The organism is Mesorhizobium sp. WSM4816, from assembly GCF_055811535.1.
In genome coordinates this window covers 1-57671 of the sequence record NZ_JBVVQR010000022.1, presented here as the reverse complement: position 1 = coordinate 57671, position 57671 = coordinate 1, and the positions used below count along the sequence as shown (strand labels likewise).

40 protein-coding genes, 1 tRNA gene and 3 pseudogenes (1 of these 44 running past the window's edge) are annotated in these 57671 nt (G+C 62.5%); 24 read left to right on the top strand and 20 right to left on the bottom strand.

All coding sequences use genetic code 11. The features are described 5' to 3' along the window. Window positions 1–1304, bottom strand: partial view of an AAA family ATPase gene (locus AC0L3H_RS21620; RefSeq protein ID WP_473586830.1) — the start only. 2095 nt of this gene lie to the left of the window's left edge; the window shows 1304 of its 3399 coding nt (coding positions 1–1304); the start codon lies at window positions 1302–1304; its stop codon lies beyond the left edge, outside the window. Window positions 1305–1812: 508 nt separating this feature from the next. On the opposite strand from AC0L3H_RS21620, the pseudogene AC0L3H_RS21615 reads away from it, so the two are divergent. Then, a pseudogene (locus AC0L3H_RS21615) lies at window positions 1813–2268 on the top strand (adenylate/guanylate cyclase domain-containing protein); the annotation flags it as partial. 111 nt (window positions 2269–2379) lie between these two features. Here AC0L3H_RS21615 and AC0L3H_RS21610 read toward each other — a convergent pair. Continuing rightward, complete coding sequence (locus AC0L3H_RS21610; RefSeq protein ID WP_473511477.1) at window positions 2380–2757, bottom strand: hypothetical protein; 378 nt, start codon at window positions 2755–2757, stop codon at window positions 2380–2382. Between AC0L3H_RS21610 and AC0L3H_RS21605 the strand changes: the two genes are divergently transcribed. After that, window positions 2723–6301 (top strand): FecR domain-containing protein, encoded by a 3579-nt coding sequence (locus tag AC0L3H_RS21605; RefSeq protein WP_473586829.1) that lies wholly within the window; start codon window positions 2723–2725, stop codon window positions 6299–6301. The genes AC0L3H_RS21610 and AC0L3H_RS21605 overlap by 35 nt on opposite strands. Beyond that, complete coding sequence (locus AC0L3H_RS21600; protein WP_473586828.1) at window positions 6301–8145, top strand: CHASE2 domain-containing protein; 1845 nt, start codon at window positions 6301–6303, stop codon at window positions 8143–8145. The genes AC0L3H_RS21605 and AC0L3H_RS21600 overlap by 1 nt, the downstream gene beginning before the upstream one ends. On the opposite strand, the pseudogene AC0L3H_RS21595 reads toward AC0L3H_RS21600, so the two are convergent. The 4 genes and pseudogenes from AC0L3H_RS21595 to zwf form a co-directional block, all read right to left on the bottom strand. Further along, a pseudogene (locus AC0L3H_RS21595) lies at window positions 8142–8675 on the bottom strand (GNAT family N-acetyltransferase). The gene AC0L3H_RS21600 and the pseudogene AC0L3H_RS21595 overlap by 4 nt on opposite strands. 499 nt (window positions 8676–9174) lie before the next feature. Beyond that, window positions 9175–11019 (bottom strand): phosphogluconate dehydratase, encoded by a 1845-nt coding sequence (gene edd / locus AC0L3H_RS21590; protein WP_473586827.1) that lies wholly within the window; start codon window positions 11017–11019, stop codon window positions 9175–9177. 66 nt (window positions 11020–11085) lie between these two features. Then, a complete protein-coding gene (gene pgl, locus AC0L3H_RS21585; RefSeq protein ID WP_473586826.1) occupies window positions 11086–11802 on the bottom strand; it encodes a 6-phosphogluconolactonase in 717 nt (238 codons plus the stop codon). Next, a complete protein-coding gene (zwf, locus tag AC0L3H_RS21580; protein ID WP_473586825.1) occupies window positions 11784–13253 on the bottom strand; it encodes a glucose-6-phosphate dehydrogenase in 1470 nt (489 codons plus the stop codon). The genes pgl and zwf overlap by 19 nt, the downstream gene beginning before the upstream one ends. 309 nt (window positions 13254–13562) lie before the next feature. Between zwf and AC0L3H_RS21575 the strand changes: the two genes are divergently transcribed. Further along, window positions 13563–14309, top strand: a complete 747-nt coding sequence (locus AC0L3H_RS21575; RefSeq protein WP_473586852.1) for an SDR family oxidoreductase — start codon at window positions 13563–13565, stop codon at window positions 14307–14309. A 112-nt stretch (window positions 14310–14421) separates the two neighbouring features. Here AC0L3H_RS21575 and AC0L3H_RS21570 read toward each other — a convergent pair whose 3' ends face one another. The 4 genes and pseudogenes from AC0L3H_RS21570 to AC0L3H_RS21555 all read right to left on the bottom strand — a co-directional run bounded on the left by AC0L3H_RS21570 (window position 14422) and on the right by AC0L3H_RS21555 (window position 18710). Next, window positions 14422–15273 carry an SH3 domain-containing protein gene (locus AC0L3H_RS21570; protein WP_473586824.1) on the bottom strand — a complete coding sequence of 284 codons (852 nt, stop codon included), beginning with the start codon at window positions 15271–15273 and terminating at the stop codon, window positions 14422–14424. Window positions 15274–15501: 228 nt separating this feature from the next. Then, window positions 15502–16786, bottom strand: a pseudogene (locus AC0L3H_RS21565) (NAD(P)/FAD-dependent oxidoreductase). 84 nt (window positions 16787–16870) lie between these two features. After that, complete coding sequence (locus tag AC0L3H_RS21560; protein WP_036264561.1) at window positions 16871–17239, bottom strand: four helix bundle protein; 369 nt, start codon at window positions 17237–17239, stop codon at window positions 16871–16873. Window positions 17240–17273: 34 nt separating this feature from the next. Next, entirely contained in the window at window positions 17274–18710 is a 1437-nt protein-coding gene (locus AC0L3H_RS21555; RefSeq protein WP_473586823.1) for a glutamine synthetase family protein, read from the bottom strand. A gap of 149 nt (window positions 18711–18859) precedes the next feature. On the opposite strand from AC0L3H_RS21555, the gene AC0L3H_RS21550 reads away from it, so the two are divergent. The 5 genes from AC0L3H_RS21550 to AC0L3H_RS21530 all read left to right on the top strand — a co-directional run bounded on the left by AC0L3H_RS21550 (window position 18860) and on the right by AC0L3H_RS21530 (window position 23372). Next, on the top strand, window positions 18860–19573 hold the full coding sequence (locus AC0L3H_RS21550; RefSeq protein WP_473586822.1) for an HAD family hydrolase: 714 nt from the start codon (window positions 18860–18862) through the stop codon (window positions 19571–19573). A gap of 280 nt (window positions 19574–19853) precedes the next feature. After that, window positions 19854–20774 (top strand): metal ABC transporter substrate-binding protein, encoded by a 921-nt coding sequence (locus AC0L3H_RS21545; RefSeq protein ID WP_128175843.1) that lies wholly within the window; start codon window positions 19854–19856, stop codon window positions 20772–20774. Continuing rightward, a complete protein-coding gene (locus AC0L3H_RS21540; RefSeq protein WP_473493486.1) occupies window positions 20771–21676 on the top strand; it encodes a manganese/iron ABC transporter ATP-binding protein in 906 nt (301 codons plus the stop codon). Before AC0L3H_RS21545 ends, AC0L3H_RS21540 begins: the two co-directional genes overlap by 4 nt. Then, complete coding sequence (gene sitC, locus AC0L3H_RS21535; protein WP_473586821.1) at window positions 21673–22530, top strand: iron/manganese ABC transporter permease subunit SitC; 858 nt, start codon at window positions 21673–21675, stop codon at window positions 22528–22530. Before AC0L3H_RS21540 ends, sitC begins: the two co-directional genes overlap by 4 nt. Then, the gene (locus AC0L3H_RS21530; RefSeq protein WP_473493482.1) at window positions 22527–23372 is read left to right on the top strand and encodes a metal ABC transporter permease; all 846 of its coding nucleotides are present in this window, start codon (window positions 22527–22529) and stop codon (window positions 23370–23372) included. The genes sitC and AC0L3H_RS21530 overlap by 4 nt, the downstream gene beginning before the upstream one ends. 10 nt (window positions 23373–23382) lie before the next feature. Here AC0L3H_RS21530 and AC0L3H_RS21525 read toward each other — a convergent pair whose 3' ends face one another. From AC0L3H_RS21525 to aceA, 4 genes are all read right to left on the bottom strand, one after another. Beyond that, complete coding sequence (locus AC0L3H_RS21525; RefSeq protein ID WP_023800311.1) at window positions 23383–23826, bottom strand: Fur family transcriptional regulator; 444 nt, start codon at window positions 23824–23826, stop codon at window positions 23383–23385. A gap of 195 nt (window positions 23827–24021) precedes the next feature. Continuing rightward, window positions 24022–24435: a response regulator gene (locus AC0L3H_RS21520; RefSeq protein WP_473586820.1), complete on the bottom strand. Its 414-nt coding sequence runs from the start codon at window positions 24433–24435 to the stop codon at window positions 24022–24024. A 279-nt stretch (window positions 24436–24714) separates the two neighbouring features. Beyond that, on the bottom strand, window positions 24715–24957 hold the full coding sequence (locus AC0L3H_RS21515) for an SMc00767 family acetate metabolism repressor (protein WP_027156310.1): 243 nt from the start codon (window positions 24955–24957) through the stop codon (window positions 24715–24717). Window positions 24958–25021: 64 nt separating this feature from the next. Further along, window positions 25022–26311 carry an isocitrate lyase gene (gene aceA / locus AC0L3H_RS21510; protein ID WP_473586819.1) on the bottom strand — a complete coding sequence of 430 codons (1290 nt, stop codon included), beginning with the start codon at window positions 26309–26311 and terminating at the stop codon, window positions 25022–25024. Window positions 26312–26556: 245 nt separating this feature from the next. Here aceA and AC0L3H_RS21505 point away from each other — a divergent pair, with 245 nt between their 5' ends. The 6 genes from AC0L3H_RS21505 (at window position 26557) to AC0L3H_RS21480 (ending at window position 33580) form a co-directional block, all read left to right on the top strand. Beyond that, complete coding sequence (locus AC0L3H_RS21505; protein WP_473586818.1) at window positions 26557–28011, top strand: helix-turn-helix domain-containing protein; 1455 nt, start codon at window positions 26557–26559, stop codon at window positions 28009–28011. A gap of 147 nt (window positions 28012–28158) precedes the next feature. Continuing rightward, window positions 28159–29112, top strand: coding sequence for a DMT family transporter (locus AC0L3H_RS21500; protein ID WP_287236144.1), 954 nt, complete (start codon window positions 28159–28161; stop codon window positions 29110–29112). Window positions 29113–29469: 357 nt separating this feature from the next. Next, window positions 29470–30567 carry a polyamine ABC transporter substrate-binding protein gene (locus tag AC0L3H_RS21495; protein ID WP_473586817.1) on the top strand — a complete coding sequence of 366 codons (1098 nt, stop codon included), beginning with the start codon at window positions 29470–29472 and terminating at the stop codon, window positions 30565–30567. Between the two features lie 74 nt (window positions 30568–30641). After that, the gene (locus AC0L3H_RS21490) at window positions 30642–31781 is read left to right on the top strand and encodes an ABC transporter ATP-binding protein (protein ID WP_473493475.1); all 1140 of its coding nucleotides are present in this window, start codon (window positions 30642–30644) and stop codon (window positions 31779–31781) included. A gap of 9 nt (window positions 31782–31790) precedes the next feature. Further along, the gene (locus tag AC0L3H_RS21485; protein ID WP_473586816.1) at window positions 31791–32765 is read left to right on the top strand and encodes an ABC transporter permease subunit; all 975 of its coding nucleotides are present in this window, start codon (window positions 31791–31793) and stop codon (window positions 32763–32765) included. Then, window positions 32762–33580 (top strand): ABC transporter permease, encoded by an 819-nt coding sequence (locus AC0L3H_RS21480; protein WP_473586815.1) that lies wholly within the window; start codon window positions 32762–32764, stop codon window positions 33578–33580. Before AC0L3H_RS21485 ends, AC0L3H_RS21480 begins: the two co-directional genes overlap by 4 nt. A gap of 68 nt (window positions 33581–33648) precedes the next feature. On the opposite strand, the gene AC0L3H_RS21475 is transcribed toward AC0L3H_RS21480, so the two are convergent. Continuing rightward, on the bottom strand, window positions 33649–35499 hold the full coding sequence (locus tag AC0L3H_RS21475) for an AsmA family protein (protein ID WP_473586814.1): 1851 nt from the start codon (window positions 35497–35499) through the stop codon (window positions 33649–33651). Window positions 35500–35798: 299 nt separating this feature from the next. Here AC0L3H_RS21475 and AC0L3H_RS21470 point away from each other — a divergent pair, with 299 nt between their 5' ends. Further along, window positions 35799–37793: an acetoacetate--CoA ligase gene (locus AC0L3H_RS21470; RefSeq protein WP_473586813.1), complete on the top strand. Its 1995-nt coding sequence runs from the start codon at window positions 35799–35801 to the stop codon at window positions 37791–37793. A gap of 378 nt (window positions 37794–38171) precedes the next feature. Here AC0L3H_RS21470 and AC0L3H_RS21465 read toward each other — a convergent pair whose 3' ends face one another. Beyond that, window positions 38172–41846: a PAS domain S-box protein gene (locus AC0L3H_RS21465; RefSeq protein WP_473586812.1), complete on the bottom strand. Its 3675-nt coding sequence runs from the start codon at window positions 41844–41846 to the stop codon at window positions 38172–38174. A 254-nt stretch (window positions 41847–42100) separates the two neighbouring features. Between AC0L3H_RS21465 and AC0L3H_RS21460 the strand changes: the two genes are divergently transcribed. Both AC0L3H_RS21460 and AC0L3H_RS21455 read left to right on the top strand, forming a co-directional pair. Beyond that, a complete protein-coding gene (locus AC0L3H_RS21460) occupies window positions 42101–42559 on the top strand; it encodes a phasin (protein WP_027156321.1) in 459 nt (152 codons plus the stop codon). A gap of 442 nt (window positions 42560–43001) precedes the next feature. Further along, window positions 43002–43078 (top strand) — tRNA-His (locus AC0L3H_RS21455). A 220-nt stretch (window positions 43079–43298) separates the two neighbouring features. On the opposite strand, the gene AC0L3H_RS21450 is transcribed toward AC0L3H_RS21455, so the two are convergent. Beyond that, complete coding sequence (locus AC0L3H_RS21450) at window positions 43299–44750, bottom strand: acetamidase/formamidase family protein (RefSeq protein ID WP_473586811.1); 1452 nt, start codon at window positions 44748–44750, stop codon at window positions 43299–43301. Window positions 44751–45079: 329 nt separating this feature from the next. Here AC0L3H_RS21450 and AC0L3H_RS21445 point away from each other — a divergent pair, with 329 nt between their 5' ends. Next, window positions 45080–47395: an acetamidase/formamidase family protein gene (locus AC0L3H_RS21445; RefSeq protein ID WP_473586810.1), complete on the top strand. Its 2316-nt coding sequence runs from the start codon at window positions 45080–45082 to the stop codon at window positions 47393–47395. A 42-nt stretch (window positions 47396–47437) separates the two neighbouring features. On the opposite strand, the gene AC0L3H_RS21440 is transcribed toward AC0L3H_RS21445, so the two are convergent. The 3 genes from AC0L3H_RS21440 to AC0L3H_RS21430 form a co-directional block, all read right to left on the bottom strand. Next, window positions 47438–49345: a putative bifunctional diguanylate cyclase/phosphodiesterase gene (locus AC0L3H_RS21440; RefSeq protein WP_473586809.1), complete on the bottom strand. Its 1908-nt coding sequence runs from the start codon at window positions 49343–49345 to the stop codon at window positions 47438–47440. Window positions 49346–49576: 231 nt separating this feature from the next. Continuing rightward, complete coding sequence (locus AC0L3H_RS21435) at window positions 49577–51061, bottom strand: ROK family protein (RefSeq protein ID WP_473586808.1); 1485 nt, start codon at window positions 51059–51061, stop codon at window positions 49577–49579. Between the two features lie 262 nt (window positions 51062–51323). Beyond that, window positions 51324–52229, bottom strand: coding sequence for a tagatose-bisphosphate aldolase (locus tag AC0L3H_RS21430; RefSeq protein ID WP_091595244.1), 906 nt, complete (start codon window positions 52227–52229; stop codon window positions 51324–51326). A gap of 284 nt (window positions 52230–52513) precedes the next feature. Between AC0L3H_RS21430 and AC0L3H_RS21425 the strand changes: the two genes are divergently transcribed. The 5 genes from AC0L3H_RS21425 to AC0L3H_RS21405 all read left to right on the top strand — a co-directional run bounded on the left by AC0L3H_RS21425 (window position 52514) and on the right by AC0L3H_RS21405 (window position 57495). Further along, window positions 52514–53419: a sugar-binding transcriptional regulator gene (locus AC0L3H_RS21425; RefSeq protein WP_473586807.1), complete on the top strand. Its 906-nt coding sequence runs from the start codon at window positions 52514–52516 to the stop codon at window positions 53417–53419. Between the two features lie 466 nt (window positions 53420–53885). Continuing rightward, window positions 53886–54866: an ABC transporter substrate-binding protein gene (locus tag AC0L3H_RS21420; protein WP_473586806.1), complete on the top strand. Its 981-nt coding sequence runs from the start codon at window positions 53886–53888 to the stop codon at window positions 54864–54866. 96 nt (window positions 54867–54962) lie between these two features. Then, on the top strand, window positions 54963–56015 hold the full coding sequence (locus tag AC0L3H_RS21415) for an ABC transporter permease subunit (RefSeq protein ID WP_473493458.1): 1053 nt from the start codon (window positions 54963–54965) through the stop codon (window positions 56013–56015). After that, complete coding sequence (locus AC0L3H_RS21410) at window positions 56008–56763, top strand: ATP-binding cassette domain-containing protein (RefSeq protein ID WP_023800331.1); 756 nt, start codon at window positions 56008–56010, stop codon at window positions 56761–56763. Before AC0L3H_RS21415 ends, AC0L3H_RS21410 begins: the two co-directional genes overlap by 8 nt. Before the next feature lie 489 nt (window positions 56764–57252). Further along, complete coding sequence (locus tag AC0L3H_RS21405; RefSeq protein WP_027156330.1) at window positions 57253–57495, top strand: DUF768 domain-containing protein; 243 nt, start codon at window positions 57253–57255, stop codon at window positions 57493–57495. The last annotated feature ends 176 nt before the right edge of the window (window positions 57496–57671 follow it).

Sequence of the window (57671 nt, the reverse complement as noted above, 5' to 3'; positions counted from 1 at the left end):
GCCAAACCCTCGACCTGATCGGCCAGCGCGTCGAGCGTTTTTGACATCAGCTCTTCTGGCGCGAGTTGTAGTTGCGGATAGCGCCCGCCGGATGGAATCGACAGGAGCGCCGCAAAGATAGGCATCACTTCTGTGACGTTCTGCGTCGAAAGCGCGAGCAGTTCCTCGAGTTTTGCGAGTTTCCGTTCGTCATTGTCATCCCGATCGAATCTGGCGGCGCGCTGCAGATGATCGATGATCGGGTGCAGCGCACTGTGCACGTGGTAAGGCGAGCAGAAGTGGATAATGCGCGTGTAGGTGCTCTCGTCCGATCTTTGCTGTAGAGCGCGCGTAAGGCGCGATTTGCCAATTCCCGGTTCCCCTGAGAGCAAGACAACCTGCCCTTCGCCATCTCGCGTCTCGTCCCATCGCCGCTGCAGCAGAGCCAGCTCCTCCTCGCGGCCAACGAGCGGTGTGAGCGCGGCTGGGTGCAGCGCCTCGAAGCGGCTCTCTGCTTGGCTTTCGCCGATCACTCGCCAAGCACGCACTGGCTGGGCGAAGCCTTTGATATGCTGAGAGCCGAGGTCGGCAAGGTCGAACAGACCACCGACCAGGCGGCGCGTGTTCCGGCTGATCACCACGCTATTCGGCTCAGCCAGCGACTGCAGCCGTGCTGCCAGGTTGGGTGTCTGGCCGACGACAGACCTCTCCTGCGCCTCCCCGGCTCCGATAAGCTCTCCTACCACCACGCCGCCTGTTGCGATGCCGACGCGGACCTCCAACGACAGGTCGTATTTTGGCTTAAGGCTGTGAATGGCTTCGACCGCGGCGAGGCCAGCCCGCACTGCGCGTTCCGCCTCGTCTTCATGGGCTCGCGGATAACCGAAATAGGCCAGCACGCCGTCGCCCATATATTTGGCAATGTGCCCTTCGTAGCGCGCAATTGCGGCGGCCACGGCGCTCTGATAGGCCCGCAAAAGTTCACTCACCTCCTCGGGATCGAGCCTTGACGCGAGCGCGGTCGAGTCGACCAGGTCGACAAACATCACTGTCAGCTGGCGGCGCTCGGCGTCTGGAGCTGCCAGGGTCGTGACGTCGACCGCAGCGAAGGCTTGCGAAGAACGGGCGGGCGCAGAACCCGCGCCGTCGCGGAGGGCGGCGATTGCCGCAAGCAATCTACGGCGGTGGCCGACCGAGGTGATGCCTAGCGCGATGAGATCCTCTGCCGTGAGGTCGGCGAGAACCTCGGCATCGATGTCGTTGGCGCGAAACTCCTGTTCGTACTGCGCGAGCCCCAAATCGCGCAGCCAGGTGCCGACGTCCATTGGACTCCTCCGGCGCTCCGGTTATCCGGAGCGCAAGGCTCGACATTCTACCGCACAATCACCGCGAAGGTGCACGGAAAAGGCACATCCGAAAGGATTCAAGGTCCGCAAAATGGCACACTTTTTGCCGTTCAATTATCCGGGAGAACGACTGCCTTCCATCCCAGCCAGTCGTTCGACGCTCATTTCGGGCGTTCTGCGGCTCTGGTGTTTGAACCAGCCGGACGCGCCATTTCCAGACATTCCCGTCGCTTTTCAGGAGCGGACCTTCGCTTGTCGTCCGAAACCGACCCTAAGCGGAAGCTCGTTCGCCCCGGCTGAATCACGCCCATGACCCAAAGCTGTCATTCCGCCCGAACGTGTCGTAGTTTCTAATGGCTCTGCCGATGGGAGGGGTCATGTCCGAGCGCCCGATTGCCCTGACATAAGGCGCTGGTATTGTGTAGTTACTGGGCTCCAAAGCGGAGCCGTCACACGTGGGAGGAGTCCGAGCGTGGTCGAGAGCGCCGTGCAGCGCCGTTTGGCGGCCATACTCGCTGCCGATGTGGTCGGTTACAGCCGGCTCATGGGCCATGACGAGATGGGCACGCTGACTACGCTGAGAGCGCTGCGGGCCGAGCTGGTCGATCCAAAGATCGCCGAACACATGCGGAGGATTTTCAAGGCGACCGGCGATGGGGTTCTGGCTGAGTTCCCCAGCGTTGTTAACGCCGTTGCCTGTGCGGTCGACATCCAGCGGCGGCTGGAGGCGCGCAACGCCGACTTGCCAGAGGACTGCGCGATCCGACTGCGGATCGGGGTCAACCTGGGCGATGTCATCGTCGAGGGCGAGGACATCTTCGGAGACGGAGTGAATATTGCGGCTAGACTTGAGAGCGTCGCCCCGGCCGGTGGCATAGCGGTGTCGGGCACAGTGCGTGACCATCTGGGCAACAGCTCTGTGCGAGCAGATCAAGTTGGGCAATGACATCACCAATCTCGTAAACCTTGAACGGGGCTACTAAGGGCTCGTATGGCAATAACTGCTTCAGTTCCTTGACGGGATTCGGCCACCTAATGAACCTAATCGATTTGATCATTTCTGTACGGACCATAACTGCGGGCTAAGATGATCAAGGTAATCTTTTCCCCTCGCCGAGCCGATCTCCTGGCTGCCAACAACCGCCAGCTTTTCTTTCGTTGAAGCAGCGTTGAAGCAGCCATTCTTTTTTTCGCCTGTTTTCCTATGCTGTGTGTCCGGGCAGCAACGTTTGCCGTATTCGGCGATCTGCTGCAACGGAGTATTTGACAGTTCGATGAATGAACCGTCATAAAGCCGTTCGAAGAGGGGGCGCTTCAGAACTGCGATGCGGGGGCCGGTAAGTTTTTCGCTGTTGTTGACGGCGCTCGTCGGCATCCAGCCGGCGGCGGCCGATGTTGTGCCGCGCAACCAGCCGGCGGCCGGGTCGGTCATTGCCCGCAAATCGGGCGAGGAAGTGCGCTTCCTAGAATTCGCCTCTTGGCAGGTGGTCGATCTCAGGCAGGACGTCGTCCCCGGCGACTATCTGCGCACCAACGCCACCGGCAGCCTAGCAGTGCTGTTTGCCGACCGCACCCAGATGCGGCTTGGCCGCAATACGACGCTCCTGGTCAAAAAGATCGGCGCGGCGTCCGACACTGAGTTCAAGCTGGAGAGCGGCACCATCTGGGCGCGAGCAGAGCGCGGCGGCGAAGGGCTGACCATCGACACGCCCGCCGCCGCCGCCGCCATCCGCGGCACCGACTGGACGATGACCGTCGACGGCAACGGCCGCACCTCGCTGATCGTGCTGGAAGGCACGGTAGAACTCGCCAACGAATTCGGCTCGGTCAGCGTCGCCGAAGGCGAAGCCGCGGCGGCCACCATCGGCTCGGCGCCGACGAAGGTCGTCATCGTCGATTCGGACGACCGCGAGCAGATGCTGTTCTACTACTCCTTGCGCGACGCTTTCACCGTCCTGCCAGCATCGGCATTGTCGAGCCTGGACATGCGCAAGGCGCGCGCGAGGATAAAGGCGCTGGAGCCGTCGTCCCGATCCGCCGAGGACTGGGTGACATTGGCCGAGGTTAATATTGACTTTGAAGGGCGGGAAGCGGCGCGCGACGCGGCGAGGCAGGCGCGACAATTCCCGCTGGCGCGCGCGCAGGAAGCCCGGCTCGATCTGATCGACGCGTTGATCGCCGGCGCCGAACAGCGCTATGCCGAGGCGGCGCATCTGTTCGAACGCGCGGCGCCGCATCTCGATCCCAGCCGGCGTGTCATGGCGCGCTATGGCGGCTACTATGCGCGCTCGCTGGCTGACCCCAGCCATGTCGAAGCTCCGCCGGTTCATGCGGATGCCGGCGTCGCCGCGGCCATCGCCGAGGCTCTGACGGCCGGATTTCTGGTCGACCTCAAAGCCGCAATTGCCGTTCTCGAAAGAGCCGAACGGCGCTATCCCGGTGATCCGACGCTGCCCGCCCTCAGGGCACAAATTGCGTTCCTGCTCGACGACCGCGAACAGGTGGAAGCGGCAATCGATCGCGCTTTGTCGCTCGACCCGGATAATATGATCGCGCTCCAAGCACGCGCCGGTTATCGGGCCGGAATCAAGAGCGATCTTGAAGGCGCGCTTGCCGACCTCGAGCGCGCGGTGGAGCTGGCGCCCGGCTCGGCGAGCTGGAACGCTCTCGGCCTCGTTCAGAGCGCGCGCGGCGCCACTCGCGAGGCGGAGGCGGCGCTAAAGCGCGCTATCAAACTCGACCCGAAAGATCCTGTCCCCCACGCCAACCTCGCCATCATCTATCTCGAGCAGGACCGCACGGCCGAAGCGAAGGCCGAAATCGACACGGCGCTCGCAGTCGATCCGGCGTTCGACATCGGGCTGGTTGCGCGCGGCCGCTACTATCTGCAGACCGGCGAACTGGACAAAGCGCGTGACGACCTGCTCGCCGGCACGACCGCTAATCCGGCCTATTCCAATGGATTGCTGCTGCTTGCCGTCGCCTATTACGAAGCCGGCGAGCTGGAACCCGCCGAACAGGCTATCGAAAACGCCGATCGCCTTGATCCGAACGATCCGGTGATTTCATCCTTCCGCACGGCGGTTGCAATCGACGAGTACGAAGCCGACAAGGCGATCGCCAGCGCACAGGAAGCGCTGAAGCGCACCAGAGCGCGCGGCGGCGACTATGCCGCGCTCAGCGCCAATCGCGACACCGGCTCGACGTTGAACGACGCGTTCCGGCTACTCAATCTCAACGCCTGGGGCCGCTACTACGGCGACGCGGTTTTCGATCCCTTCACCGGCTCCGGCTATGTCGACCAGGCGCTTGCCGGTAGCATAAATCCCTTCGTCAACAATCTGCGTTTCGGCGACGTGCCGACGGAATCGGGCACTAATACAACCAGCTTCTCATCGTTTTTCCAAGGCTTGATGCTCGACCCGCAAATGCTGGCCGGCCGCCAGAGGAGCGCCAACATTCTCCGGCGACCTTTCATCGAAACCACCGGCGGCGGGGGTTTTGTCGCCGATGACGGCGATCTGGGTTGGAACAGCGAAATCGAAACCCAAGGGTATCAAGCAGCTCCCTTTCCCTGGAGCTTCTACGGCAGGATCTACGGTTTGGAGACCGACACGCGTCGCGGCGACGATCCAGCGACCGGCCAGTTCGATCTCGAGGACCGGTCGATCACCGGCACAGGCTACATGGCCATGAAGCCGACGCCGAATGACCGGGTGGTGGCGTATATCGATGTCAAGGATTTCGAGTTCGACCTAAGCACAGTGCTGGACCCTACCGTTCTGCCGCTAGGAGGAAGGTATGCCGACACCGGCGACACCCGAACCGGCAACGCCGGGGTCGCCTGGAGCCATACATTTGGTTACCAGAACGTTGCCAGCGCGGCGCTGTTTGCGACCGACATTACGGATCGAAGCAACAGAACCCGCTTGGAGGAAATCGGCTTCGGGGAAACAGGATTCATTCTGGAGAGTGAGACCCGCCAGCAATCCTATCTCGCCGCATTCAATCACATCTACGGAACCGGTGACTTGACTCTCCGATACGGTGGTGAGGGCGGACTATTGGAAGTCTCAAAAGACGAAACGTTTTCTTTCGTGTTTCCTTTTATCCCGGACACAATCATATCCGAATCCACTACGGCAGTCGATGTCGCCATTGGGCGCGTCTATTTCGACGCCGTCTACGAGTTCAACCCCAATCTCAAAGTGGAGGGAGCCCTATTCGGCACTTATCTTGACGGTGGCACGATTGATGAACAACGCCTGGAGCCTCGCCTCGGTGTCGCCTGGACGCCTTTCGAAGGCCACTACCTACGAGCCGGGTTCCTGCGCGAAGGCTCATTCATAACGTCGGCGACCTTGGCGCCGGTCGGAATACTCGGCCTGCAATCCAATCAGAATTCTCTAGCTGTCGACGGCTTTTCGGACACGTTTGCCGCGCGCTGGGACGCCGAGTGGAACAGCCGCCTTTTTACGGCCGTCGATTACCAGCATCAGGAATTCGAGAAACTTTCGATCGGCGTTCCGGCTTCCGCCACCACAATCGATCTCAGCGAGGGCCGGCTCGACCGGATCAGCGCCACGACCAACGTCTGGATCGGCAACGGCTTCGGCGCGTTCGCGACCTTTGCCTACGCCGATTCAGAGAACGAAGATCCGACAAGTCCAAGCTTCGGGGGCCCGCTGCCCTTTGTCCCCGAAACGTCCGCGCGGTTTGGCCTGACCTGGGTTCACCCGTCCAACATCAAGGTCACGCTGGCCGGAACCTATGTCGGCTCACGCACCGGCGATGCGGCGGGGACTGAGCTCGAATCCTACTGGTCGACGGATGCCTTCCTGACCTGGGAACCTTTCGACAAACGATTTGAACTCGAAATTGCCGCGTACAATCTGTTCGACGAGGATTTTCAGGTCGCATCGTTCACCCCCGGCTGGGGCCGCAGCATCGTCGGTTCGCTGAAGGTCCGGTTCTGATGTTTGCAGGCGGGCCGTGGTGGAAGGGCCTTGGCGCTTCCGCGCCCGGAACCCCCTCCCGCCGCAACGGCATTCTTGCGATCGCGGTCCTCGCCGTGCTGCTGGTTGCTGGTCTGTCCCTGCTCACGCCATGGAAGCTCGTCGAGGCGCGCGCTTTCGATTATCTCTCGACCATTTCGCCGCCGCCCCCGCCCGATGACGGGCCGGTCATTGTCGCCATCGACGAGCCCTCGCTTGCCGAGATCGGCCTGCAATGGCCATGGCCGCGCGATCTTCACGGGCGGCTCGTCGAGGCTCTGCGCCGCGCTGGAGCGAAAGCCGTCGGGCTCGACATCATCTTTGCCGAGCCGTCGACGCCGGCCGCGGACGAAGCGTTGGTCAAGAGCCTTGGCCCGGACGTGGTTCTGGCCGGCGACGAGACGTTCATCGAGACCGAGCAGGCCGCCCAGCATGTCCGGGTCGAGCCGCTGGCCATTTTCACCGCGACGGGCGCCGCAACCGGCATCGCCTCAATCGCGCCCGACGGCGACGGCATCCTGCGGCGCGTCCCGGGCTATGCCGACGGCTTTGCGGCAGAGCTTCTGAACGCCGCCGGCCGGCCGGCCACTGTACCGCGAAACGCGCTGCTGCAGGCCTTCGGCCCGTCTCGCACATATCCGACCGTCTCCTACTATCAGGCGCTCGATCCCGACAGTTTCCTGCCGGAGAATTTTTTCCGCGGCCGCATCGTCATGGTCGGGCTCAGCCTGCAGAACGCGCCGACGCTGTCGCAAGGCGGCGCCGACATCCACGCCTCGCCGTTCACCATCCGCACCGGCAGGCTCGTTTCCGGCGTCGAGATCCAGGCGACGGTCTTCGACAATCTGGCGCATCAGCTGTTCATCGCGCGCCCCCCGGCATGGGCGGCAATTCTCTCGATCCTGCTTGGCGCGGGCATTGGCGTTCTTGCCGTCTGGAAGTCGACCGGATGGAAGACCCTGGCCGGCGCTGTGGTTGCCGTGCTGGCGCTCCTCGCCGGCAGCTATATGGCGCTGCGCTACGGCCGTGTCTTCGTCGCGCCGCTGGCACCAGCGCTTGCCTTTACTCTTGTCGCAAGCGCGCAGGCGGCGCGCGATTTCGCGGCGGAGCGGAAGCTTAGGCGCGGCATAACGCGCGCCTTCTCGCAATATCTGTCGCCGGCCCTGGTGGAACGCCTGGCGCGCGACCCGACGCAGCTTCGCCTTGGCGGCGAGGTCCGCACGCTGACCATACTCTTTTGCGACATTCGCGGCTTCACCACCATCGCGGAGGCGATGAGGGGCGATCCCGAGCGGCTGACAACGCTGATCAACCGGCTGCTGACGCCGCTTTCCGACGTCGTGATGGCGCATGGCGGCACCATCGACAAATATATCGGGGACTGCCTGATGGCGTTCTGGAACGCGCCGCTGGACGATCCAGACCACGCCATCCATGCGGTGGAGGCCAGCCTCGAAATGCTCGCCGCGCTAGATCGGCTGAACGCGCAATTGCAGGCGGAGGCCGAAACGCGCGGCGAAACGCCGATTGCGCTGCGCATCGGCATCGGCGTCAACACCGGGCAATGCGTCGTCGGCAATGTCGGATCGGAGCAGCGCTTCGACTATTCGGCGCTCGGCGACGCGGTCAATCTGGCATCGCGGCTGGAGGGCGCCTCGAAGGATCTCGGCGTTCCGCTGGTGATCGGCCGGGCGACCGCCGAACTGGTGTCACACAGGATTCCGCTGACCCCGCTGCGCGAGATCACCGTAAAGGGGCGCGGCGAGGCTACCATGGTCTATGCCCCCGCGGCGGTAAGCGCACCGGTTTCGACAGCCGCAAGTTAGGCGGTTGTCCGTTCGCGTTCGAACAGGATTGTCGGCGACCCGTTGTAGCTCGTTCTGGTTATCTCGCGATAACCGCATTTCAGGGCGACGTTACGGAGCCGGTATTGTCCGGATCGACGATGCACACCGACTTCGCTCCTTGAACCGGGCGTCGCCCCAGCCATGCACCGCCTTGACGATCTCGGTCGCGAACCCCTGGCCATGCCTGGCCGCGATCAGCCCCAGCCCGCTTCCGGCACGCCTTCGATGGACGGCTTCATGTCGCGTTTCAGATCGTGAAAACCGGCCTCGCCGATGAAGCGGCCGGTGGCTTTTTCCTCGACCGCCCAGAAGCCGAAGCCCAGCATGGCCCACATGCCGCCATGCGGCAGAAAATCTTCGCGAAGTCGCGGCTCTCCGCCGATGAAGCGAATCACGGCCGGATCGGACCACATGGCAGCATAATCGTCGAAATCGTCAAGCCGGTGCCCGCGCAATATGGCGCGCGGCGTCTCGATGACCGGGATGTCGATAGCAGGATGATTCGGCATGCTGCGCTCCCTCTGGGAACGCAGCGCTAGCACCTTCGATGACGCGAACAGATGGAGGTTTTGGGTCATGATCGCTGGTTCGCGGAATGTCGGCTATCAAGACGCTGTTTCGCCGCCGGAATGACCGGATAGGGTCAAATCCGCTGGTTCCGGTGAAAGTCCGCTTTCCGGGAGCAAATTTGAGCCGGGAATGCCCGACTAGGGTCACGAATGCTGGTTCCGGCCAATGTCGGCTTCCAAGACGAGAATTCGACTCCGGAAGGTCTCGAAAGGGTGAACTTATTCCGTAGCGCGAGCGAATCTGGACGACTGGAACGGGTCGACCTTTGCCGTTCCCTAACGACGCAGAACCACTCAACACTGCATCCCTCGATGTGTTTAATGCCCTTCTTAAGGAGATAGGACAGCATGTCTGCCCTGAAGGCAGCGTAGTGGCCAAAAGGGCAAAATAGCGTGGCAATCGACAACCGCCAAAAGGGCGGCCGCGAGCCGCCCTTTTTCACTGCAGTGCGAATTCCGCCACGTTGTTTCCGAATGCGCTGGCGCCGTGGTCGGCACGGCCGACCATTTGCCGCAACCCGGCGAAAAGCTCGCGGCCGAAGCCGAATTCATTGCCGACAAGATCGCTGTCCGCCGCCCGGCGCAGCGCGAAATCGCCTGCCGGCACCAAGACTTCCAGCGTACCGGCGTCGGCGTCGAGCCTGATGATGTCGCCGTCATGGATCCTGGCGATCGGCCCGTCCTCGACCGCCTCCGGCGTCACATGGATCGCCGCCGGCACCTTGCCGCTCGCCCCCGACATGCGCCCGTCGGTGACCAGCGCCACATGCTGGCCGCGATCCTGCAGCACGCCGAGCACGGTGGTCAGCTTGTGCAACTCCGGCATGCCGTTGGCTTTCGGGCCCTGGAAGCGGATGACGGCGATGAAATCGCCGGTCAACGTGCCGGCCTTGAACGCCTCGTTGAGCCCTTGCTGGCTGTCGAAAACCCTGGCCGGCGCCTCGATGATGCGCCGTTCCGGTTTCACGGCGGAAGTCTTGATGACGGCGTGGCCGAGATTGCCTGAGAGCATCTTCAATCCGCCCGTCGGCTGGAACGCCTTCTTGAACGGCGCCAGCACCTTCTCGTCGCCGCTTTCGCGGGGCGAGGCCTCGCGCAACACGCCGCCGTCGGCGCCGAGCTTGGCCTCGACCGCATAAGGCCGCAGCCCTTCGCCCCAAACCGTCTGAACGTCCTCGTGCAATATTCCCTCGTCGAGCAGTTCGCGGATCAGGAAGCCGAGCCCGCCGGCTGCGTGGAAATGGTTCACGTCGGCAAGGCCGTTCGGATAGACCCGCGCCAGCAGCGGCACGGCTTCCGAAAGGTCCGAAATATCCTGCCAGGTAATGGCGATGCCGGCCGCGGCGGCCATGGCGATCAGGTGGATGGTGTGATTGGTCGATCCGCCGGTGGCGTGCAGGCCGACGATGCCGTTGACGAACGAGCGCTCGTCGATCATCCGGCCGACCGGCGTGTAGGCGTTGCCGAGCGCGGTGATGGCCAGCGCCCGCTTCGTCGCCTCCCGGGTCAGCGCGTTGCGCAACGGCGTGCCGGGGTTGACGAAGGAGGCGCCCGGCGTGTGCAGGCCCATGATCTCCATCAGCATCTGGTTGGAGTTCGCCGTGCCGTAGAAGGTGCAGGTTCCCGGCCCGTGATAGGATTTGGACTCGGCCTCGAGCAGTTCGGCCCGTCCTGCCTTGCCTTCGGCATAGAGCTGGCGGACCTTGGCTTTCTCGTCATTGGGCAGGCCCGTCGTCATCGGCCCGGCCGGGATGAACACCGCCGGCAGATGGCCGAAGGTCAGCGCCGCGATCACCAGCCCCGGCACGATCTTGTCGCAGACGCCGAGATGGACGGCGGCGTCGAACATGTTGTGCGACAGGCCGATCGCCGCCGCCATGGCGATCACGTCGCGCGAGAACAGCGACAGCTCCATGCCGGGCTGGCCCTGGGTGACGCCGTCGCACATCGCCGGCACGCCGCCCGCGACCTGGGCAATGCCGCCGGCCTCGCGCGCCGCGTCCTTGATCAGCGCCGGAAATGTCTCGAAAGGCTGATGCGCCGACAGCATGTCGTTATAGGAGGTGATGATGCCGAGGTTTGGCACGCGGTCGCCGCCCAATGCCAGCTTTTCCGAAGGGCTGCACACGGCAAAGCCGTGGGCGAGGTTGCCGCAGGACAGAACGGCCCGGTTGGCGGTGCGGCTCGATGCCTCGGCGATGCGGCCGAGATAGGCCTCTCGCCCCGGTCTGGAGCGTTGGCGGATGCGCTCGGTGATGGCTTCGATGTCGCGTCTCGCGGTCATGGCGTCGGTCCTTTCAGGCGAGGTTCCGCAAACACGGTCCGTGCGGGACCCCTCGGCAAGTTGAAATCAGGGTGCCCAGAAAACCTGTACGGGTCTCTCGGCTGCGTCGAGCACGGCGCGAATGGGCTTTTGCGTTTCCGATGCCATCGCGCTTTCGAATGCCGTGCGCTTGTCCTCACCCTCGATGTGCAGCGCGACGAAGCCGGCCCTGACGATCCGCGCCAGCGACAGCGTCAGCCGCGACTCGCCGGCGCTTGTCGCGTGAACCGGGAGCACGACCCTTTCCGACGACGGGTCGAGCAATGTTTCCAGATTGTCGGCATCAGGAAAAAACGACGCGGTATGGCCATCGGTTCCCATGCCAAGCATGACCACATCGAGCGGCCAGGGCAGCGACCGCAACATCCTGCTATCGGCCTCCGACGTATTGCCGACGCTTTCTGCCTCTTGGTAGAGCGGCACGAAACGTGCGGCTGCGGCGGCGTGTTGCAGAAGATTGGCGGCGACCAGCCCGGCATTGGAGCGCGGCGAGGAGACCGGCACGCAACGCTCGTCGACCAGCGTCACCGTGACCTTGTTCCAGGCGATCGGGATATTCGAAAGCGATGCGAAAAATTTCGCCGGCGTCGTGCCGCCGGAAACGGCGAGCAATGCCGTGCCGCGCTCATCGATCGCAGCGGTCAGGCGGCCTGCGACGTGGCCGGCAAGTGCAGCCGCCAGGTCCTGGCGTTCGGCAAATGCGTGCCAGTTGTAGGCGGCGCCGTTCAATTGCTCTCGTGCCATGTCCGCCCGTCGCGTTCGATCAGCGCAATCGAGGCGGAGGGGCCCCATGTGCCGGCGGTATAGCCCTGCGCCTCCTGCCTGGCGCCTTCCCATGCGTCCTGGATCGGGTCGATCCATTTCCACGCCGCCTCGACCTCGTCGCGGCGCATGAACAGCGTCTGGTTGCCACGGATGACGTCCATGATCAGTCGCTCATAGGCGTCGGGGGCGCGGCCGTCGAAGGATTGCGCGAAGCTCATATCGAGCGGGATCTGGCGCAGCCGCATGCCGCCAGGCCCCGGATCCTTGATCATGATGAACTGCTTGACGCCTTCGTCGGGCTGCAGCCGGATGACCAGCTGGTTGGCCGAGATCGGCCCGGCGCTGTCGCCGAAGATCGAGTGCGGGATCGGCTTGAATTCGATAACGATCTCCGAGACGCGTGTCGCCAGCCGCTTGCCCGTCCTGAGGTAGAACGGCACGCCCGCCCAGCGCCAGTTGCCGATTTCGGCCTTGAGCGCAACGAAGGTCTCGGTGTTGCTGTTCTTGCCGAGCTCCTCGACATAGCCTTTCACCGGCCCGCCGGCCGAGGCCCCGGCACGGTACTGGCCGCGTACCGTGTGCTTGGGCGCTTCATTGCCGTTGATGCGTTTCAGCGCGCGCAGAACCTTCAGCTTTTCGTCGCGCACGGCATCGGCGTCCATCGACGACGGCGCCTCCATGGCGACGAGGCAGAGAAGCTGCAGCATGTGGTTCTGCACCATGTCGCGCAGCGCGCCCGCCTTGTCGTAATAGGTGACGCGGTCTTCGAGGCCGACGGTCTCGGCCACGGTGATCTGCACATGATCGACATTGGCGGAATTCCACAGCGGTTCATAGAGCGCATTGGCAAAGCGCAGCGCCATCAGGTTCTGCACCGTTTCCTTGCCGAGATAGTGATCGATGCGGAAAATCTGGCTTTCATGGAAATCGTCGCCGACCAAATCGTTGAGCTGGCGCGCCGAGGCGAGATCGCGCCCGATCGGCTTCTCCAGCACGATGCGCGAGTTCGGCGTGATCAGCCCGTTCTCTTTCAGCTTGTGCGAGATGTCGCCGAACAGCGCCGGCGCAACCGCCAGGTAGAAGGCGCGGATGCATTCGCTGTCGCCGATCGCCGTCTTCAGTTTGTCGAAGCCCGCGCCGGTCGTCGCGTCAGCCGAGACGTAGGAAAGCCGGGCAAGGAACGTCTCCAATTCTGCGGCGTCGATATCGGCCGGGTTCACATGGTCGGAAATCGCCTGCCTGGCGAAAGCCTGGAATTCCTCGTCGGTCATCTTCGAGCGCGACGTGCCGATGATGCGCGTCAGTTCGGAAAACTGATGGCCGCGCTGGCGATGATAGAGTGACGGCAAAAGCTTGCGTTCCGACAGATCGCCGGTGCCGCCGAAGATGATGAAGTCGAAAGGGTCGACGGGAATGATCTGACTGGTCATGGTCTGTCCGCTCTGACGCCGCTCGCTGGTGTACGCGTGGATATAATCTAATCGATTTAGATTTTCCAGTGACACGGCGTCACATCCCCGGGGCCAATCGGATGTGTGCCGATTGTCCTGAGGTGTGCCCTTGACACTGGCGCAACCCGGACGCTTGTCGGCGAGGTGGTTCCGGGAGGCCTTCGCAGATGCAGCATAGAGCGGGATCGAGGCGAAAGCCAAAGGAGAAATCGAGAGTATGTTGATCTTTCGGCGGCCATTGCCGGAGGCTGCCGGAGCGGGGAGTCTTCAATCATGAGTGAGAAAGCCATGCGCCTGGAAAACAAAGTTGCCATCATCACCGGTGCCGCGTCAGGCTTCGGCGAGGGCATGGCCAAGCGTTTTGCCGAGGAGGGCGCCAAGGTCGTTGTCGCCGACCTCAACGCCAAGGGCGCCGAACGCGTCGCCAACGAGATCGGCCGGGCGGCGATCTGGACCCAGACGGACGTCTCGACCCGTTCCGAGTTCGACGAGATGGTCTATGCCGCAAAGAGTGCCTTTGGCCGCATCGACATCATGGTCAACAATGCCGGCTACACCCATCGCAACGGCGATATGCTCGAGGTCGACGAGACGACCTTCGATCTGATCACGGCCGTCAACATGAAGGCGATCTACCACGCCGCCCTGGCGGTCGTGCCGGTGATGGCTAGGCAAGGCGGCGGCGTCATCCTGACCACGGCCTCGACCGCCGGCATCAGGCCGCGGCCCGGCCTCACCTGGTACAATGCGTCGAAAGGCTGGGCAATCACCGCGACCAAATCCATGGCGGTGGAACTCGCGCCGAAGAACATCCGCGTCAATTGCCTGTGCCCGGTTGCCGGCGAGACCGGCATGCTGAAAAAATTCATGGGCGCCGACACACCCGAAATCCGCGAGAAATTCCGCGCGTCGATCCCGCTTGGCCGGCTTTCGACGCCGCTCGACATAGCCAACGCGGCGCTGTGGCTGGCTTCGGACGAGGCGGCCTTCGTCACTGGCGTGGCGCTGGAGGTCGACGGCGGACGGTGCATCTGAGCCGTCCGGCCCTGTCGGTTTCAAGTTTGACCTGACCGTCCCTCGCACGCGGGCGGTTGATTGCGGCAGCCAAATGAGCCGTGGGCAACGTCAAAGAACGGCCTGACCGATGCTACGCGCCGGTCTTGACGAAGCTCTTGTAGATCCAGCCGCGTTTGCCGTTGTAGACGATCTGGCACCATTTCTTGCAGCCCATCACCTGAACCGAGGTCTTGGCCGGAATGGTGACGATGGCGGCCGCACTGTTCTTCGGACCGGTGCGCATGGTGACGCCCCTGAGGATACGTCCTGCCGCGCTTGCTTGCTTGGCCTCGACTTTGGCCTGGGCGCCATCCTTCTGTGTCGTGGCCGGCAGCGGCTTCGGGGTGGGGATGGCGGCGGTTGGCGCACCGTCCGTCGCCGCCTTGGCGGGAGCAGCGACTTTGGCAATCAATGCTGCCACTTTGGTTTTCGCTGCCGGATCGGCGAATGCCGCCGCGGTGGACGGCTTGTCTGCTTTTTCAGCCTGGCCCGCCGTCTGGCTGCCCGCCGTCTGGCCGCCCCTCGTCTGGCCGGATGTGGTCTTCGGTCTCGATCCTGTCCAGCGGGGATCATTGGGCGCCAGCGCCGCTATCTCGGCCTTCGCTGCAACCACCGCCGACGAAATCGCATCGGTCTTGCTCGCAGCCTGCTGTGCCGCTTCTATCCTCGCGGCCGCGGCCGCGGCCGGCACGATCCTTGTCGTTTTCACCGGAATGCTGGAAACGATCTGCTCGGGACTGGCGACTGCTTGTCTCTCGGTGGCCGGCAATGCCAGCCATAGCGCCATCGCTGCCACGCCAAGCAGCGCTGCTGTTCCAAACGCGGCGATGACCAGATGCAGGTTCGACCGGATTTGCCGCCAGAACCTGGGCTGCATGTCGTAGCCAAACTGCATCGCAAAGCGCCGTCGTTCCGGCGCGCCGAAACTGAAGGGCTCTCTCACTCTTACAACCTCCATTTGCGGGCCAACGTTCTTACGACCTGTGCCGGGAAACCGGCATCTGGTCGGCATTGGTCCCAATCCAACGCGGGCAGGCCCGCAAAATCCCCCTTCGACTGCCCAGAACCGGCATCCTTTGCCGGCGATTGTGGCATCACTGCGCCCTTGCCGGGCGGATTCTGCACCTTTACGATCGATTCTGCAACTTGCAAGGGATTTTGCAACCTGTGGTTATATGCGGTCCCTCAAGGCATACCAATTGAGCGCAAAAAACAGCAGAGGCGCGCGCAAGCGCCGGCCCCCGGGAAAGGCCGGGATGTTCAGGTCCTCGATCAGCCTCAGCCGGTCCCGGTTGCCGGCGACGGTTTCGGCATAGAGCTTGCCGAAAAAGTTCGACAGCATGACGCCGTGGCCCGAATAGCCGCCGACCGAGATCACATTGGGCATCACCTCGCGCACGAACGGTTTTCTCGGCATCGTGATGCCGACATAGCCGCCCCAGCCATGGGTGATCTCGACATCCCTGAGGTCAGGGTAAAGCTCGGCGATCTGCCGGCGGATGTGGACATGGATGTCTTTCGGATCGTTGACCGCGTAGATCTCGCGCCCGCCGAACAGCAGCCGCCCATCCGTCGATTTGCGGAAGTAGCGCACGACGAAGCGGGAATCGTCGACCGCCTCACCGCCCGGCAACACGTTTGAACCGCCAAGCGGCACCGTCGCGCCGATGAAGGAGCCGATCGGCATGATATGCGCGGCACTGATCGGCTCGAGCGTGCCGCCATGGGCATTGACGCCAATCAGACATTTCTCGGCTGATATCGTGCCTTTCGGCGTCGTGACCCTGACCTTGCCGCCAACGGACGCGATGGCGGTCGCCGGCGTCTGCTCGAACAGCAGCGCGCCCGCCTGCGCCGCCACGTTTGCCGTGCCGATCACCAGCTTCAGCGGATGGATGTGCCCGGTGCCGGTGTCGCGGGTGCCGCCGAAATAGCGCGCCGAGCCCAACCGCTCCGCCGTCTCCCTGGCGTCCATGAAGCTGATGTGAGGATAGCCGAAGCGGTTCGCCATGATCTCGGCATGCGCCTTGTAGTCGTCGACATAGCGCTGCTTGTGCGCCACCGACATCTGGGCCTTGCGTGTAGTCGATCTCGATCTTGTTGACGGCGGCGAATTCGAGGAGATGCGCCTTGGCCTCTTCGGCGAGGTCGAACAGCGCCTTGGCCCGGGAAAAGCCGTATTCCGCTTCGAGCTCCTCGGCCCAGGCGCGCTGACCGGTGCCGAGCTGGCCTCCATTGCGGCCCGATGCGCCGTCGCCGAAACGATGCGCTTCGACCAGCACGACATTGCTGCCAGCCCTGGCGAGGTGCACCGCCGCCGACAGGCCGGTAAATCCGCCTCCAACGACGACGACGTCGCACCTCAGGTCACCGTCGAGCGCCTTGTATTCGGGCCGTGGACCGGCCGTGTCCTCATACCAGGACCGGCCGGGGGAGATTGGGGATTGGTAGGGCATGATGCTCGAGTAGGGGAGTAGGGGAGTAGGGGAGTAGGGGAGTAGGGCAGTAGGGCAGTAAGGCAGTAAGGCAGTAAGGAGATGTTAGTCGGCTGAAAGTTTGCGGATTAGGAGCCGAAGAAGCTTTCCCACACTTTCGGTGCTCGCCAATAGTGAAGCCGCTGTCCCGTTCGGCGCGATGCCGGTACGCTCAGCGATCAGAAGCTGCGTTTCCAGCTCCTTCAGTGACCCTTGAGCGATACGGAGAAATTGCTGATAGGAACCCCGTACCTCTCTGCCATAGCCTTCCGCTATGTTCGCCGGCACCGAGCTTGCGGCGCGCCGCACTTGGCTGGTCAGTCCATAAAGTTCCTCCTTCGGCCAGGATTTCGTCGCGCCGTAAACCGCCACCGCAAGGTCCATTGCCTGCTGCCAAACAATTAAATCCTTGTAGGAACCCGTTTTCTCAGTCATTCGCCCCTACTCCCCTACTCCCCTACTCCCCTCCCTAAACATTCAACAACAGATACTCCCGCTCCCACGGGCTGATCACTTCCATGAAGGTCTCGAATTCCGCTCGCTTGATCGCCGCATAGGTGGCGGCGAACGACTTGCCGAGCAGCGCGCAGAGTTCCTCGTCGGCTTCGAACAAGTCGACGGCCTCGAGCAGGCTGCGCGGCAGGTCGATCTCGGCCGCGTTGGCGGTGGTGAGAACCGGCGGTTCGGCCTTGATCTTGTTGGTCATGCCGATCAGCCCGCAGGCGAGCGATGCGGCCATCGCCAGATAGGGATTGGCGTCGGAGGAGGGGATGCGGTTCTCGACGCGCCTGGCTGCCGGGTCGGAGCGCGGGACGCGGAAGGCGGTGGTGCGGTTGTCGTAGCCCCATTTGTTGTTGACCGGCGCCGAAGCCGACTGCGTCAGCCGGCGATAGGAATTGACGTAGGGCGCAAACATCACCAGCGCGTTCGGCACATGTTTCTGCATGCCGCCGAGGAAATGGAAGAAGGCTTCGGTTTCCGAGCCGTCCTCGGCAGAAAAGACGTTCCTGCCGGTCTTCTTCTCGATGATCGATTGGTGGATATGCATGGCCGACCCGGGCTGCCCCTGGATCGGCTTGGCCATGAAGGTGGCATAGATCTCATGCTTCAGCGCCGCCTCGCGGATGGTGCGCTTGAACATGAACACCTGGTCGGCCAGTTCGATCGGATCGCCGTGGCGCAGATTGATCTCGAGTTGGCCGGCGCCTTCCTCGTGGATCAGCGTGTCGATTTCCAGGCCCTGGCTTTCGGAGAAATGGTAGATGTCGTCGATCAGTTCGTCGAACTCGTTGACGCCGGCAATCGAATAGCCGGCGCCACCGCCGATCGCCCGTCCCGAACGCCCGACCGGCGGGGTCAGCGGGTAGTCCGGATCGGGATTCTTGCGCACCAGGTAGAACTCGATCTCGGGCGCCACCACCGGCTTCAGCCCGCGCTTGACGTAAGCGGCAAGCACACGCTTCAGCACGTTGCGCGGCGTGAACTCGACCGAGCGGCCGTCCTGGTGGACGAGGTCGCAGATGACCGCCGCCGTCGGGTCCTCTTCCCACGGCACCACGGTCAGCGTCGAAAGGTCCGGCATCAGCTTGAGGTCGCCGTCGTCTTCCGGATAGTTGAAGCCGTTGCCGTTCTCGGGGTAGCCGCCGGAGATCGTCGTCATGAACACCGCCGAAGGCAGCGCCAGCGAGGTGTTGGAGGTGAATTTCTTCGACGGCATCATCTTGCCGCGCGCAACACCGGCCTGGTCGGGGGTGATGCATTCGATATCCTCGATGCCGCGCCACGCCAGCCAGGCGCCGACTTCCTTCCAGTTTTTCACACCACGTTGATTTTTCACAAAGGCAGGCGTGCGGATACGTCCTCCGCGGCTCGACGGACGGACTTCCTTTTTTGCAGGCGGCATCATTCACCAGATTGGGTTGCGGATTTGGGAGTATAGCCGGGGCCGGTGATGGAAGGGAAGGGGAGCCGGCCCTGCCTTCGCCCGCCAGTTGAAAATCGCTCCAGGCAGCTTAGGTTCGACGCAAGTTCAATGACCTCGGCTGAAGACGTCGAATGCGGAACCATGAATTGACCACGATCGGCTTCGATGCCGATGACACGCTCTGGCAGAACGAGCAGTTCTTCCGCATCACCGAAAAGCGCTTTGCCGCGCTGCTCGCCGATCATGCCGAGGAGGAGCACATCTCGGCAAGATTGCTGGAGGCCGAGAAGCGCAACCTCGCCGTTTACGGCTTCGGCATCAAGGGCTTTACCCTGTCGATGATCGAAACGGCGATCGAGATTACCGAGGGCCGCGCGCCGGCCTCGGTCATCGCCGAAATTCTCGCCGCGGGCCGCGAGATGCTTGGCCATCCGATCGAGGCGCTGCCTCATGCGCGCGAAACCGTTGAAAAACTGGCGGACGCCTATCGCCTGGTGCTGATCACCAAGGGCGACCTTTTCGATCAGGAACGCAAGCTGGCGCAATCGGGCCTCGGTGACCTGTTCGATGCCGTCGAGATCGTCAGCGACAAGAGCCCCGCTACTTATACCAGCATCTTCAGCCGCCACGGTGATGGCGCCGAAAAAAGCATGATGGTCGGCAATTCGCTCAAGTCGGACGTGGTGCCGGCCATCGAGGCCGGCAGTTGGGGCATCCACGTGCCGCATGAACTGACCTGGGCGCTGGAACATGTCGAGCCGCCGGTCACCGCGCCTCGCTTCCGCCAGATAGCCGATCTCTCGGAACTGCCCCGGCTGGTCGAAAGCATCGGGAAAGCCGGCTGATCGCATGTCTCGGCGTCGGACCGGACGTGCGCGGCAGGCGTATCGATGCCGGACATTGCGCGTCGCCATCCTTGTTGTCGGCTCCGCCAAAGAGCCGCGCTGTCGCTGACCCTCCATCGCGCGGCCCTCCATCGCGGCCCCCTCCAACGCGCGGCTCTTGTACAATCGATGCTGTAAAATCGTTTTCTACTTGCAAATCAGTCGCAATTGCAGAATATACGACAAGCGCAGCGTCACAGCGCCCGCGCCGCATGCGAGCAAATCGCGACAGGAGATTTTGATGATCGAGAGATACGGGCGATGGGTTGCCGTCGGGTTGATAGCTGCGGTTTTCGCTGCGGCAGTGGCTTCAAGCCCAGCGAAAGCGCAGGAAAAATTCAAGGCCGTGACCACCTTCACCGTCATCGCCGACATGGCGAAGAACGTGGCGGGCGACGCAGCGATCGTGGAATCGATCACCAAGCCGGGGGCGGAGATCCACAATTACGCGCCGACGCCGGGCGACATTCAGCGGGCGCAGGGCGCACAGCTCATTCTGTGGAACGGACTCAACCTCGAACTCTGGTTCGAAAAATTCTTCCAGAACCTCAGCGACGTGCCCGGCGCCATCATCTCCGAGGGCGTCCAACCGATGAGCATCGCCGAGGGGCCCTATAACGGCAAACCGAATCCGCATGCCTGGATGTCGCCGACAAACGCGCTGATCTACGTCGACAACATCCGCGACGCCTTCGTCGAGCACGATCCGGCGCATGCCGAGACCTACAAGGCCAATGCAGAAGCCTACAAGGCAAAGATAGAGGCGGCCGTCGCGCCGATCCGCGATAAGCTTGCCTCGATCCCGCAGGACAGGCGCTGGCTGGTGTCGAGCGAAGGCGCTTTCTCCTACCTCGCACGCGATTTCGCGCTGAAGGAGCTTTATTTGTGGCCGATCAACGCTGACCAGCAAGGCACCCCGCAGCAGGTTCGCAAGGTGATCGACGCCGTCAGGGACAACAAGATCGTCGCCGTCTTCAGTGAAAGCACCGTGTCGGACAAGCCGGCCCGGCAGGTCGCGCGCGAGACGGGGGTCCATTACGGTGGCGTGCTCTACGTCGATTCCCTCAGCGAGGCGGACGGCCCGGTGCCGACCTATATCGACCTGCTGCGTGTGACATCGGATACAATTCAGAAAGGCCTCGCCGCAGGGCTGTCGCAATGAACGAAGCCGTTCCGCCTCTTGCCGCCGCGTCGCAGGATGCGGGAGGCGGTCTCGCCGTGCGCGGCGCGACCGTCACCTACCGCAACGGCCTCACGGCGCTGCGCGATGCGAGCTTTGAAATTCCGACAGGCACGATCACGGCACTTGTCGGTGTCAACGGCTCGGGCAAGTCGACGCTGTTCAAAGCCATCATGGGCTTCGTGCGGCTGGCAAAGGGAGAGATTCTTGTTCTCGGACGGCCGGCCGCGGCCGCGCTGAGAAAGAACGTCGTCGCCTATGTGCCGCAGGCCGAGGAGGTCGACTGGGACTTTCCAGTACTGGTCGAGGACGTCGTCATGATGGGGCGTTACGGCCATATGGGCATGATGCGCATTCCGAAGGCTGCTGATCGCGAGGCGGTAACATCAGCGCTTGCGCGTGTCGGCATGAGCGATTTCCGCAAGCGCCAGATCGGCGAGCTTTCCGGCGGGCAGAAGAAGCGCGTCTTTCTCGCTCGGGCGCTGGCGCAGGACGGGCGCGTCATCCTGCTCGACGAGCCCTTCACTGGCGTCGACGTCAGGACCGAGGACGCTATCATCGAACTGCTGCGCGCGCTCCGGGACGAAGGCCGGGTGATGCTGGTCTCGACGCATAATCTGGGTAGCGTGCCGGAGTTCTGCGACCGTGCCGTGCTGCTCCGGAACACGGTCCTTGCCTACGGGCCGACTGGCCAGACCTTCACGCAGGCGAACCTGGAAAAGGCTTTCGGCGGCGTCTTGCGTCATTTCGTGCTGGGCGGCGCCGGGCTGCATGAGGACGACGACAGGCGCCGCCTTGCCGTCATCACCGACGACGAGCGGCCACTGGTCTTCTACGGAGAGAACGGAGCCATGCAGCACAAGATGCGGGAACCGGACGAATGAGTGTCCTGCTCGAGCCGTTCGGCTACGAATATATGCTCAATGCCATGTGGGTGTCCGCCCTGGTTGGAGGTGTCTGCGCCTTCCTGTCCTGCTATCTGATGCTGAAAGGCTGGTCGCTGATCGGTGACGCGCTATCGCATTCGATCGTGCCGGGCGTCGCCGGCGCCTATATGCTGGGCCTTCCCTTCTCGATCGGCGCCTTCTTCTCCGGCGGGCTCGCCGCCGCGGCGATGCTCTTCCTCAACCAGCGCACCAAGCTGAAGGAAGACGCCATCATCGGCCTGATCTTCTCCTCCTTCTTCGGCCTCGGCTTGTTCATGGTGTCGCTGTCGCCGACCTCGGTGAATATCCAGACGATCGTGCTCGGCAACATTCTGGCCATCACTCCGGAAGACACGCTTCAGCTCGCCATCATAGGCTTTGTCTCGCTCGCCGTCCTGCTGGTGAAATGGAAGGATCTGATGGTGGTCTTCTTCGACGAGAGCCATGCCCGCTCGATCGGCCTCAACCCGAGCGCGCTCAAGATCATGTTCTTCATGCTGCTTTCGGCCTCCACGGTCGCCGCGCTCCAGACCGTCGGCGCCTTTCTCGTCATCTGCATGGTGGTGACGCCCGGCGCGACCGCTTATCTTCTGACGGACCGCTTTCCGCGCCTGCTGGTCATCGCGGTTCTCATCGGCGCGGTCACGAGTTTCACCGGCGCCTATGCCAGCTATTTCCTCGACGGCGCCACCGGGGGCATCATCGTCGTGCTGCAGACGCTGATCTTTCTCGCCGCCTTCTTCTTCGCTCCCAAGCATGGAATGCTGGCAGCCCGCCGCCGCTCGGCGCGGGCCTTGGAGGCCAGCCTGTGAGCGTCCTCGATACACTGCTTGCCCCCTTCCAGTTCGGCTTCATGGTCAATGCGCTGATTGCTTCGGTGCTGGTCGCCGTGCCGACGGCGCTGCTCTCCTGCTTTCTCGTTCTCAAGGGCTGGTCGCTGATGGGCGACGCCATCAGCCACGCCGTCTTTCCCGGCGTGGTCATCGCTTACATCCTCGGATTCCCCTATTCGATCGGCGCCTTCGCCGCCGGGATGGTCTGCGCTCTCGCCACCGGCTTCCTCAAGGACAACAGCCGCATCAAGCAGGACACGGTCATGGGCATCGTCTTCTCCGGCATGTTCGGCTTCGGCCTGGTGCTCTACGTAAAAATCCAGTCCGACGTGCATCTCGACCACATATTGTTCGGCGACGTTCTGGGCATCGGCCTGCGCGACATCGTCGAAACGGGGCTCATTGCTGCGATTACGGCCGGCATCATCGGCATCAAGTGGCGCGACTTCCTGCTGCACGCCTTCGACCCGGCTCAGGCGCGCGCGGTCGGTCTTCGGGTCAACCTGCTCCATTACGGCCTGCTTTGCCTGATCTCGCTCACCATCGTCGGCGCGCTGAAGGCGGTCGGCATTATCATGGCCATTGCCATGCTGATCGCGCCGGGCGCCATCGCCTTCCTGCTGACAAGGAAGTTCAGCGCCATGCTGATCCTGTCGGTGGCGATTGCGGTCGCCGCATCGTTCCTGGGCGTCTATCTGTCCTTCTTCATCGACAGCGCACCGGCGCCGACCATCGTTCTCATGCTGTCTGCCGCCTTCATTGCCGCCTTCGTCGTCACCACACTCAAGGCGGGCCGAATGGAACTCGGCGAGGAGGGCTAGAAACTGGCGGTCATTCTCTGGTTTGACGAGAGCGACGCTGTTTCTGGATCGGCTTCACGTAGATCTCCAGTCTGTGGCTGATGATCGTGAATCCGTGCTGTCGAGCGATTTCCTCCTGGAGCCGCTCGATCTCCGCCGACTGGAACTCGATGACATCTCCCGTCTCGATGTTGATGAGATGATCGTGATGCTCGCGGGGGACGGTTTCGTATCTGGCGCGCCGATCGCCGAAGGTGTGCCGCTCCAGAATGCCCTTTTCGCGCAGAAGGCTGACGGTGCGATAGACAGTGGCGAGCGCGATCGTCGGCTCGATGGCGACAACACGGCGATGGAGTTCCACCACATCCGGATGGTCGCTGGATTCGGATAGAACGCGCATGATGACGCGGCGCGGACCGGTGATGCGCAGCCCGAGTTCCCTGCAAAGCGCGGCGATGGTCTGTTCTGAGGACATGTCATGATCCGCCAATATCGACAGCCATGTCGCGAAGTCGGAACATGCCTGCGGATTTGTTCGAAGGTGCTATCCCAGATGCGTCGCAATTGCAAAAGGACATCGGACTGGGTTCGCTGTCAGGCGGTCACACACTGACACAGGATATCCAGATCCGATCGCAAGAAGCGAGGAAGGAGCCGGATAGGACGCCGGCTAGCCGCGTCCGAGCCCGATCAAATGGTCGATCACCGGCTGCAGCCGTTCGGTCGTGATCGGCTTGACGACCACCGCATCGACGACGCTCGACAGCCCGAGGCTCTCCGGCGTGCCGCTCTTGGTCGAGAGCAGGATCACCGAGGGACGCGATCTGCCCGAGATGCGTCGAAGCGCGTCGATACGCGACATCAGTGCGTCGCAGTCCTTGTTGTCGGCTCCGCCATCGAGGACGACCGCTCCGGGAATCAGCGACCGCAGCGTCGTTGCTGCCGTTTCGGGCGATTCCGAGATCGGTTTGAGCCCGGACCGTTCGACGATTTTCGAAACCACCACCCGGTTGACCGGCGATTTTCCGACGACGAGCACGCGGGTGAAGTCGGTGAGCATTTCGGGGTCCACATTCCGGCTCATCAAACTCAACTGGTTCACAGTGCGATTCAAGGGGCGCATGAGCAGGGCGGGCACTCGTTGGTTTCAATGCAGGGTTGTACCTAGGAAATAATTGCCGTGAGATCGCTGCCTATGTCAAGCTGAAATGACCGGCGTCGAGAACATCGCAAGAAAGCTTAAAATTTAAAGCAAGTTCTTTTCTTGCCGTGCATGCAAACTGGTTGTGCAAGTGCAAATCACCTGCGCAGAGAACTGCGCAGGTGATGCCGGATCCGCCAGCAGGATTTCGTCGGATTTCGATCAGCCGACGCTCCGCTGCGTGACGATGACCGGGATCAGCAGGTCGCCCCAGTTGCCGTCGCCGCCATGGTGCCGTGCCGAGCGCACGAGTTCCACCGACACACCGGCCTCGACCGCCTTCATCACCGACTGGTTGAGCCTGTGCAGGTCGTTGGCCAGCATGCGGATGGTCGCCTGCTGGTCGACGGTCATCGTGGTGGCCTGTTCTTCGGCCCGTTCCTTGACGCGGCTTATCGATGCCATTGGTCTTCTCCTTGCGTATTTTTTACCCCTTTTGGGGCGTTGCCTCTATTTTGTTGCGTTCGTGCTATTCCGCCGCCGGTTTGAACTGGGCGTGCTCGGTCGATTCATGCATGGCTGTCGTCGAAGACCGGCCACCGGTGATCGCCATCGACACGGCGTCGAAATAGCCGGTACCGACTTCGCGCTGGTGCTTGGTCGCGGTGTAGCCGTGGGCTTCCGCCGCGAATTCAGCCTCCTGCAGTTCGGAATAAGCCGCCATCTGACGCGCCTTGTAGCCGCGGGCGAGTTCGAACATGCCGAAATTGAGCTGGTGAAAACCGGCCAGCGTGATGAACTGGAACTTGTAGCCCATGGCGCCGAGTTCCTTCTGGAACCTGGCGATGGTGGCATCGTCGAGGTTCTTCTTCCAGTTGAACGACGGCGAGCAATTATAGGCGAGAAGCTTGCCGGGATGGTGCCTGTGCACGCCCTCGGCGAACTTTTTGGCCTGCGCCAGATCGGGCTTGGAGGTTTCGCACCAGATCAGGTCGGCGTGGGGCGCGTAGGCGACGGCCCGTGCGATGCAGGGCTCGATGCCGTTCCTGACTTGATAGAAGCCCTCCACCGTACGACCGGCGCCATAGTCGACGAAGGGCTGGTCGCGCTCGTCGATGTCGGAGGTGAGCAGCTTTGCCGCTTCCGCGTCGGTGCGCGCGACGACCAGCGTCGGCGTGCCCATGACGTCGGCGGCAAGCCGCGCGGCGTTGAGGTTGCGGATGTGTGCGGCGGTCGGGATCAGCACCTTGCCGCCGAGATGGCCGCACTTCTTCTCCGACGCCAGTTGGTCCTCGTAGTGGACGCCGGCGGCACCCGCCTCGATGAAGGCCTTCATGATCTCGAAGGCGTTGAGCGGTCCGCCGAAGCCGGCTTCCGCATCGGCGACAACGGGCGCGAACCAGGTGTCGACCGAAAGCCCCTTGCCTTCGGAGGTCTCGATCTGGTCGGCGCGCTGCAGGGTGCGGTTGATGCGCTTGACCAGTTCGGGCGCCGCATTGGCGGGATAAAGCGACTGGTCCGGATACATGGCGGATGCGGTGTTGGCGTCGGCCGCGACCTGCCATCCGGACAGGTAGATCGCCTTCAGCCCGGCCCGGACCTGCTGCATCGCCTGGTTGCCCGACATGGCGCCGAGCGCGTTGACGAAATCCTCTTCGTGGATGAGCCTCCAGAGCCGGTTGGCGCCCATTTCGGCGAGGCTCTGCCGGATCTGGACCGAACCGCGCAGCCGCTTCACGTCGTCCGGCGAGTAGGGCCGCTCGATGCCGTCGAAGCGGCCTTCCGGCGCCGAGGGGACGAGGTTGTAAAAATCAGTCATTGGTCGCTCCGACAGATCGTTGTTGGGATAGAAACGCCGCCTCATGAAAATTTCTGCGCCGTTTTGGTATGACAGCATTTACATTTTGACGCGGGCCAGGCGAGGAAAACCAGAGGATTGGCTGGAAAATAAGGGAAAACCTGTGTTGCGTTTGACAGTCAGGCGCTGTAAATCTGTCATGATTGTAAAAGGCCGGCATGGCAGCGCCGCGCGGGAGTCATGTAAATTCTGTCAAGGACAGCCGAGTGGCCGATCAAAAAATCTTCGCCGGCCCGCGCATCCGCCGCATCCGCAGCGCCAAGGGCCTGACCCAGACGGCGATGGCCGAAGGGCTCGGCATCTCGCCGTCCTACCTCAATCTCATCGAGCGCAACCAGCGGCCGCTGACGGTCCAGCTGATCCTCAAGCTGGCATCTGTCTACAAGGTCGACCCGCATGAATTGCAGGGCGAGGCGAGGGGGTCGGTCACCGCCCTGAAGGAAGTGTTTTCAGATCCGCTGCTGGTCGGCGAATTGCCTGGTGACCAGGAGCTGATCGAGCTTGCCGAGGCGGCGCCCAACGCTTCCGCCGCGGTGATAAAACTGTTTCGCGCTTATCGCGAGCAGGCCGAGCGCCTTTCCGACCTCAACGAACTCCTGGCGGGTGAGGGCAAAGCTACGGCGCTGTCCGGCGCCCGCCTGCCGATCGACGAGGTGCACGAGATTTTCGAGCGCCGTCCGAACCATTTTGCCGCGCTGGAAGAGGAGGCCGAGGCATTCATTTCGGTGCTCGATCCCGGCGACGATCTGCTCGGTGCGCTGAAGGCCTGGCTGAAGCGCGAATACGGCATCGTCGTCAAGGTGCTGCCGGTCGCCACCATGCCGAACTGGCGCCGCCGCTACGACCGCCATTCGCAGCGTCTGTTCCTGTCCGAGCGCCTGTCGCCGTTCGACCAGTTGCGCGAGGTGGCGATGGAGGCCTGCCTGATCCGCATGACGGTCGCCGTGGCAAGCGAGATCCAGGCGCTGAAGCTGACCACGGATGAGGCCCGCCGGCTCGCCCGCTTCGAGCTTGGCCGCTACGCTGCCCACGCGCTGATGATGCCCTATCAATCCTTTCACGCAGCCGCCACACGCGCGCGTTACGACATCGACGTGCTGCGCTCGCGCTTCGGCGTCTCCTTCGAGCAGGCGGCGAACCGGTTGACCACGCTGCAGCGGCCGGGCACGCCGGGCGTGCCGTTCTTCATGCTCGAGGTCGACAATGCCGGCAACCGCTTCCGCAAGGCTGGCAGCCAGGGTTTTCCGCAGAGCCGCTTCGGTGGCGGCTGTCCAAAACTTCCCGTGCATGCCGCCTTTACCCAGCCCGGCCAGATCTTCGTCGAGGCGGTGGAAATGCCGGACGGCGCCGAATTCCTCTGCGTCGCCCGCACGCTTGAGGGGCCGCAAGGCTCGTTTGCGGAGCGCCCGCGCCGTACCGCGCTTCTGCTCGGCTGCGACATCGGCTTTCGTGACGAGATCGTCTATGGCGCGGCACTGCCGGGGCCGGCTGCCGTTGCGGCCGGAAAAGCCGGACAGGGCACAAGTCCGGCCACGCCGGTTGGCCCGGCTTGCCGGCTGTGCGAACGCATCGGCTGCCTCGCGCGCGCCGAGCCGCCGGTGACGCGCCCGCTCGGCCTCGACGAGATGGTGACCGGACTAAGCGCCTTCGATTTCCAGTGATGTCCGGGCAGGCGACTGCCGTCTTTGCCACAACCATCGCTGCCCGGTGGACCACGCTCCGCCGCTGCCTTTGCGATAGGCGAATGTGGCACGTTTCTGTCGTCCGCTGTGCATCGTGTTGCCTCGAAATCGCCGACAGTCGCAATCATGACCGATATATCATCATCACCGTTAGCCGTTTCGCCTGTCGTCTCGCCGCGTGACGAGCGTGTCGGCTTCCTGCTGATTTTCCTGTCGGCGCTGATGTGGAGTTTCGGTGGCGCCATCGCCCGTTTCATCGACGCCGGAGACAGCTGGACGGTGGTGTTCTGGCGCTCGGTCTGGGCCGCCGCCTTCCTCATCTGCTTCATGGTCTGGCGCGACGGCTGGCACGGCACGGTGAGGTTGTTCCGCGGCATGGGCCTGCCCGGCCTTGCCGTGGCGTTCTGCTTCGCCACCGCATCGACCTCATTCGTCGTGGCGCTTGCCTACACCACTGTCGCCAACATCCTTTTGATGCAGGCCGGCGTGCCGCTCCTGGCGGCGCTGTTTGCCTGGGTGCTGTTTCGCGAACGGGTGGCCTTGGCGACCTGGGTGGCGATTGCCGCCGTCATTGCCGGCGTTGCCATCATGGTATCGGAATCGCTCGATGGCGCGGTGTCGCCCATCGGTGACGGCCTGGCGCTGCTTATCGCCGTGATGTTTTCGATCGCCACGGTCATCACGCGACGCTTTGCCCATGTGCGCATGACGCCGGCGACCTGCCTCGGCACGATGATTGCCGCCGCATTCGCGGCGTCGCAGGCATCGCAATTCGGCGTTTCCAGCAGCGACATGGGCTTCCTGTTTGCATTCGGCGTGGTCAATCTCGGTCTCGGCCTTGCCTTCTTCGCGACCGGTGCCCGGCTCGTCCCGGCTGCAGTCGCAGCACTGCTCGGTACTTTCGAGCCGATCCTCGGCCCGATCTGGGTCTGGCTCATCCATTCCGAGGTGCCGTCGGGACGCACCATCCTTGGCGGCACGGTCGTGGTCACGGCGCTGCTCGTCCATATCGGGCTCGAATTCAAGCGTCAGACGCGGCCGGTGCGGCCGGGTGTCACCGGTATGCCGTCGCCTAATTGATGCAGCGCACGCGCCAAAGCGAGATGAGCCATTGACAATGGCGCAGCCGCGCGGGCAGGCTGCAAATACGGCAACAACAAGACAGGCTCATCTTGCCAAGTCTCCCCTCCGGCCCGACCGAGACCGGACAACATCGTCGTATCCCTGCCCGCGCCGTGGCGAGAGCCTTTGACGGCGCCGGCATGCCACCTGGATCACGACATGGAAACGGGGGGCTCGGCCGTTGCGCATCGAACCGCTGTCGTGTTGGCGGTTCGCGCTTGTCGCTTGTCGGAAAGCCCAATAATCTGAAGCAAACGCCCAGCCGCGCACCCCCGCGACGAGCTGGCGATGGAACACTCATCAAAGGAGAGACGCATGATCCGCAAAGCATTCTGGCTTTCGGCGACCTCGGCATTTCTGGCGCTTTTCACCCTCGGCGCTCATGCCCAGGAGCGCGTCGTCAACGTCTATAACTGGTCGGATTACATCGACAGCTCGATCATCGACGACTTCACCAAGGAAACGGGCATCAAGGTCACCTACGACACCTTCGATTCCAACGAGCTGCTTGAGACGAAACTGCTTGCCGGCGGCAGCGGCTACGACGTTGTCGTACCGACCGCCAATTTCCTCGCACGCCAGATCCAGGCAGGGGTGTTCCAGAAGCTCGACAAGCCGAAGCTGCCCAACATTTCCAACATGTGGGACGTCGTTTCGGAGCGCACGACCAAGTACGATCCCGGCAACGAATATTCGATCAACTACATGTGGGGCACGGTCGGCCTCGGCTATAACGTCAAGAAAGTGCAGGAAGCGCTCGGCACCGACAAGATCGACAGCTGGGACGTGTTCTTCAACCCGGAAAAGCTGGCCAAGCTGAAGGATTGCGGCGTCTATGTCCTCGATTCTCCGAGCGACATCGTGCCGAACGCCTTCAAATATCTGGGCATTGATCCCGAGACCACGTCGCCGGACGATTTCGCCAAGGCCGAAGAAGTGATGCTGAAGGTCAGGCCTTACATCCGCAAGTTCCACTCGTCGGAATATATCAACGCGCTGGCCAATGGCGACATCTGCCTGGCCGTTGGCTGGTCGGGCGACGTGTTCCAGGCGCGCGACCGTGCGACGGAAGCAAACCAGGGCGTTGAGATCGCCTATTCCGTGCCGAAGGAAGGCGCCGAAATGTGGTTCGACCAGATGGCGATCCCGGCCGACGCGCCGCATGTCGCCGAGGCGCATGAATTCCTGAACTACATAATGAAGCCGGAAGTCATCGCCAAGGCGAGCAATTTTGTCTTCTACGCCAATGGCAACAAGGCGTCGCAGCAGTTCATCGACAAGGAGATACTCGAGGATCCGGCGATCTACCCGGACGAGGCGACGCTGGCGAAACTGTTCACCATCACCCCCTACGATTCCAAGACCCAGCGCGTCGTCACCCGCACCTGGACCAGGATCGTCACCGGGCAGTAAGCGACATCAACGACCCCGGCAGGTGCTGCCGGGGTCAAGTCCTTTTGGGGATAGAACGCAGGACGGAGTGGGACATGAAATCGCTTGGCAGCATCCGCAGGGATTTCGCGCCATGGAACGATCCGAACACCAAGCCGTACATCCAGTTCGACAAGGTCACCAAGAAGTTCGGTGACTTCACCGCCGTCAACAATTTGTCGCTGACCATATTCGAGCGCGAGTTCTTTGCCCTGCTCGGCGCATCCGGCTGCGGAAAGTCGACGCTTCTGCGGATGCTCGCCGGTTTCGAGGAGCCGACCGCCGGCCGCATCCTGCTCGACGGCCAGGATCTGCGCGGCATCCCGCCATACCGGCGGCCGGTCAACATGATGTTCCAGTCCTATGCGCTGTTCCCGCATATGACGGTCGAGAACAACATTGCCTTCGGCCTCAAGCAGGACGGCATGCCGAAGCCCGAGATCGCGGCGCGCGTTGGAGAGATGCTGAAGCTGGTCAAGCTCGAGCAGTTCGCCAAGCGCAAGCCGCACCAATTGTCCGGCGGCCAGCGCCAGCGCGTCGCGCTTGCCCGCTCGGTCGCCAAGCGGCCGAAGGTGCTGCTGCTCGACGAGCCGTTGGGCGCGCTGGACAAGAAGCTGCGCGAGGAAACGCAGTTCGAGCTGATGGATCTGCAGCAGTCACTCGGCCTCACCTTCGTTGTCGTCACCCACGACCAGGAAGAGGCGATGACAATGGCCGACCGCATCGCCATCATCGACAAGGGCGAGGTGATGCAGGTGGCGACGCCGGCCGAAGTCTACGAGGCGCCGGGTTCCCGTTTCGTCGCCGGCTTTGTCGGCAACGTCAACATGTTCGAAGGCAAGATTGCGCATGGCGAGGCGGGTGCGGCAAGCATCGATGCCGGCAACGGCATCACCATCCGCACCGAGCATGCCGGCGATGCCGCAACTGGCGCGGCCGTCGCCTTCGCGATCAGGCCGGAGAAGATCAGGATATCGTCGACGAGACCGGCCGGCGCCGTCAACGCCATCGAGGGCGAGGTCTACGATATCGCCTATCTCGGCGACATGACCGTCTATCACGTCAGGCTGGACGACGGCCAGGTGGTGCGAGCGAGTACGATGAACGCGGCCCGCATCACCGAGGATCCGCTGAGCTGGAACGACCGTGCCTGGGTGTCGTTCCGGCCGGATGCCGGCGTCGTGCTGACGCGATAGGGGGCGGCCATGTCGAATGCCGCTGTCACCGCTGCAACAAGCTCTCGAGCCACCGCTGCCGGCAAATCCGCCCTGGCCAGAACGGGAGAGGCCTTCGTTGGCCGTCTTGTCATCCTCATTCCGTATCTCTGGCTGGTCTTCTTCTTCCTCATTCCGTTCGTCATCGTCTTCAAGATCTCGCTGTCGCAGACCGCGATCGCCATACCGCCCTACACACCGGTGCTCGGCTTCGGCGACGGCCTTGCCGGTTTCTTCGCCCAGCTGAATGAGCTCAGCATCGACAACTACACATGGCTGACGCAGGACGCGCTCTACGTCAACGCCTATGTGACCAGCGTCATCGTCGCCGCCATCTCGACGGTGCTGACATTGCTTGTCGGCTACCCGATCGCCTACGGCATGGCGCGCGCCCCGGCGATGCTGCGCCCGACTTTGCTGATGCTGGTGATCCTGCCGTTCTGGACCTCGTTCCTGATCCGGGTCTACGCCTGGATCGGCATCCTCAAGCCTGAGGGGCTGCTCAACCAGCTGCTGCTCGCCACCGGCGTAATCAGCCAGCCGCTGATCATCCTCAACACCTATACGGCGATCTTCATCGGCATCGTCTATTCCTACCTGCCGTTCATGGTGCTGCCGCTCTATTCGTCGCTGGAAAAGATGGACTATTCGCTGATCGAGGCGGCCAAGGATCTCGGCTGCCCACCGACCAGCGCCTTCTGGAAGATCACCTTTCCATTGTCGCTGCCCGGCGTCATCGCCGGCTGCCTGCTGGTGTTCATCCCCGCGGTCGGCGAGTTCGTCATTCCCGACCTGCTCGGCGGCTCACAGACGCTGATGATCGGCAAGACGCTGTGGAACGAGTTCTTCGCCAATCGTGACTGGCCGGTGTCTTCGGCCGTCGCCGTCATCCTGCTGTTGCTGCTGATCGTGCCGATCATGCTCTTCCAGCGGGCCCAGGCCCGCGCCCAGGAGCAGGACAAATGAACCCGACCTGGAGCCGCTTCAACATCACTTCGATCGTGCTCGGCTTTGCCTTTCTTTACCTGCCGATCGTCCTGCTCGTCGTCTTCTCTTTCAACGAATCGAAACTGGTCACTGTCTGGGGCGGCTTCTCGACCAAATGGTACGTCTCGCTGTTCCACAACCAGGGCCTCATGGACGCCACCTGGGTAACGGCCCGTGTCGCCGTCATCTCGGCCACCGTGGCGACCGTGCTCGGCACGCTGGCGGCTCTCACCTTGACGCGCTACACGCGCTTCAAGGGCCGGACGCTGTTTTCCGGCATGGTCTTTGCGCCGCTGGTCATGCCGGAAGTCATTACCGGCTTGTCGCTGCTGCTGCTCTTCGTCGCCGTCGGTCTCGACCGCGGTTTTGTCACCGTCACGCTTGCCCACATCACCCTGACCATGTGCTTCGTCGCCGTCGTCGTGCAGTCGCGCCTGATCACGTTCGACCGCTCGCTCGAAGAAGCCGCGATGGATCTTGGCGCGCCGCCGGTGAAGACCTTCTTCCAGATCACGCTGCCGGTCATCATGCCGGCGATCGTGTCCGGCTGGATGCTGGCGTTCACACTGTCGCTCGACGATCTGGTCATCGCCAGCTTCACTTCAGGGCCTGGCGCCACCACGCTGCCGATGAAGATCTACAGCCAGGTTCGTCTCGGTGTAACGCCGGAGATCAACGCCGCCTGCACCATCCTGATCGCGGTTGTGGCGGTCGGCGTCATTATCGCGTCGCTCGCCAACAAGCGGCGCAAGGTCCAGCGCCAGCGCGACGAGCAGGCCGCTCGGCGTGGGTGACGAAAGGGGCGGCAGCAGCAAAAGCCGGCAGGAAGCACTTCTGACGACGACCGCAGCAGCTTTGTTGCCTACTCGCCGGATACCCCGCGGCTTATCGGCGAAATGAACGGCGTGCTCCACGTTCCGCCGATGAAGAACGAAGACTGGTTGGGACCTTGGCTATTTGTCTGCGTGGCTGGCTGGTCCGCCTGAATGATGCCGCCGGACAGCGCCAGCCCGCGCCCGGCATAGGAGGCGATGCCGGAAAGCCAGATCTTGTACTTCGCCGAATTCGCTTCGGCCTTGTCGATCTTCGCCACACCGTTCGAAATGCTCGCCTTGAGTTCGGCCCCGTCGATCGGCAGCGTTCCGTCGGAGACATCATCGAGCGCGAAGAACCCGCCCTGTTCATTGTGTTTGAGAAACGCCGGCAGGTTGAACCGGCTCAACGCGCCCTGGCCGAATTTCGCCGAAACCGAGCCGTCGGCGTTTTCGAAAATGGAATCCCAGGTTCTGCCCGGCCCCTTGAGGATGACCGAAACGGTTCCCGTGCCGATCGGCACCAGTCGCGTCATTCCGGCTGCGGTGCCAAAAGCGCCGCCGTCGATGTCGGAGGCGAGCAGCCTGATCTCGACCTGCGTGCCTTCCGGCTTGCGGTCGAAACGAAGACTGCTCTGGATGTTGCCGCCAAAGGCCGATGCATCGGAAATATCGAAGACGGCAAGACCGTTCTTGACCTGGGCGGTGGCGGCGACGTCGGCAAGCTGGATGGCGCCTGCGGTGGCCTGCGCTGCCGACAGTCTGAGATCGAGATCGATGCGGTCGGCGACGCTTATGTCGATTTCGCCGGGGCCAGCGCCGTTCGCGGGCGCCAGGGGTGCGAAGGCGGAGAGAAACGACCGCAGGTCGAGCGTCTCGAAGGCGAGCGTACCGGCGATCACTGGCCGCGCCTCGCCAAAGGAGAAATCCAGCGCACCCATTCCCGGATTGTCGTCCAAGGCGATCTCGGTGTTTTCGAATTTAATGCGGCCGGAGGTCGCCGTGAGCTTGCTGGAAACGGAAACCGAGCCAATTGCTGCGCCCGGCGCGATGCCGGCCCGCGACCATTCGAGCGCGCGCCTGAGCGAGGGTGCGGCAAATTTTGCCTGGCCGTCGAAATAGGCATTCTCGGACATGCTGGCTACGCCGTCGAACGAAAAACTGGCAGGGGCCGCCTTGAAGGAGAGCGTCATCGGCGCCGCACCTCCGCCAAACAGCACCAGCGGGTTTGACGACGCGGCATCCACGGCGACGCTTTCGCCGCGCCAGATCCCGGTCGCCGACAGCGTCGCATTGCTGTTCATTGCGGCCCAGTTCGCCTGGCCGCTCAGGCTGCTCAGTATCTCAGCGTCCTTGCCATCGACCGAGGTCACCACGCGGCCGTTCCTGAACTCCACGGTGCCGAACGGATCAGTCGGCAGCTTGCCCAGGTCCGGCTTGGCTGGATTGGCGCTGACAACGGCGCGAGCGATGTCGATGGATCGGGTGATGCGCCCGCCCGAAGGCAGGGCGGGCAGGAAAAATCCATGTGCTGCGCGTTGAACCCTGATCGTCGGCCGGATCAGCCGCGCCGTCGAGAACACCACATTGCCACGCAACGCCGCCATGGCGGAGAGATTGACCTCGACCCGTTCAGCCTCGATCACCGGCGGCGCGTCGGTTTCTGTCCATTGCGAAAGCGTCACGTCGGCCAAGATGGCACGGAAATTCGGCCAGACCTCGATCCGTGGCGCGCCGTCGATGGTGACCCTGAAACCGCTCCACGCACTCATTTCCCAGGCGATGCGGTCGCGCACGATACGGGTCGAGGCGACGAGCGGCAGGGCGGCAACGGCCAGCGCGATGACCAGCACGGCAACGCCGATCGCCCATATTCCGCGCCGGATCAAAGGTGATGGCATGTCGCCCCGTATGCTTCCGTTCCGACAAAAAATCGCCCGACGGGTGTAACCCCAGTCGTTTACCTACGACTTAGGGCTGACGCATTTCAAGTCTTTATGGCCCAGCGATGGCATTTGCGCATATCCGCGTCGCTCGGCCGAACAAAATCTTGCTCTGCTGCGCTGCGATATGCATAAGCGATGCCAATGCATGTCGCCAAAATGCGCAACGTTTTTGGATAACGACATGATAATAACAAAAGTCTAAAGCGCGTCGCGTGAATCTCTTCAAGCGTAACGTGCTTTAAGGAGGAACGATCATGGCTGGCGACGCACCGCTCTGGATACCGACCAAAGACCAGATCGACGCGGCGCCGATGACCGCCTTCATGCAGGCCGCGGCGGCCGCAACCGGCAGGTTTTTTTCCTCCTACGGCGATCTTCATCGTTGGTCGATCGACGATCGCGAGGCGTTCTGGAGCCTGGTCTGGGACTTTTGCGGGATTGTCGGCGACAAGGGCGCCAATGGGGGCGCCAGCGGCGGGATCAGTGGGGGCGAGCACGTGCTCGTCGATGGCGAGAAGATGCCCGGCGCCGCCTTCTTTCCCGACGCCAAGCTTAACTTCGCCGAGAACCTGTTGATAAAAACCGGGCTCGGTGACGCCATCGTCTTTCGCGGCGAGGACAAGGTCGAGCGCCGGCTCTCCTGGAACGAGTTGCATGCGCTGACCTCGCGGCTGCAGCAGCTTTTCCTGTCGCTCGGGGTGAAAAAGGGCGACCGCATCGCTGCCATGATGCCCAACATGCCGGAGACGGTCGCGGCAATGCTGGCGACAGCCTCGATCGGCGCCGTGTGGTCGTCCTGCTCTCCCGATTTCGGCGAGCAGGGCGTTCTGGACCGGTTCGGCCAGATCGAGCCTGTCGTCTTCATCGCGCCCGACGGTTACTGGTACAATGGCAAGGCGATCGAGGTTGCCGACAAGATCGCGGCCGTTGCGGCAAAGCTCGTCACCGTCCGCAAGATCCTGATCGTCGACTATCTCGGCACGTCGACCGATGTGGCGGCGACCATCGAGAAGGCGACTGCGCTGGACGAGGCGGTCTCATCCTTCGCTGCCAAGTCGGTCACCTTCGAACGGTTGCCGTTCGCGCATCCGCTCTACATCCTGTTTTCTTCCGGAACGACCGGCATTCCCAAATGCATTGTCCATTCGGCCGGCGGAACGCTGATCCAGCATGTAAAGGAAGAACGGCTCCACGCCGGCCTGCTCGACGGCGACCGCTTCTTTTATTTCACCACCTGTGGCTGGATGATGTGGAACTGGCTGGTCTCCGGCTTGGCGTCGGGCGCAACCCTTCTGCTTTATGACGGGTCGCCCTTCTACCCTGACGGCAACGTGCTGTTCGACTTCGCCGACGCAGAGAAGATGACCTATTTCGGCACCTCGGCCAAATTCATCGATTCCGTGCGCAAGGCCGGCCTCAGGCCGATCAACACGCACGATCTTTCCAGCGTGCGCACGATCTCCTCCACCGGCTCGCCACTGTCGCCGGAAGATTTCCGCTTCGTCTATGGCGGCATCAAGAAAGACGTGCATCTCGCCTCCATCTCCGGCGGCACCGACATCGTCTCCTGCTTCGTGCTCGGCGTACCGACCCAACCGGTATGGATCGGAGAGATCCAGGGACCCGGCCTCGGCCTCGCCGTCGATGTCTGGGACGACGACGGCCAGCCGCTCAGGCAGGAAAAGGGTGAGCTCGTCTGCACCAAGGCGTTCCCGGCGATGCCGATCGGCTTCTGGAACGATCCCGAAGGCAAGAAATACCACGCCGCCTATTTCGAGCGCTTCGACAATGTCTGGTGCCACGGTGACTTCGCCGAATGGACCGCCCATGGCGGCCTGATCATCCACGGCCGTTCCGACGCGACGCTCAACCCGGGCGGTGTGCGGATCGGCACGGCGGAAATCTACAACCAAGTCGAGCAAATGCCGGAAATCCTGGAAGCGCTGTGCATCGGCCAGGATTTCGACAATGATGTGCGGGTCTTGCTGTTCGTGCGGCTGGCTGCCGGCGTTGAACTCGACGCCGAGCTGGAAAAACGCATCCGGGCGAAAATCCGCAGCGGCGCGAGCCCGCGCCACGTGCCGGCTAAAATCGTCGCCGTCGCCGACATTCCACGCACCAAATCGGGCAAGATTACCGAGCTTGCGGTGCGCGACGTGGTGCATGGCCGTGCCGTCAAGAACAAGGAGGCGCTGGCCAATCCCGAAGCGCTCGAGCTGTTCCGCGACCTGCCGCAGCTGGCCGATTAGTTTCTCGAGGTCAAGACATGCGATCCGTCACGCGTTCAAACGGAGCCGAGCATGGTTAACGAAATATCTCGCTCGAATTTACCTAGATTTCATGAGTGGTACACATTGGTAAATTATTCGCGGTGCCGGTAAGGTTTTGTTAAGGGCCGACATCGATAGTCGTGCGTAACTTGAGGGAGAAATCCCGTTCCTCTAAATCCCCGGAGGATCTGAATTCGCTCAAGCCCCCGATGTACAGCAATCGATCATTCAAGGCGTCCTGTTGGACGCCTTTCTTTTGTGTGCCGAGCATGAGCCAAAGTGGACACCGGTTTTGGGAAATCCGGTGCTTAAACAAAGAGATAGAGCGGCGACACGGACGACTGAAGATCCGCTGCCCTAATCCGCCAGCACGCGGGTCGACGGGAAGGCGACTTCGACCAGGGTGCCCTCGCCGGGTGTCGAGTTGATGGTGAACCGGGCCCGGTTCGCCTCGACCATGGCCTTGGTCAGCGGCAGCCCGAGACCGGTGCCGTCACCGCGCCCGCGCTTAAGCGCGTTGAGCTGCTTGAACGGCTTGAGCGCCTGCTCGATCTCGGACTGGCTCATGCCGATGCCGGTGTCGCGCACGCGCATCACGACGTCGCCGGAGTTCTCGTAGGCTGTCGATACGATCACCTGGCCGCCGGCCTGCGTGTAGCGGATGGCATTCGACAGGATGTTCAGCGCGATCTGGCGCACGCTGCGCAGATCGGCCACCACTTCCGGCAGCCGGGAGGCGAAGCTGGAGCGGATGATGACACGTTCGCGGTTGGCTTGCGGCTGCATCATCGCCACCGTCTCGGCCAGCGTGTCGTTGAGCGACACTGCCTCATAGGCCATCTCCTGCTGGCCGGCCTCGATTTTCGAAATATCGAGCAGATCGTTGACCAGGTCGAGCACATGGTTGCCCGACCGGTTGATGTCGCGCAGATAGTCGCGGTAGCGGTCATTGGCGACCGGTCCGAATTTCTCGTCGACCATCAGCTCGGAGAAGCCGATGATGGCATTGAGCGGCGTGCGGATTTCGTGGCTGATACGGGCGAGGAAGTCGGTCTTCTGCGAGGAAGCGCGCTCGGCCACGGCGCGCGCCTGGGTCAGATCCTCTTCGGCCCGCTTCCACTGGGTGATGTCGCGCACCACCGCGCAGAAACCGCTGTCGTTGGGCAGCCTGCCGATGGTCATGAACAGCGGAATGAAGCGCCCCTGCGCCTCGCGTCCGATCACCTCGCGGCCGTCGTTGAGCACGCTCGCCACGCCGGGCTCAGACAATCCGTCGAGATAGTCTCGCGCGGCGCGCTGGCTTTCGATCGCGAACAGCGAGACGAAGGGTTTTCCGGTCACCTCGTCGCTGTCGAAACCGAACAGCGCCTCCGCCGGTCGGCTGATCGAGCGGATCGTTCCGTCTCGGCCGATCAGCACGACGCCGTCGGTCGCGGTGTCGATGATGGTGCGCATCTCGGCAATGCGCGCCTTGAGCTCGAAAGTGTCCGGCTGCGTCTGGTCGTCGGCGGCACCTGCTGCCTCGTCGTCGCCGGAACGGCGCACGACCAGCATCAGCGACTTGCCGCCACGCCATGGCACCGAGCGCAAAATGGCCTCGATCGGGAATTCCTGATCGTCACGCGTCTTCAACCGCAGCGCGTGGTCGGTTCCATCGGAGGCGCTGCCGTCGTAAGGATCGGCAAACAGCGCGTCGAGGCCACCGGCATCCTCCAGCTGGTCGAGCGTGTCATAGCCGGTCAGGCTGAGGAATTCCTCGTTCGCATAGTGAAGGTCGTCGCCGGAATGGATCAGCAGCGGCACCGGCAGCTTGCCGAGGATCGAAATGTCCGGAGCCTTGTTGTCGTCCGCGGTCGAAAAAGCCGACGGCACGAACCCTTCGAGCTTGAGCGGCGGCACCGGCAGGCGCGGCCGCTCGACCGTCGCCGGCTCGACGTCGCCGGCATCGCCGATGCCATCGGTTGGCGAACCGGTTTCGCCGTCATCGGGTCGCGCCGAGTCCGCGCTGTCTTCTGCATCGCGGAAATCGGCGGCCGTCATGCTGTCGGCGTCTTCGGCGATCGATCGACTGGCGGCGTCGGTGGGCTCAACGATCTCCTGCGCCAGTTTGTCCGGCTCGGAGACCGGCGCACCGTCGCTATCGTCGGCGACATAGTCCCGGTCGGCGTAGTCGAGCAGCGAGCCTGAGATGTCGGACACGGTTGCTTGCGGCTGCTCACCGTCGAGCCTTGCGACATCCTTCTCGTCTTCGACATCGGTTTCGGTCGGTTCCGCCGCAGCCGGCTCTGCCGCAATTGCGGCAGCGGGCTGTTCGGTCGGGGGATTGTCCTTCTTGAGCCGTTCGCCGATCTCACGGAATGCACTGCGTTCCAGCGTCGACAGGCCTTTGTCGTTGGCCGGCTGCCTGTGCTCCGCCAACCGGATCACCTTGTCGGCTAAGCGCCGCTCCGGCTGCGGCACGATGGTCAGCGCCGGCACCTCGCCCTGGAACGGGTCGGTTTCGTCAGGCGTTTTGGCGACTTCCGGCTCGACGGCCACGGGGACGTCGGCATTGGCGACAAGCGCCATGCCGATCGCTTCCGGATCGACCACCGCATCGCCGGTGCGGGCAACGCCGAAACCGCGAAAGCCCTCGAAGGCACGGCTGCGGCCGTAGACGGGCAGCGCCGCTAGGTCGACGGGTATCTTGAAATCGGTGCCGGCAACCGGCCACAGCACCGAGCGGCCGGACCAGGTATCGCGTCGGTCGAGCAGGCCGGCGATGTCGCCGGTCGCATCGAGGTCGAAGGTGGCCGCGACGTCCCTGAAGCGCCGGCCGATCACATCGGCGGCAGGCTTGCCGACGAGTTCCGCGAATTCCGGCGACAGCGCACTGAACCTGCCCTCGGCGTCGGTGCGCCAGACGAAACGCAGGGGCGCCGCCGCGCGGTCGATCGAGAGGATGGCATTTTTGACCGGGGAGGCGGCCCTGACGGCATTTTGTGCGAAGCTTTCCGCCGAAGCATCCGCCTCGACAGGACCGGATGCATCCGGTCCCGGCTTTTGCGCCTCCTCCTCGCTGGCGCTGAAATACCAATGGTCATGCTGTGGAGGTATCCCGCCGGCCGCTTCCGGACCCTGCTCGGTTGAATCAGGCGCAGTTGAATGAGATCCGGTCGAATCGAGCCCAGTGGAATCGGGCCCACTGGAATCGGGAACATCATGGTCCGCCGACAGCGAAGTGTTTTCGTCGGCTGCCGCAACTGTCTGCGCTGCCGCAGCCGTTTTCGCGACTGTTGCCGGCGGGTTGTCCTGTTGTGCTTTTGGCTGGACTGCGGCATCGGCCGCCGCTCCCGCGCTGGGCTCGCCAGCGGGGGCTGCTTCGAAGTCCAGCTGGTTCTCGTCGATCACCACCAGCAGGTGCCGCTCATCCGTCAGCCGGGCGAGGCCGGCCGGGTAGGAAGCGGTGCCGCCAGGAACGAGGCGTTTGACGATGCGACCGCTCTCGTTCGCAACATCGGCGACAAGCGCTGCCAGCGTTTCGGGCAGGATGCCGAGTGCCGAAAAACCATCGGAAGCGGCCTCTATGTTGCCGTTGGCATCGAGGAAGGCGATAAAATGACCGTCTTCGGTAAAGCCGCTGATGGCCCGAGCGGCAAGCTCGGCGGCGCTGCGCGAGCCGGTCTGCGTCGCCGGCACCGCCAGCATGATGGCGTTTTCGCCGTCAGGCATTGTCACCGCGCTGGCCAGAAAGCCAACCGCGCGGCTGGTCAGCCCGGTTGCCAGCCGCACCGTGATGGCGCGGTCGCGGCCGATCTGTGGAAAACCGCTTGTCGCCATGATCTGGCGCCTGGCGATCGGCGGCAAGCCGGCCGATGCGCCGATGATCGCCTCGATGTCGGGGTAGCCGAACACCGCTGCCCCTGGTCCGTTGGCCCAGGTCACCTGTTCGAGGTCTGCCGACAAAAGGGCGATCGCGTCGCCGGCGGCAAAGCGCTGGCGGACCGCGTCGAGCACGGCGACGTCGAGGAAGGAGTAGTTTTCAGACGGCATGCGCTTTGGGAACCCTTACGAAGCGGGCAGTTTGCAGTTAACGCTTTGTTAATAAAAGCCGACGGTGCGAAGGTCCACAAGCCATAGCGTGCAACCGCCGGAATCTCTGGGCGCGTGGTTAACGCTGGGAGAGAAAATTTATGGTGCGCTGCAACAAAGATATTGCAATGCACAAGATTTGCCTTTATATTGCCATCATACATGAACGAGACGGCTTTCCTATCGAAGCCGCTACCACTGCAAAGGATGGAAAATTGTCCAGGACCAAGACCGCTGATACTATCGAGAACGTTGAATTCCCGAGCTTCGACGCTTCCAAGGCCACCGACCAGATCCGTGCTTTCGCCGAAAAGGGCGTCGAGCAGTCGAAAGAGGCCTATGCCAAGCTGAAGACCGGCGCCGAAGACACCCAGAAGGCTCTTGAGTCCACCTTTGAGACCGCCAAGACCGTTTCCAACGACCTGTCGCTCAAGACCATTGCCGCTCTGCGCGCCAATACCGAAGCCGGCTTGTCGCATTTCGAAGCTCTGATCGGCGCCAAGTCGCTGTCGGAAGTCGTCGAACTGCAGACCGCATTCCTGCGCAAGCAGGTCGAGATGACTGTCGAGCAGGCAAAGGATTTCCAGACCGTCGCCTCCAAGGCGGCCGAGGACGTCTCCAAGCCGATCAAGACCGCCTTCGAGAAGGCGATGAAGGAAGTTAAGATCGCCTAATATTTGCGCATAATTCGAAGATGCAACAAAAGGTCGCATTTCTTCGAACAGGATTATGTGAGATATAGTGGTCTAAGCGAATACCCGGCGGGTGGAACCTCCTCCCTCTGCTCTCCGGGATGACCAGCCAGCACCTCCTCCCGCTGGCTCGGAACAGGAAAAGGCCGGCACCTCCTCCCGCCGGCCTTTTTCTTTGCCCGGCGAAGATGATGTCGGTGCCGGAGCACCCTTTGCCTACAGCGCCGGGCGCCTTCCTGGACGCGCAAAGCACGCTGCGGAACCCTGGGATTTTGCGCATGATCCCCAGCGAAATCGATTCTGATTTTCCGGGTCATGCGCGGCCAAAAGCCTTGAATTAAACTCCGATAGCCCGTATGGACGCATCGCCGAACGACAGAGCGGGTCTCGGAGGATGAACGTTCCATCCCGCTCAGGCGAACGTGCCGTTGTAGCTCAGATGGTTAGAGCGCCGGATTGTGGATCCGGAGGTCGCTGGTTCGATCCCAGCCAACGGTACCATTGGTGCACGGTCGCCTTTGGCCGCTTCTCTTGGCTACAGATGTCCGTTCTTACGGAGGGACCGGTCGGTGCATGTTGCGCAAAAGCATGCCCTCGGGCCTGACCCGATGGTGCGCAGCGTAAAGCGCGTCGCATGAATTCCTTCAAACACGACGCGCTTTAGCCTTTGTCGAGCTTCCGAGTAACGGCGATGTGATGCGAGATTTAGTTACCCACCATCTCAGGCGACACGTGCGGCGAAGATGTCCTTCTTCACCACCGCATGCACCCCCCAGTTTCCATCGACGACCTGGGTGATGCCGAAGTCTACTCCGATCGACATCAGGGAAATTGCCTCGTCCTCTGTCAGTCCTTTGGTTGTCATGAGGAAGTGGCGCATCTTCCGGAACGCATCGCGCAGCGCCCTGTCGACAGACGACTTCGAATAGATGTCGCTCTGAGCGGTCGGTCCCAGTTCCTCAAGATAGTTGGCGTAGGAAAACCCATGCACCAGCCAGTCCGTTTGCGTCTCGAGCATGGGGTAGTTGAGCTCCTCGAGTGGCGTGCCGGCTAGGTCCGCTTTCTTGTGCAAGATGAGTTGGAATGTGCCGGTGAGCGAGCATTCGATCGCCGTCCCGCATAATTCACTGTCGCCTTGGCTGGCATGGGGATCACCGACCGAGAGCAGCGCGCCGTCGACGGAGACCGGATAATACATCGTGGCGCCCTTGCCGATGCGCCAGTTATCGATGTTGCCGCCGGTGTAGCTCGGCGGGATGGTGTCTACCACGTCCGCTTCTTTCGGTGCCAGTCCGATCGTGCCAAAATGCGGGCGAATGGGCAGTCTCACGCCCTTCAGCACATCGTAGTTTCGTTTGGTCAGGCTGTGGTCGACCGGAACCCCGGGATAGTCGATCGTGTCATGCCTGACGCCGAACGGATCGGTCTGCGGCACCCATTGGAAATTGTAGACCGCTTCGGCCCAGCTTTTGCCGCCGGCAACGTCGACCTCGTAGATGGTGACGACCTCGCGCTTGGTGCCGCCGAGCAGGTCATTGTAGTGGAAGCCCCAATTGGCCGCCGCATTGGAGCCATATGATTTGCCGCTGAACTTGGGATTGCCAGAGGGACGCGGCCCGCAATCGAGAATCCGCACCTCTAATATGTCGCCCGGCTCCGCGTTGCGGACATAGACCGGGCCGGTCATGATGTGCACGCCCTGCCCCTCACCAGAACCTTTCTTGTACTTGGCCGGGTCGGTAGGGCCGGCACCGCGGCGGTCGACGCCCTTCTTCTCTTTCGTCCAGAGATAGACGCTCTCTGCACCCTCGTCGCCGTCAACCATGCGCTCCAGGTCATCGCCCGCATGGTGGGTGAGCGACTCGATCGTGACGATGTCGCCGGAATTGACCTCGATGCGCGGCTTCAGTGATTTGCTGAAGTAGCCCCAATGCACGGTCTCGGCGTTGGCCGGCAAATAATGATAGCCGCGTTGTGCAGGCAGCTTCGATGACGTGGCCTGCGCAAGTGCGGGTGTGACCAGCGAGATGCCACCGGCGCCCAGCGTGGCCAGACCGCTGGCCGCGAACAGGCCCCCCTTCAGAAAGCCGCGTCGCTCGGCATTTAGATCTTGCTTCAACTTGTTGTAGTGAAGCTCGAAATGCGGACAGCTGATATCATCGCCTTTGCACATGAACAGTCCCCTTGTTTTTGTTGGAAGGAATGTGCGCGATTTTATGCATCACGCGCGCCATCGGCAATCCAGCCAGCCGGCCGCGAAATCAATGCATCGCGCTGTTGCCTAAATAAATACGGGTCAATTCAATGGCTTACGCTCACGCCGGCAAGACCGGCGAGCTTGAGCTCCGCCTGGTGACAGGGTAAAGTCAAGAGATTGTTCGCATGCGCACAAATACTGTCGCTGGCGTCGCGCTAAAGTGAATCTCGGCGGGCGGGTCGCCTGATGGACGTAACGCGCCCCGGAAAGGCCGCTGCAGTATGCAACAAGGACCCTCTTCTCTTATGGTTGCGGCTCTGCGATCGATCGACCATCTGCCCCTCGAACACCGCGACAAGGCGTGGCTCGACTGGTTTGAGGAGCTTTCGCTTTCCGCGTCTGTCGACGACCAGCCGATCCCGAGAGGCACCATGCACCTGCGGGCAGCGAACGCCACCACGCGCCTCGCCGACGTCTCTGGTACACCCCAGCGCATCGTGCCGATGCGCCGGGACCACGGGATTCTATTCGCTCTTATCGTTGCTGGGCGCGGGCGTCTTGTCGCCCCGCACCAGGCGTTCGATCTCGCTGACGGCGACATGATGGTGCTCGGCACGGCCGACGACTGGTCTATGACCTTTCGCAGTGACTTCCGCGCGTTCATACTTCAGGCGGCCGCCGGTCCGCTGGAAGCACGGCTGGGCCGCAGCGGCATCCGCTTGCCGAAGGTGCTAGGCAGCACCGTCGTCGCTGCGGTTGCGAAATCCGGATTGCGAACGCTGGGCTCCAATCTCGAGACTTCCGGTGCGGCCGATCTGACCGCCGCCGAAGTGGCTTTGACGGAACTCGTGGCAAGCGCCCTGCTTGGCGAGGTACGTGAGCCCGCTGGCAGCCTGACCGGGGTGCAAACGGCGCATTTCAGGCGCGTCGCGGCGACGATTGACGCCCGGCTGTCGGACCCGGATCTTGCCTTGGCCCTGATCGCGAGACTGGAAGGGCTTTCCGTACGCTACGCGCAAAAACTGTTCGAGGGGCGCGGCGAAAGCTTCTCCGAATATGTGCGCCAGCAGCGCCTCGAACATTGCCGCATCGACCTGGCGGATCCCAACCATGCACATGAAAGCGTGGCCGCGATCGGACAGCGCTGGGGCTTTCGCGATCAATCGCATTTCAGCCGCACTTTCGGCGCGACGTTTGGAATGAGTCCCAGGCAGGTGAGGCGCGCCAGGTCGCAGACGGAGGAGGCTTATCCGCTGCGCGGCAAACCGGACGGCCGCAAGTCGGCGGCGGCGCGGCCGGCCCCGATGCTGCAGGCCGCTATGGATCGCCCGCCAACGGCAAGAGCGCGCGAACGCAGGGACCATTGGCATTTGCCAGCAACAGCGGAGACCGTGCATTGGGGCTTTTTCAGCCGCTCGCTGCCGCCGGTGTTGCGCGTCGATTCGGGCGACTCAGTCACCGTTGAGACACTCACTCAGCACGCGGGCGACGACTGGCAGCGGATGGTGGCGGGTGACAGCGGGGCTGAAAGCGTGTTCGATTGGTCACCCGAATACAAGCGCGTCGACCGTCGCGGGGCCGGTCCGGCAAACGCTTCCATCTTCGGGCGCGGCGCTGGCGAGGGGTTCGGCGTTCACATCATGACTGGCCCGATCTATGTGCGCGGCGCCGAGCCCGGCGACGTGCTCGAGATCGAGTTCGTCGAAATTCGGCCACGGCCGAGCGCTGCCTTTCCCGGCAAGGCCTTCGCATCGAATGTATCGGCGTGGTGGGGGTATCAGTATCACGACCTTCTGGACCGGGATGCCAAACGCGAAACGGTGGCTATCTTCGAGATCGACATGCGGTGCCCGGCCGCAGCGCGGCCGCTGTACAGCTACGAATGGCAGCCGCAGACCGACCCCTTCGGCGTTGTCCACGCGACGATCGACTATCCTGGCATACCCGTCGACCACAGCAAGGTTTCGCATCGCGACTTGAGTGGTAGCGGCGTGCGCATACCGGCGCGCCTACATTTCGGGTGCATCGCGGTGGCTCCGCGCGAGGCCGACCTGGTCGATTCCATCCCGCCGGGCTATTTCGGCGGCAATATCGACAATTGGAGGATCGGAGCCGGCGCGAAGCTTTATTTGCCCGTTGCGGTTCAGGGCGCACTGCTCTCGCTCGGCGATGGACATTTCGCGCAGGCGGACGGCGAGATCAATGGCACGGGTCTTGAGTGTTCGCTGACCGGCGACATCATCATCAAGTTGCATAAGGCGGGCGAAGGGTGCCCGGCTTTCCTGCGCGGTCTCAACTCGCCGCTCATCGAAACCGAGCACAGCTGGGTGATACAGAGTTTTAGCCATCCCAACTACCTCAGGGACCTCGGCAGCAACGCGCAGTCGGACGTCTACAAGACATCCACCATCGAGTTGGCGCTGCGCAACGCCTTCCGCCAGACGCGCCGATTCATCATGCAGACATACGATCTCACGGAGGACGAGGTGTTGAGCATCATGTCGCTTGCCGCCGACTTCGGCATTACGCAAGTCGCCGACGGAAATTTCGGCGTGCACGCCACGATCACCAAGGCCGTGTTCGGCGAGCGACAGCACAGCCAGCGCACCGCTCGCCCCTGACCACCATGATCAGAGATCACGCAGCGGTTTCATTGATGGCCCTCACAACTCCGTGGCGTGCTCTTTTAGTGTCACCTCAAGCGCCTGGCTTAGCGGCACCGCCTTGGAGAATAGGAAGCCCTGAGCCGTTCTGCAGCCAAGCTTGTACAGAATTTGCCGGTCCGCCTCTGTTTCGACGCCCTCGGCCATGACATCGATCCCGAGCGCCCGACCAAGATCGATCACCGTTTTGACAAGCAGCCGGTCCTCCCGAGACTTGGCCAAGCCGCGGATGAAGCCTTGATCTATTTTCACCTTGCGTATCCGGCTGTCCTTGAGCGACGCCAACGTGGAAAAGCCGGTGCCGAAGTCATCGAGCGCGATGGAAATGCCGGCATGTGAAAGCCGTCCGAGCTTTTCATCCAGTCTTTCCGGATCCACTGGAGATTCTTCGGTAATCTCGATTTCGAACATCGTTGTCGGGAGGTCTTTTGCCGTCAGACCATTCAGAACCATGTCGTCGATATCGCCGGCTTCCAATTCGCGCGGCGAAACATTCATTGCCACACGAACGTCTCGACGGTCAGCTTTCACCAAGCCGTCGATAAGAGCACAACAGTCGGAGAATACCGTTTGCGTTAACAGTTGAAGCATTCCGGTTTCGCGTGCGGCTGTCATGATTTCGGGTGGAGAGATGGAACCATGGATCGGATGGGACCACCTCAGCAGGGCTTCAAAACCGATCACGGCTTCGGTGTCGAGTCTCACGATGGGCTGGAACCAAGGTGCCACCCTTCTCGCCTCTATCGCCGAATGAAGGTCGCGTTCGATGGACTGGCGACGTTGCAATTCCCTGTCGAGTTCGGCATCGAACAGGCGAAATTCGTTCCTGCCACGACGCTTGGCCGTGTAGAGGGCGACATCCGCCCGCAGCAACATTTCCGTCAGCCCCGGCCTTTCAGCCAGGTATATTCCGATCGATGCACCGATCCGGACGGACGCGACCTCACGATAGGGGCTGGCGACTTTGGCTATGATATTGGATGCGAGGGTACTGGGAGAAAGCGAACTCCTGAGTGAGGGAAAAAACAGCACGAACTCATCGCCGCCGATACGGGCGAGCGTTGAGCCTGCCGGCGCTGCCTGCTCTATGCGGCGGGCGATCATGACGAGCAGTTCATCACCGGTCCTGTGACCGTAGGTATCGTTGACAGATTTGAAGCCGTCCAGATCAATCAGCATTGCAACGAACGGGCCGTCCGTATTCTCGAACTGATTGATCGCGTGTTCGAGGCCCCGTCTGTTGAGAAGGGCCGTCAGGTGGTCCTCCCTGGAATTGCGCTCCATTTCCGCCGCAAGCCGCTCCGCCTCATGTCTCAGACGGCTTGCTTCGCGGAAGCGGGCTTGCCCTACAAACGAGCCTCGAACCAAGCCGCCCACGAAGAGCAGAACGGCAAAGGCCAGAATGTAATCTTCAAAGTTGCCTTTCGCCAGCAAGCAAGCCATCGCGATCACAAGCGGCGGCGTGATGAAGTTGATCGCGGCCGCGGCATATGAACTGCCGTATGTAACCGCACCAGCTGAGATGCCCGCCAGAATAATCAGATGCAACGGCGCTTGCGGCGTTGTGTAGCCAACGGTAAGGACGGCAAGAAAGGACCAGGCAAACCCTGACAGAAGAGAAAGGATGCCAAACCAGCGAAGCCGCTGCGAAATCCCTGTTAAATCGTCCTGATCCCCCGTCTCGTTTAGCTGATAACGGGCGAGTCCGAGGCGGGCGGCATTTATGGCATTGATAACCAGGAACCAGATTGCGGCGGCAAAGCCCCCGCCAGAAAAGGCCTGCACCGTCAAAATCAGGCCTGATAGCATAGTGCTTATCGGCATCGATACGAAGAGACCGGCCTTCAGATCAGCAAGCTGATCTCCGAGGATTCTGGCCTCCAGCGCGTTTTCTTTCTTTAGGGCCATAGACCAGTCGGTTCGCTTCCCATGCCGATTCGCAACGTAAGCTTATGCAAGCCCACTGAAGGACGGGTTAACTACTCAGCTTGTATCAGCCTTCTGCGAGGCCTTTGTATGAATCCTCCTCATTTGTGCGGTGATCGAGAACATGGATCGGCAGCATCCTGACGCTCGAGAATAACTTAAGGCGCGTCGCATGCATCCGTTCAAACGCGACGTGCTTGGGGGCTGCGCTGCCTACCTGTCAGCCGCAATCGTCGCCTGCAGCCATTGCGTGATAGCGTCGAAAGCGATCGGTCTGGTCGTGTCGACGTCAAGCAGCGGTCCGCGCCGCAGCGGCTCTGCGCGCTTGGCCAGTTCGATCAGTTCGGGGATGTAGGCCGCGCCGGGATGGCCGGCGGGACGCTGGTCGAGCCTTGCGCGATAGCGCTCGGCCAGAACCTCGCCGGGCGCATGGCACCAGATCTCGGCGGTTTGCTCGACGCCGGCCCTGCGCAGGTGATCCTCGAGCACCTGGCGCGGCTGGAAACCGAACCAGGCGTCGACGACAAATATGGCGCCCGCCGGGGCCTCGCCGACGACCGACCAGATGGCTTGGTAACTGGCGCGGCCGAGTATGCGGTTGAATTCGCGATCGCCGCCGCCGAGCACTTCGAGGAACGGGTTCTTGATCGTATCGAGCGCCAGCAATGGCCAGCCCATGTGCGCGGCGATGCCGCGCGAGACCGTGCTTTTGCCGCTGGCGGGGATGCCGTTGACGAGCACGGCGCGCCGGCCGGGCACGGCGCGCCTGGTGCGATCGAGCCGAGCGGTCGGCAAGGAAACTGGCGAGGCTTGTGCAACCTCTGATTGTGCAACTGCCGCTTGCGCGGCGAGCGCTTGCAGACCGGCGCCGATGACCCCGGCGTCGTCGCCCAGTTGCGCCGCTTCCACCGGGCATTGGTACCAGGGCGCCAGGGCAGGAGCCTTGGCAAGCGCCCGATGGGCCGCCAGGCCAAGTCCGCCGCCGAGCAGCACCAGGTCGGGGTCGAACATGGCCACGGTCGTGTCGATTGCCGCACGCAGCGGCCCGGCCCAGGCTTCCAGTATACCGCGCGCCAAGGGATCGCCGCTCGCATCCCGGGCAAAAAGCTGATCGACCGAAATGTCCGGACCGAGGCCTGCCCGCGCGATGTGCCGGCCAAGTGCGGTACCTGAGCTTGTGGTTTCAACGCAGCCGCGCCGGCCGCAGACGCACGCTTCGCCTGATATGTCGACGGTGATATGGCCGAGCTGCCCCGCCGTCCCTTTTCCGCGGACGATCCGCCGGTCCTGGACCACGGCACCGCCAATGCCGGTCCCGATCGTGAACATGACGATGCTTTCATGGCCTCTGGCAGCGCCGAGGGCCATTTCCGCCACCAGTGCCATGTTGCAGTCATTGTCGATCACCACGGGCTTGCCCGCCAGGCTTTCCAGTCGTTGCGCAGGGGAGACCGAGGCGAGGTTGACATAGCCCCCTGACAAGACCGCGCCAAGCCGCGCATCGACGCGGCCGGGGACGCCGATGCCGACGGCCGCAACTTCGGGACAATCGAGCCGGCGCACCATTTCGGCGATCCGGGAGAGCACGAGCTCGGGGTCCGGCGCGCTTTTCTCGGAAATGCGCTCGAGGATTTCGCCCGTGCCGGAAACACGGGCGGCGCGCAGATTGGTGCCGCCGATATCGATTCCTATGGCCATCGAACCAGAGCCTGTTCCATTTCGACTAAATCGAAATGGGGCTCTATCTCTTTGTTTGACCATGATCTTCTCCGAAAACCGGTCCCCACTTTTCGGGATCATGGTCAGAGGCATGACGTCCCGTGCGTGCCTGGTGTGAACGTCGGATAACTACAGCGCCGCGCATCCTGGTGCGCACAGGACGCTATAGTACTTTTATTTGATTCTTTTCGAAGATCGACTACGATTTTGCATCGCGGACCTTCGGTTCTGGGTCATCGAGCTAAGCGGCTTTCTGCCGGTAATTTCCGATCACCGCCTGAAGCTCGCGCAATCTCGACACCGCGATAGTCCTGAGCCTTTCACGCTGAATGTCACGGTCGAGCGAGATGCAGTCCTTCCACAGCGACCGGCCGGCGATGACGCCTGACGCGCCGTTCCTCATCGCGATCTCGACCTGGCCCAAAAAGGTTGCGTGGTTGACGCCGGCGGAGAGGACCGCCCAGGGCACCTCGCCAGCCATGCTGCTGATCCTGGCGCAGGCTTCCGGCGTTCCGGGATAAGGAAGCTTGAGCACCTTTGCCCCGCATTCCAGCGAAATACGGGTGCCCTCTTCGACGAGCCAGGGGATCTTGGCCGTATACTCTTCAAGGCTTTCCGCTTCGAGCTGATAGGTCAGGAACTCGACGACGAGCAGGAGGTCCTCTTGCGCGAAATCGGCGATGCATTGGCGCAGAATGGCGACATTATGCTCGTTCGCCTCAGGCCTGTCGGGCCTGAGATAGACCATGATCTTGCCGCCGGTGCCGCCGAGCTCGCGCACGCGGCGCGCGCCGATGCCGGGAACGAGACGCGAAAGGCGGTAGCCGGCAGGCGAGACGTCGAAGCCCGAAGCGTCGAGGCCGATGAGCAGAGCCGTATCGCGGCTCAGCACCCCGTCATCGACAACCCGCGGCACCGCGCAGAGCGGGTCGAGCAGCACGCAGGATGCCTGGCTGGCGAGGTATCGCGTGATGTCCGACTTGGTGTCGCCCAGCATGTCGTTGGTGATCTTGGCCTGTTCTTCAGGGTCCGACGCAAGCAAGCTTCGCATGCCGCCGCGCTGGTCACAGGCGATGGCCATCATCGCCCCGTCCTTGCCGCATATCTGCTGGTAGCCGCGCAACTCTGCGGTCGTCATCTTTGTCATGGGTCTTCTATCCGATGTTGGCGCCCATTCACCGGGGCGCAGATCAGTGGAAACAAGAAAGGTTCAGTTTTACCTGCCTCCCGACAGGAGGTTTTGCCGCTTTGCTGTGCTATCGGACCGAGAAATTCGGCCTTGGCCGCAATCTGCCGTGGAAACCAGCCTACGTTGCGAGTCAGCCGGATTTGCGCGATAACTCCCATCGGTCGATGGGTCTGTAACACATTGCTGAAAGGAATTGCAAGCTGTCTGCACCTCCCGCACAAGATGCAGCCGCATCGCGGACGATGCTGCATACGGTCGCCAAACTGCACTATGAGGCGGACATGTCGCAGGTCGATATCGCGCGGCGGCTTGGCGTCTCCACCGCGACCATATCGCGCCTCCTGCAGCGGGCGAGAGCGGAGGGCATCGTGCGGATCGAGGTTCTCGATCTTGCAACCCCCGAAGGCATCACCACGCAACTGGTCGAGGCACTCGGGCTGCGTGACGCGGCGGTCATCGAAACGCCGTCAGCCGGTGCGCTGGCGGCGCTCGCTGCGCCGCTCGGCGCCTTGCTCAAGCAAGCGGGACTGACGGCCGGCTCGGTCGTCGCCATCGGCTGGGGGCGAGCCATTCGCCAGGTGATCCAGGCAGGCCTGCCGCGCATTCCCGGCGTTCTTACCGTCGCTGCCACCGGCGGCATGCAGCAGCAGGCGGCACATTTTCAGATCAACGAGTTTGTGCGGCTGGCCGCAGAAGAGCTGGGCGGGACGCCGCATTTCATCCATGCGCCCTATCTGCCGTCGTCCGAATTGCGTGAGGTCTTCCTCGGCGATGCGGCCATCCGCGACAGCGTCGCGCTTTGGGACCGGACCGACGTTGCGATTGTCGGCATCGGCCTGCCCCATGCCATCAATCCGCCCGAAGCGAGCGCGGCCACGCTGAGCGAACAGGTCCTGTTTCATGCGGCGGGAGACGTCATCCGCCACTACTTCGACGCCGAAGGCACACTCATCCCGTGGGAGGGGGAGGGCCGGATGATCGCAATGTCGCCGGCCCAGCTTCGAGCCGTCCCGCTGGTGATCGGCGTTGCCGCCTCGCCGGAGAAGGCGAAGGCGATCATAGGTGCCGCCCGCGCCAGGCTTATCAATGCTCTGGTGACGGACACGAAGACGGCCCAGGCTATTCTCGAGGCTCTCTTGCCCCGATAATGCCGGGCACGCCGATACGTGACATCGGCACAGCTGATCGATTCCAGACCGATCGACACCAAACCCGCAGCCGCGAATCATCGCCGCGAAATCATCAGTTGTGTCGTCAAGGCGTTGGGGCAATAGTCTGCGGGAGGGGCTCTGCGGAGCAGACAGATGGTGTCCGGTTTGAAAGCGTTTCGATCCCGGAAATGTGCGGTTGCAATTTCTTTCAGCAAAGTGTTACAACATTGCGGCTAGGCAAGCATGCGCGCCGAGCGGCGCAGTTTCCTGCACCTTGCGGAGGCTCGTAACGGGACTGCGCATCAGGCTGGTCGGTTTCGACGGTCGATTTAATGACTGGGGCGCTTGGGAGGAGGCTGCCCCATAACAGCAAGCAGGCGAAATCCGCTTCTCGCCGCCAGCACTTCACAGAGCCGGGACGACTCGCAACGGCAAAATCTGCCAACATTAGGAGGAGGATGTTATGAAGAAGATTGTTGCCGCTCTGGCGGCTCTCGCCATCTGCGCAGCGGCGCTGGTCACGCCCGCATTGGCGCAGGACAAAAAATACACCATTGCGCTCATTCCGGGTCTTACCACCGACGGCTTTTACATCACCATGCGCAAGGGAGCCCAAGCGGCAGCCGATGCCCTTGGTGTGACCCTGGTTTTCCAGGGCGCCCCGGATTTCAATCCGGTAACGCAAGTCCCCGTGCTTGACGCGGTCATCGCCAAGAAGCCGGACGCCATCCTGATCGCGCCGACCGACAAGGTTCAATTGGTCGAACCCCTGCGCAAGGCCCATGACGCCGCCATTCCGGTGATTACCGTCGACACCTTCATCGGCAGCGGCGTCTACCAGACCGGCGCAGGCGAGGCGGATTTCCCACTGTCCTATATTGCCTCCGACAACATTCTGGGCGGCGAGATCGCCGCGCGGGCATTGGCCAAGGCCATAGGCGACAAGGGCAAGGTCTACGTTTCGAACGTCAAGCCCGGCATTTCGACCACCGACCAGCGTGAAGAGGGCTTCAAGAAGGAGATGGCGGCCAACCATCCCGGCATCACCGTTCTCGAGACCCAGTTCAACGACAATGACGCCAACAAGGCCGCCTCGCAACTCCAGGCTGTGTTCGCGCGCAATCCCGATCTCGTCGGGGTATTCGGCGCAAACCTGTTCTCTGCGCTTGGCGCGGCGAATGGCGTCCAGCAGGCCGGGCAGACCGGCACCGTCAAGGTCGTGGCGTTCGACGCGCCGACCAGCATTGCCGACAACATCAACTCTGGCCTTGTCGACGTCGCGATTGCCCAGCATCCCGCGGAAATCGGCTATTTCGGCGTCGTGTCGGCCTATGCCCATCTGACCGGCCAGTCGATCCCGGTTGCGATCGGCACCGGCTTCACGATCATGGACAAGGCCAACATCGCCGACCCAAACATCTCGAAATACCTCTATTCCGAATAAGTCCAGCCAGTCTCCTTCCGGCTTGCCGGAAGGAGACCTGCGCCGGGTCGCTTTGACCCAGTTTGTCGGAGGCCGCTCTGCGGATCGGAACCATCCATGACTTCAACATCACCAACCGAAACGCATGTCGCTCCTCAGGCGGATCACGGTGATCCGGCCAGGAGCTGGCTCGCACGCATCGCCGAAGGGCGCGCCTGGCTGTTCCTTGCGGGCCTGATCATCTGTTTCGAGGTCTGGTCGAGGCTCTCCTTTGGCGCGACCTTCGTGCTCAACCCGTTCAACGTGCAGTCCATTGCGATATTCGCCGTGGCGCCGTTGCTGCTGGCGACCGGGCAGACCTTCGTCATCATTTCGGGAGGCATCGACCTCTCGCTGGGCTTCATCATGGGTCTCGCGGCCGTCGTCGCCGCCCATGCCACCAATATGGCTGGCGTCGCCATGCCGGTGCCCCTGGCCATGCTGCTGGGCATTCTGGCGGCCGTGATCGTCGCCGGCGTGCCTGGCGTCATCAATGGCTTGCTGATCTCGCGCCTCAGAATTCCACCCTTCATCGGCACGCTTGGCATGTTTGGCGTGGCGCGCGGCGCTGCCTTCCTGCTGGCCGGGGGCACGACTGTGCCGGTCCAGAATTCCTGGTTCGCGCTGCTTGGCAACGGCAGGTTCTACGGTGTGCCTTATCTCGTCATCATTGCCGCCGTCTTTGTCGTGGTGATGCACTACATCCTGAGCCAGACCCGGTTCGGCCAGCATAACTACGCCATCGGCGCCAATGTGCAGGCGGCGCGCCGCGCCGGCATCGACATCAGGGGCCACATCCTGCGCCTCTACGTGCTTTCGGCGATGTGCGCCGGCCTCGGGGGCGCGCTCTATGCAGCGCGCTTCACCGCGGGCGCCGCCCAGGCCGGCGAGCCCTTGCTGCTGGACAGCGTGGCAGCCGTGGTGATCGGCGGCGCCAGCCTGTTCGGTGGCTCAGGCACCATCTTCGGGACGGTCGCCGGCGCCTTGGTCATCGCGGTCATTCAATACGGGCTGGTTTTCGTCAATGTCGAGCCGTTCTGGCAGTTCATCGCGGTCGGCCTCGTCATCATCATCTCCGTCCTTATCGACCAGGCGCAGCGCCGGTTCAGTGGAGCTCGCCAGGATGAATAGTTCCGAACCAACCACCCCCCTTCTCGAAGTCCGGCACCTTTCCAAGCATTTCGGTGCGGTGCAGGCGCTGAACGATTTCTCCATGGCCGTGCGGCCGGGCGAAGTGGTGGCGCTGGCCGGCGACAACGGCGCCGGCAAGACGACGCTGATCAAGGCGATATCGGGCGTCTTTCAGCCGACCGGCGGCGAAATTCTGCTGAGGGGGCAGCCGGTCACCTTCGCGACGCCGCAGGAGGCGCGCGAAAAAGGCATCGAGACCATTTACCAGGATCTCGCTCTCGCCGACAATTTGTCCATCGGCGCCAATATCTTCCTCGGCCGTGAACCCATGCGCAAGGCTTTCGGTTTCTTGCCGGTGCTCGACCGCAAGGCGATGGCCGTCGCCGCCAAGCAGACGATGGGACGGCTGGACTTCCATGTCAGCCGGCTCGACGCCCCGGTCAGCAATTTCTCCGGCGGTCAACGGCAGGCCGTTGCCATCGGCCGGGCCGTCTATTGGGATGCGCAGATCCTGATCATGGACGAACCGACCGCGGCCCTCGGCGTGCCGGAGCAGCGCAAGGTCATCTCGCTCATCCACCAGCTCAAGGCGCAAGGCCGGGGGGTGATCTTCATCTCGCACAATCTGCAGGATATTTTCGCCGTTTCCGACCGCATCGTCGTGCTGCGCCGCGGCATCCAGGCTGGCGAGCGCAAGATCTCGGAGACCAACCATGACGAAGTCGTCAAACTGATGGTTGGCGGATAGGCCGAGCGCCCGACCGATTTCCGGCGAAATATGCTCGCCCCCGACGATGACAAAATGACAACCAGATACGCTCGGCGCGGCGGAAAGAAGCAGGTCGGCCAGCAGAGTCGACATTGCCTGAGGATGTCACTATATAGCGGCGGCTTTGCGCGTATCCTAGGGTTGCGCAGCGAATGGCGCCGCAAACGTGCCGCGTAATGTGATACCTATTGTCATACAAATTGACTGGATTGCCGGAAAATAACAAGTAGAAACAATGGCGCGATCCGGGACCTGATCCCAGTCAACGGTGCCAGTCTGCTCAGGAAAATAGAATCTCCTTCAGAATTAGAACGTGCTTTTGAACCTTCGATTTCCGTCAGCCCTGTGGAGCTTGGGCAAGATCGGCTTGCCGGGTGACGGCGACTCGGTTGGAATAGGAGCGTGCATCTTTTTGGGGATGCCGGCGTTTATGATTACCAACCGGCGCAGCCGCCAGGGAACAGCAGCATGAGCGAACACGCGATCGAGTTCTTGCAGGAGTGGATCGGCGAAAAGGTCCACTGCCAGTCCTCGCTGGACAGGATCGAGGAGCAGGCCGAGACCCTCGCCAAGGAATGCGCGGCGAAGGCGGCTGAGGCCGGCATACCGCTGGAGGATATCCAGGAAGAGGTCGGCGACATTCAGGAACTAATCGCGTCGAGGTTGGAAGAGGCGGCTGAGGCCGACCAGGACGAAAAGAATTCGGACTAATGCATGTCGCCCAAAAGTGCGCAGCGGTTTTGGGATAACCACATGCATAAAACAAAGAACTAAAGCGCGTCGCATGAATCCCTTCAAACGCGACGCGCTTTAGAGCGCGATGATTTTAGGTTGGGACATAGCCGGCCTCGGTGAAGTAGTTGGCGCATTCCTTTGATGTGACGGTG

What these genes read in the sequence shown, in the direction of transcription:
- sitC (WP_473586821.1), top strand. Translation starts at nt 21,673, where the DNA reads ATGAGTGTCCTGCTCGAGCCGTTCGGCTACGAATATATGCTCAATGCC.
- AC0L3H_RS21490 (WP_473493475.1), top strand. Translation starts at nt 30,642, where the DNA reads ATGAAATCGCTTGGCAGCATCCGCAGGGATTTCGCGCCATGGAACGAT.
- edd (WP_473586827.1), bottom strand. Translation starts at nt 11,019, where the DNA reads ATGACCGCGAGACGCGACATCGAAGCCATCACCGAGCGCATCCGCCAA.
- AC0L3H_RS21555 (WP_473586823.1), bottom strand. Translation starts at nt 18,710, where the DNA reads ATGATGCCGCCTGCAAAAAAGGAAGTCCGTCCGTCGAGCCGCGGAGGA.
- AC0L3H_RS21495 (WP_473586817.1), top strand. Translation starts at nt 29,470, where the DNA reads ATGATCCGCAAAGCATTCTGGCTTTCGGCGACCTCGGCATTTCTGGCG.
- AC0L3H_RS21415 (WP_473493458.1), top strand. Translation starts at nt 54,963, where the DNA reads ATGACTTCAACATCACCAACCGAAACGCATGTCGCTCCTCAGGCGGAT.
- AC0L3H_RS21485 (WP_473586816.1), top strand. Translation starts at nt 31,791, where the DNA reads ATGTCGAATGCCGCTGTCACCGCTGCAACAAGCTCTCGAGCCACCGCT.
- AC0L3H_RS21450 (WP_473586811.1), bottom strand. Translation starts at nt 44,750, where the DNA reads ATGTGCAAAGGCGATGATATCAGCTGTCCGCATTTCGAGCTTCACTAC.
- AC0L3H_RS21500 (WP_287236144.1), top strand. Translation starts at nt 28,159, where the DNA reads ATGACCGATATATCATCATCACCGTTAGCCGTTTCGCCTGTCGTCTCG.
- zwf (WP_473586825.1), bottom strand. Translation starts at nt 13,253, where the DNA reads ATGACCAGTCAGATCATTCCCGTCGACCCTTTCGACTTCATCATCTTC.
- aceA (WP_473586819.1), bottom strand. Translation starts at nt 26,311, where the DNA reads ATGACTGATTTTTACAACCTCGTCCCCTCGGCGCCGGAAGGCCGCTTC.
- AC0L3H_RS21435 (WP_473586808.1), bottom strand. Translation starts at nt 51,061, where the DNA reads ATGGCCATAGGAATCGATATCGGCGGCACCAATCTGCGCGCCGCCCGT.
- AC0L3H_RS21465 (WP_473586812.1), bottom strand. Translation starts at nt 41,846, where the DNA reads ATGCCGTCTGAAAACTACTCCTTCCTCGACGTCGCCGTGCTCGACGCG.
- AC0L3H_RS21550 (WP_473586822.1), top strand. Translation starts at nt 18,860, where the DNA reads ATGCGGAACCATGAATTGACCACGATCGGCTTCGATGCCGATGACACG.
- pgl (WP_473586826.1), bottom strand. Translation starts at nt 11,802, where the DNA reads ATGGCACGAGAGCAATTGAACGGCGCCGCCTACAACTGGCACGCATTT.
- AC0L3H_RS21525 (WP_023800311.1), bottom strand. Translation starts at nt 23,826, where the DNA reads ATGTCCTCAGAACAGACCATCGCCGCGCTTTGCAGGGAACTCGGGCTG.
- AC0L3H_RS21405 (WP_027156330.1), top strand. Translation starts at nt 57,253, where the DNA reads ATGAGCGAACACGCGATCGAGTTCTTGCAGGAGTGGATCGGCGAAAAG.
- AC0L3H_RS21575 (WP_473586852.1), top strand. Translation starts at nt 13,563, where the DNA reads ATGCGCCTGGAAAACAAAGTTGCCATCATCACCGGTGCCGCGTCAGGC.
- AC0L3H_RS21430 (WP_091595244.1), bottom strand. Translation starts at nt 52,229, where the DNA reads ATGACAAAGATGACGACCGCAGAGTTGCGCGGCTACCAGCAGATATGC.
- AC0L3H_RS21420 (WP_473586806.1), top strand. Translation starts at nt 53,886, where the DNA reads ATGAAGAAGATTGTTGCCGCTCTGGCGGCTCTCGCCATCTGCGCAGCG.
- AC0L3H_RS21520 (WP_473586820.1), bottom strand. Translation starts at nt 24,435, where the DNA reads ATGAGCCGGAATGTGGACCCCGAAATGCTCACCGACTTCACCCGCGTG.
- AC0L3H_RS21445 (WP_473586810.1), top strand. Translation starts at nt 45,080, where the DNA reads ATGGTTGCGGCTCTGCGATCGATCGACCATCTGCCCCTCGAACACCGC.
- AC0L3H_RS21560 (WP_036264561.1), bottom strand. Translation starts at nt 17,239, where the DNA reads ATGACTGAGAAAACGGGTTCCTACAAGGATTTAATTGTTTGGCAGCAG.
- AC0L3H_RS21440 (WP_473586809.1), bottom strand. Translation starts at nt 49,345, where the DNA reads ATGGCCCTAAAGAAAGAAAACGCGCTGGAGGCCAGAATCCTCGGAGAT.
- AC0L3H_RS21540 (WP_473493486.1), top strand. Translation starts at nt 20,771, where the DNA reads ATGAACGAAGCCGTTCCGCCTCTTGCCGCCGCGTCGCAGGATGCGGGA.
- AC0L3H_RS21475 (WP_473586814.1), bottom strand. Translation starts at nt 35,499, where the DNA reads ATGCCATCACCTTTGATCCGGCGCGGAATATGGGCGATCGGCGTTGCC.
- AC0L3H_RS21410 (WP_023800331.1), top strand. Translation starts at nt 56,008, where the DNA reads ATGAATAGTTCCGAACCAACCACCCCCCTTCTCGAAGTCCGGCACCTT.
- AC0L3H_RS21515 (WP_027156310.1), bottom strand. Translation starts at nt 24,957, where the DNA reads ATGGCATCGATAAGCCGCGTCAAGGAACGGGCCGAAGAACAGGCCACC.
- AC0L3H_RS21480 (WP_473586815.1), top strand. Translation starts at nt 32,762, where the DNA reads ATGAACCCGACCTGGAGCCGCTTCAACATCACTTCGATCGTGCTCGGC.
- AC0L3H_RS21470 (WP_473586813.1), top strand. Translation starts at nt 35,799, where the DNA reads ATGGCTGGCGACGCACCGCTCTGGATACCGACCAAAGACCAGATCGAC.
- AC0L3H_RS21545 (WP_128175843.1), top strand. Translation starts at nt 19,854, where the DNA reads ATGATCGAGAGATACGGGCGATGGGTTGCCGTCGGGTTGATAGCTGCG.
- AC0L3H_RS21425 (WP_473586807.1), top strand. Translation starts at nt 52,514, where the DNA reads ATGCTGCATACGGTCGCCAAACTGCACTATGAGGCGGACATGTCGCAG.
- AC0L3H_RS21610 (WP_473511477.1), bottom strand. Translation starts at nt 2,757, where the DNA reads ATGACCGACCCGGCCGCCGGCTGGTTGCGCGGCACAACATCGGCCGCC.
- AC0L3H_RS21600 (WP_473586828.1), top strand. Translation starts at nt 6,301, where the DNA reads ATGTTTGCAGGCGGGCCGTGGTGGAAGGGCCTTGGCGCTTCCGCGCCC.